Source organism: Leifsonia psychrotolerans, assembly GCF_013410665.1.
In the GTDB taxonomy this organism is placed as follows: domain Bacteria; phylum Actinomycetota; class Actinomycetes; order Actinomycetales; family Microbacteriaceae; genus Cryobacterium; species Cryobacterium psychrotolerans_A.
In genome coordinates this window covers 1-55,005 of record NZ_JACCFM010000001.1, presented here as the reverse complement: position 1 = coordinate 55,005, position 55,005 = coordinate 1, and the positions used below count along the sequence as shown (strand labels likewise).

60 protein-coding genes and 1 tRNA gene (1 of these 61 only partly in view) are annotated in these 55,005 nt (G+C 64.3%); 26 read left to right on the top strand and 35 right to left on the bottom strand.

What is annotated here, in order from left to right; translation table 11 throughout:
- Positions 1-11, bottom strand: partial view of an iron-dependent transcriptional repressor DtxR gene (locus tag HNR05_RS00305; protein WP_179577202.1) — the beginning only. Its footprint begins 697 nt before the window's first position; 11 of the gene's 708 nt are visible here — the first part of the coding sequence; the start codon lies at positions 9-11; its stop codon lies beyond the left edge, outside the window.
- 91 nt (positions 12-102) lie between these two features.
- On the opposite strand from HNR05_RS00305, the gene serC reads away from it, so the two are divergent.
- Together serC and HNR05_RS00295 are read left to right on the top strand one after the other, a co-directional pair.
- Positions 103-1,221 carry a phosphoserine transaminase gene (gene serC / locus HNR05_RS00300; RefSeq protein ID WP_179577201.1) on the top strand — a complete coding sequence of 373 codons (1,119 nt, stop codon included), beginning with the start codon at positions 103-105 and terminating at the stop codon, positions 1,219-1,221.
- A gap of 15 nt (positions 1,222-1,236) precedes the next feature.
- The gene (locus HNR05_RS00295; RefSeq protein ID WP_179577200.1) at positions 1,237-1,470 is read left to right on the top strand and encodes a DUF2530 domain-containing protein; all 234 of its coding nucleotides are present in this window, start codon (positions 1,237-1,239) and stop codon (positions 1,468-1,470) included.
- Here the strand turns inward: HNR05_RS00295 and HNR05_RS00290 are convergent.
- Both HNR05_RS00290 and HNR05_RS00285 read right to left on the bottom strand, forming a co-directional pair.
- Positions 1,432-2,046 carry a DUF3027 domain-containing protein gene (locus HNR05_RS00290; protein ID WP_179577199.1) on the bottom strand — a complete coding sequence of 205 codons (615 nt, stop codon included), beginning with the start codon at positions 2,044-2,046 and terminating at the stop codon, positions 1,432-1,434. The genes HNR05_RS00295 and HNR05_RS00290 overlap by 39 nt on opposite strands.
- Positions 2,039-2,419, bottom strand: coding sequence for a cold-shock protein (locus HNR05_RS00285; protein ID WP_179577198.1), 381 nt, complete (start codon positions 2,417-2,419; stop codon positions 2,039-2,041). The genes HNR05_RS00290 and HNR05_RS00285 overlap by 8 nt, the downstream gene beginning before the upstream one ends.
- Positions 2,420-2,513: 94 nt before the next feature.
- On the opposite strand from HNR05_RS00285, the gene HNR05_RS00280 reads away from it, so the two are divergent.
- From HNR05_RS00280 to HNR05_RS00270, 3 genes are read left to right on the top strand one after another with little or no spacing between them, the layout of a single operon-like run.
- On the top strand, positions 2,514-2,789 hold the full coding sequence (locus tag HNR05_RS00280) for a multidrug ABC transporter ATPase (RefSeq protein ID WP_179577197.1): 276 nt from the start codon (positions 2,514-2,516) through the stop codon (positions 2,787-2,789).
- A gap of 4 nt (positions 2,790-2,793) precedes the next feature.
- A complete protein-coding gene (locus HNR05_RS00275; protein WP_179577196.1) occupies positions 2,794-4,659 on the top strand; it encodes a helicase-associated domain-containing protein in 1,866 nt (621 codons plus the stop codon).
- A 43-nt stretch (positions 4,660-4,702) separates the two neighbouring features.
- Positions 4,703-6,346 (top strand): DNA repair helicase XPB, encoded by a 1,644-nt coding sequence (locus HNR05_RS00270; protein ID WP_179577195.1) that lies wholly within the window; start codon positions 4,703-4,705, stop codon positions 6,344-6,346.
- 33 nt (positions 6,347-6,379) lie between these two features.
- Here the strand turns inward: HNR05_RS00270 and HNR05_RS00265 are convergent, their stop codons facing one another.
- The 3 genes from HNR05_RS00265 to HNR05_RS00255 are packed head-to-tail and all read right to left on the bottom strand — an operon-like array spanning position 6,380 to position 9,233.
- Positions 6,380-7,090 carry a pyrimidine reductase family protein gene (locus HNR05_RS00265; RefSeq protein WP_179577194.1) on the bottom strand — a complete coding sequence of 237 codons (711 nt, stop codon included), beginning with the start codon at positions 7,088-7,090 and terminating at the stop codon, positions 6,380-6,382.
- Between the two features lie 2 nt (positions 7,091-7,092).
- A complete protein-coding gene (folP, locus tag HNR05_RS00260; protein ID WP_179577193.1) occupies positions 7,093-7,974 on the bottom strand; it encodes a dihydropteroate synthase in 882 nt (293 codons plus the stop codon).
- An 11-nt stretch (positions 7,975-7,985) separates the two neighbouring features.
- Positions 7,986-9,233: an NAD(P)/FAD-dependent oxidoreductase gene (locus tag HNR05_RS00255; RefSeq protein ID WP_179577192.1), complete on the bottom strand. Its 1,248-nt coding sequence runs from the start codon at positions 9,231-9,233 to the stop codon at positions 7,986-7,988.
- Between the two features lie 423 nt (positions 9,234-9,656).
- Here HNR05_RS00255 and HNR05_RS00250 point away from each other — a divergent pair, with 423 nt between their 5' ends.
- From HNR05_RS00250 to HNR05_RS00240, 3 genes are all read left to right on the top strand, one after another.
- On the top strand, positions 9,657-10,349 hold the full coding sequence (locus HNR05_RS00250; RefSeq protein ID WP_179577191.1) for a response regulator transcription factor: 693 nt from the start codon (positions 9,657-9,659) through the stop codon (positions 10,347-10,349).
- Between the two features lie 31 nt (positions 10,350-10,380).
- The gene (locus HNR05_RS00245) at positions 10,381-12,138 is read left to right on the top strand and encodes a sensor histidine kinase (RefSeq protein ID WP_179577190.1); all 1,758 of its coding nucleotides are present in this window, start codon (positions 10,381-10,383) and stop codon (positions 12,136-12,138) included.
- A 114-nt stretch (positions 12,139-12,252) separates the two neighbouring features.
- Positions 12,253-12,543: a WXG100 family type VII secretion target gene (locus HNR05_RS00240; RefSeq protein ID WP_179577189.1), complete on the top strand. Its 291-nt coding sequence runs from the start codon at positions 12,253-12,255 to the stop codon at positions 12,541-12,543.
- A gap of 699 nt (positions 12,544-13,242) precedes the next feature.
- Here HNR05_RS00240 and HNR05_RS00235 read toward each other — a convergent pair.
- The 9 genes from HNR05_RS00235 to HNR05_RS00195 all read right to left on the bottom strand — a co-directional run bounded on the left by HNR05_RS00235 (position 13,243) and on the right by HNR05_RS00195 (position 20,056).
- Complete coding sequence (locus tag HNR05_RS00235; RefSeq protein WP_179577188.1) at positions 13,243-14,937, bottom strand: HNH endonuclease signature motif containing protein; 1,695 nt, start codon at positions 14,935-14,937, stop codon at positions 13,243-13,245.
- A 237-nt stretch (positions 14,938-15,174) separates the two neighbouring features.
- Complete coding sequence (locus HNR05_RS00230; protein WP_179577187.1) at positions 15,175-15,357, bottom strand: hypothetical protein; 183 nt, start codon at positions 15,355-15,357, stop codon at positions 15,175-15,177.
- Positions 15,354-15,494, bottom strand: coding sequence for a hypothetical protein (locus tag HNR05_RS00225; protein ID WP_179577186.1), 141 nt, complete (start codon positions 15,492-15,494; stop codon positions 15,354-15,356). The genes HNR05_RS00230 and HNR05_RS00225 overlap by 4 nt, the downstream gene beginning before the upstream one ends.
- Entirely contained in the window at positions 15,491-15,838 is a 348-nt protein-coding gene (locus HNR05_RS00220) for a hypothetical protein (protein ID WP_218868767.1), read from the bottom strand. Before HNR05_RS00220 ends, HNR05_RS00225 begins: the two co-directional genes overlap by 4 nt.
- 71 nt (positions 15,839-15,909) lie before the next feature.
- Complete coding sequence (groL, locus tag HNR05_RS00215; RefSeq protein ID WP_179577184.1) at positions 15,910-17,538, bottom strand: chaperonin GroEL; 1,629 nt, start codon at positions 17,536-17,538, stop codon at positions 15,910-15,912.
- A 130-nt stretch (positions 17,539-17,668) separates the two neighbouring features.
- Entirely contained in the window at positions 17,669-18,748 is a 1,080-nt protein-coding gene (locus HNR05_RS00210) for a DUF3048 domain-containing protein (protein WP_179577183.1), read from the bottom strand.
- Positions 18,749-18,818: 70 nt separating this feature from the next.
- A complete protein-coding gene (locus HNR05_RS00205; RefSeq protein ID WP_179577182.1) occupies positions 18,819-19,022 on the bottom strand; it encodes a cold-shock protein in 204 nt (67 codons plus the stop codon).
- A gap of 162 nt (positions 19,023-19,184) precedes the next feature.
- A complete protein-coding gene (locus HNR05_RS00200; RefSeq protein ID WP_179577181.1) occupies positions 19,185-19,754 on the bottom strand; it encodes a LytR C-terminal domain-containing protein in 570 nt (189 codons plus the stop codon).
- Between the two features lie 11 nt (positions 19,755-19,765).
- Positions 19,766-20,056, bottom strand: a complete 291-nt coding sequence (locus tag HNR05_RS00195) for a DUF3263 domain-containing protein (RefSeq protein ID WP_179577180.1) — start codon at positions 20,054-20,056, stop codon at positions 19,766-19,768.
- A 169-nt stretch (positions 20,057-20,225) separates the two neighbouring features.
- Here HNR05_RS00195 and msrB point away from each other — a divergent pair, with 169 nt between their 5' ends.
- A complete protein-coding gene (msrB, locus tag HNR05_RS00190) occupies positions 20,226-20,627 on the top strand; it encodes a peptide-methionine (R)-S-oxide reductase MsrB (protein ID WP_179577179.1) in 402 nt (133 codons plus the stop codon).
- A gap of 6 nt (positions 20,628-20,633) precedes the next feature.
- On the top strand, positions 20,634-21,185 hold the full coding sequence (locus HNR05_RS00185; protein ID WP_343062395.1) for a nitroreductase family protein: 552 nt from the start codon (positions 20,634-20,636) through the stop codon (positions 21,183-21,185).
- Positions 21,186-21,197: 12 nt separating this feature from the next.
- Here the strand turns inward: HNR05_RS00185 and HNR05_RS00180 are convergent, their stop codons facing one another.
- Positions 21,198-22,196, bottom strand: coding sequence for a DMT family transporter (locus HNR05_RS00180; RefSeq protein ID WP_179577178.1), 999 nt, complete (start codon positions 22,194-22,196; stop codon positions 21,198-21,200).
- A 160-nt stretch (positions 22,197-22,356) separates the two neighbouring features.
- Between HNR05_RS00180 and HNR05_RS00175 the strand changes: the two genes are divergently transcribed.
- Complete coding sequence (locus HNR05_RS00175) at positions 22,357-22,524, top strand: cytochrome c-type biogenesis protein (RefSeq protein ID WP_179577177.1); 168 nt, start codon at positions 22,357-22,359, stop codon at positions 22,522-22,524.
- Positions 22,525-22,532: 8 nt separating this feature from the next.
- Entirely contained in the window at positions 22,533-22,730 is a 198-nt protein-coding gene (locus HNR05_RS00170; RefSeq protein WP_179577176.1) for a hypothetical protein, read from the top strand.
- A gap of 14 nt (positions 22,731-22,744) precedes the next feature.
- Here the strand turns inward: HNR05_RS00170 and HNR05_RS00165 are convergent, their stop codons facing one another.
- From HNR05_RS00165 to HNR05_RS00150, 4 genes are read right to left on the bottom strand one after another with little or no spacing between them, the layout of a single operon-like run.
- Positions 22,745-23,497, bottom strand: coding sequence for a type 1 glutamine amidotransferase (locus tag HNR05_RS00165; RefSeq protein ID WP_179577175.1), 753 nt, complete (start codon positions 23,495-23,497; stop codon positions 22,745-22,747).
- 2 nt (positions 23,498-23,499) lie between these two features.
- Entirely contained in the window at positions 23,500-24,246 is a 747-nt protein-coding gene (locus HNR05_RS00160) for an amino acid ABC transporter ATP-binding protein (protein ID WP_425485097.1), read from the bottom strand.
- On the bottom strand, positions 24,246-25,355 hold the full coding sequence (locus tag HNR05_RS17850; protein WP_218868766.1) for an amino acid ABC transporter permease: 1,110 nt from the start codon (positions 25,353-25,355) through the stop codon (positions 24,246-24,248). The genes HNR05_RS00160 and HNR05_RS17850 overlap by 1 nt, the downstream gene beginning before the upstream one ends.
- A complete protein-coding gene (locus tag HNR05_RS00150) occupies positions 25,352-26,227 on the bottom strand; it encodes an ABC transporter substrate-binding protein (RefSeq protein ID WP_179577172.1) in 876 nt (291 codons plus the stop codon). Before HNR05_RS00150 ends, HNR05_RS17850 begins: the two co-directional genes overlap by 4 nt.
- A gap of 123 nt (positions 26,228-26,350) precedes the next feature.
- On the opposite strand from HNR05_RS00150, the gene HNR05_RS00145 reads away from it, so the two are divergent.
- On the top strand, positions 26,351-27,370 hold the full coding sequence (locus HNR05_RS00145) for a LacI family DNA-binding transcriptional regulator (protein WP_179577171.1): 1,020 nt from the start codon (positions 26,351-26,353) through the stop codon (positions 27,368-27,370).
- A 65-nt stretch (positions 27,371-27,435) separates the two neighbouring features.
- Here HNR05_RS00145 and HNR05_RS00140 read toward each other — a convergent pair.
- A tRNA-Thr gene (locus HNR05_RS00140) sits at positions 27,436-27,508 on the bottom strand.
- A gap of 86 nt (positions 27,509-27,594) precedes the next feature.
- The gene (locus tag HNR05_RS00135) at positions 27,595-28,518 is read right to left on the bottom strand and encodes a DsbA family protein (RefSeq protein ID WP_179577170.1); all 924 of its coding nucleotides are present in this window, start codon (positions 28,516-28,518) and stop codon (positions 27,595-27,597) included.
- Between the two features lie 315 nt (positions 28,519-28,833).
- On the opposite strand from HNR05_RS00135, the gene HNR05_RS00130 reads away from it, so the two are divergent.
- Positions 28,834-29,931: an ABC transporter ATP-binding protein gene (locus HNR05_RS00130; protein WP_179577169.1), complete on the top strand. Its 1,098-nt coding sequence runs from the start codon at positions 28,834-28,836 to the stop codon at positions 29,929-29,931.
- Positions 29,932-29,997: 66 nt separating this feature from the next.
- On the opposite strand, the gene HNR05_RS00125 is transcribed toward HNR05_RS00130, so the two are convergent.
- The 3 genes from HNR05_RS00125 to HNR05_RS00115 form a co-directional block, all read right to left on the bottom strand.
- On the bottom strand, positions 29,998-31,062 hold the full coding sequence (locus HNR05_RS00125; protein ID WP_179577168.1) for a malate dehydrogenase: 1,065 nt from the start codon (positions 31,060-31,062) through the stop codon (positions 29,998-30,000).
- 80 nt (positions 31,063-31,142) lie between these two features.
- Positions 31,143-31,793: an MBL fold metallo-hydrolase gene (locus tag HNR05_RS00120; RefSeq protein ID WP_179577167.1), complete on the bottom strand. Its 651-nt coding sequence runs from the start codon at positions 31,791-31,793 to the stop codon at positions 31,143-31,145.
- On the bottom strand, positions 31,793-32,887 hold the full coding sequence (locus tag HNR05_RS00115) for an S-(hydroxymethyl)mycothiol dehydrogenase (protein WP_179577166.1): 1,095 nt from the start codon (positions 32,885-32,887) through the stop codon (positions 31,793-31,795). The genes HNR05_RS00120 and HNR05_RS00115 overlap by 1 nt, the downstream gene beginning before the upstream one ends.
- Before the next feature lie 186 nt (positions 32,888-33,073).
- Between HNR05_RS00115 and HNR05_RS00110 the strand changes: the two genes are divergently transcribed.
- Positions 33,074-33,643: a hypothetical protein gene (locus HNR05_RS00110; protein WP_179577165.1), complete on the top strand. Its 570-nt coding sequence runs from the start codon at positions 33,074-33,076 to the stop codon at positions 33,641-33,643.
- A 350-nt stretch (positions 33,644-33,993) separates the two neighbouring features.
- Here HNR05_RS00110 and HNR05_RS00105 read toward each other — a convergent pair whose 3' ends face one another.
- The gene (locus HNR05_RS00105) at positions 33,994-35,478 is read right to left on the bottom strand and encodes a Na+/H+ antiporter NhaC family protein (RefSeq protein WP_179577164.1); all 1,485 of its coding nucleotides are present in this window, start codon (positions 35,476-35,478) and stop codon (positions 33,994-33,996) included.
- 275 nt (positions 35,479-35,753) lie between these two features.
- On the opposite strand from HNR05_RS00105, the gene HNR05_RS00100 reads away from it, so the two are divergent.
- The 6 genes from HNR05_RS00100 (at position 35,754) to HNR05_RS00075 (ending at position 40,954) form a co-directional block, all read left to right on the top strand.
- Complete coding sequence (locus HNR05_RS00100) at positions 35,754-36,290, top strand: helix-turn-helix domain-containing protein (protein WP_179577163.1); 537 nt, start codon at positions 35,754-35,756, stop codon at positions 36,288-36,290.
- 10 nt (positions 36,291-36,300) lie between these two features.
- Positions 36,301-37,233, top strand: coding sequence for a dihydrodipicolinate synthase family protein (locus HNR05_RS00095; RefSeq protein ID WP_179577162.1), 933 nt, complete (start codon positions 36,301-36,303; stop codon positions 37,231-37,233).
- On the top strand, positions 37,230-38,429 hold the full coding sequence (locus tag HNR05_RS00090; RefSeq protein WP_179577161.1) for an NAD(P)/FAD-dependent oxidoreductase: 1,200 nt from the start codon (positions 37,230-37,232) through the stop codon (positions 38,427-38,429). The genes HNR05_RS00095 and HNR05_RS00090 overlap by 4 nt, the downstream gene beginning before the upstream one ends.
- Positions 38,422-38,721 (top strand): (2Fe-2S)-binding protein, encoded by a 300-nt coding sequence (locus tag HNR05_RS00085; protein WP_179577160.1) that lies wholly within the window; start codon positions 38,422-38,424, stop codon positions 38,719-38,721. Before HNR05_RS00090 ends, HNR05_RS00085 begins: the two co-directional genes overlap by 8 nt.
- A gap of 1 nt (position 38,722) precedes the next feature.
- Complete coding sequence (locus HNR05_RS00080; protein WP_179577159.1) at positions 38,723-40,252, top strand: FAD-dependent oxidoreductase; 1,530 nt, start codon at positions 38,723-38,725, stop codon at positions 40,250-40,252.
- 285 nt (positions 40,253-40,537) lie between these two features.
- The gene (locus HNR05_RS00075) at positions 40,538-40,954 is read left to right on the top strand and encodes a DUF1294 domain-containing protein (protein ID WP_218868764.1); all 417 of its coding nucleotides are present in this window, start codon (positions 40,538-40,540) and stop codon (positions 40,952-40,954) included.
- Here the strand turns inward: HNR05_RS00075 and HNR05_RS17410 are convergent, their stop codons facing one another.
- On the bottom strand, positions 40,955-41,095 hold the full coding sequence (locus HNR05_RS17410; protein WP_246318318.1) for a hypothetical protein: 141 nt from the start codon (positions 41,093-41,095) through the stop codon (positions 40,955-40,957).
- Positions 41,096-41,716: 621 nt separating this feature from the next.
- The gene (locus tag HNR05_RS00065) at positions 41,717-42,121 is read right to left on the bottom strand and encodes a DUF3427 domain-containing protein (protein WP_179577157.1); all 405 of its coding nucleotides are present in this window, start codon (positions 42,119-42,121) and stop codon (positions 41,717-41,719) included.
- A 187-nt stretch (positions 42,122-42,308) separates the two neighbouring features.
- Here HNR05_RS00065 and HNR05_RS00060 point away from each other — a divergent pair, with 187 nt between their 5' ends.
- Both HNR05_RS00060 and HNR05_RS00055 read left to right on the top strand, forming a co-directional pair.
- Positions 42,309-43,241, top strand: a complete 933-nt coding sequence (locus tag HNR05_RS00060; protein WP_179577156.1) for a NaeI family type II restriction endonuclease — start codon at positions 42,309-42,311, stop codon at positions 43,239-43,241.
- Positions 43,242-43,435: 194 nt separating this feature from the next.
- Complete coding sequence (locus tag HNR05_RS00055) at positions 43,436-44,731, top strand: DNA cytosine methyltransferase (RefSeq protein WP_179577155.1); 1,296 nt, start codon at positions 43,436-43,438, stop codon at positions 44,729-44,731.
- A gap of 70 nt (positions 44,732-44,801) precedes the next feature.
- Here HNR05_RS00055 and HNR05_RS17700 read toward each other — a convergent pair whose 3' ends face one another.
- Genes HNR05_RS17700 through HNR05_RS00040 form a run of 3 tightly spaced genes read right to left on the bottom strand, consistent with a single transcriptional unit; the run spans position 44,802 to position 46,692 of the window.
- Entirely contained in the window at positions 44,802-45,683 is an 882-nt protein-coding gene (locus HNR05_RS17700) for a UvrD-helicase domain-containing protein (protein ID WP_179577154.1), read from the bottom strand.
- Between the two features lie 17 nt (positions 45,684-45,700).
- Positions 45,701-45,871, bottom strand: a complete 171-nt coding sequence (locus HNR05_RS00045; RefSeq protein WP_179577153.1) for a hypothetical protein — start codon at positions 45,869-45,871, stop codon at positions 45,701-45,703.
- Positions 45,868-46,692 (bottom strand): nuclease-related domain-containing protein, encoded by an 825-nt coding sequence (locus HNR05_RS00040; RefSeq protein WP_179577152.1) that lies wholly within the window; start codon positions 46,690-46,692, stop codon positions 45,868-45,870. The genes HNR05_RS00045 and HNR05_RS00040 overlap by 4 nt, the downstream gene beginning before the upstream one ends.
- Before the next feature lie 260 nt (positions 46,693-46,952).
- On the opposite strand from HNR05_RS00040, the gene HNR05_RS00035 reads away from it, so the two are divergent.
- The 3 genes from HNR05_RS00035 (at position 46,953) to HNR05_RS00025 (ending at position 50,924) form a co-directional block, all read left to right on the top strand.
- On the top strand, positions 46,953-48,275 hold the full coding sequence (locus tag HNR05_RS00035) for an HNH endonuclease family protein (RefSeq protein WP_179577151.1): 1,323 nt from the start codon (positions 46,953-46,955) through the stop codon (positions 48,273-48,275).
- A 226-nt stretch (positions 48,276-48,501) separates the two neighbouring features.
- Positions 48,502-49,521: an NYN domain-containing protein gene (locus tag HNR05_RS00030; RefSeq protein WP_179577150.1), complete on the top strand. Its 1,020-nt coding sequence runs from the start codon at positions 48,502-48,504 to the stop codon at positions 49,519-49,521.
- Positions 49,522-49,622: 101 nt separating this feature from the next.
- Positions 49,623-50,924, top strand: coding sequence for a DUF4032 domain-containing protein (locus HNR05_RS00025; RefSeq protein ID WP_179577149.1), 1,302 nt, complete (start codon positions 49,623-49,625; stop codon positions 50,922-50,924).
- Positions 50,925-50,930: 6 nt separating this feature from the next.
- Here the strand turns inward: HNR05_RS00025 and HNR05_RS00020 are convergent, their stop codons facing one another.
- The 4 genes from HNR05_RS00020 to ispF all read right to left on the bottom strand — a co-directional run.
- Positions 50,931-51,155: a hypothetical protein gene (locus HNR05_RS00020; RefSeq protein WP_179577148.1), complete on the bottom strand. Its 225-nt coding sequence runs from the start codon at positions 51,153-51,155 to the stop codon at positions 50,931-50,933.
- Positions 51,156-51,560: 405 nt separating this feature from the next.
- On the bottom strand, positions 51,561-52,688 hold the full coding sequence (gene rlmB / locus HNR05_RS00015; protein ID WP_179577147.1) for a 23S rRNA (guanosine(2251)-2'-O)-methyltransferase RlmB: 1,128 nt from the start codon (positions 52,686-52,688) through the stop codon (positions 51,561-51,563).
- A complete protein-coding gene (gene cysS / locus HNR05_RS00010) occupies positions 52,688-54,103 on the bottom strand; it encodes a cysteine--tRNA ligase (RefSeq protein WP_179577146.1) in 1,416 nt (471 codons plus the stop codon). The genes rlmB and cysS overlap by 1 nt, the downstream gene beginning before the upstream one ends.
- Positions 54,100-55,005: 2-C-methyl-D-erythritol 2,4-cyclodiphosphate synthase (gene ispF / locus HNR05_RS00005; protein ID WP_179577145.1), on the bottom strand; the 906-nt coding region annotated here is incomplete at its 5' end. The genes ispF and cysS, both read right to left, overlap by 4 nt.

The window sequence follows — 55,005 nt, the reverse complement described above, 5'->3', positions numbered from 1 at the left end:
AGATCCGTCATCCCCGGTGCCTCCCGCTCAAAAAGGTGCGTACGCCCATTCACGCAACGTCATAACCTTACCCGGCCCCCTCAGGACAACTAGAATCACGGTATGCCGGATCTGACAATTCCCACTGAACTGCTGCCCGCCGACGGACGTTTTGGCTGCGGCCCGTCCAAAATTCGACCGGAGCAGCTCCGCCACCTCACTGAATTCGGTGCCAGCATCCTGGGCACGTCCCACCGCCAGCCGCCGGTGAAGAACCTCGTCGGCCGGGTGCGCTCCGGCCTGTCGGGCCTGTTTCGCGCACCGGAGGGCTATGAGCTCATCGTGGGCAACGGCGGCTCGACCGCCTTTTGGGATGCCGCAGCCTTCTCGCTGATCGAGCGTCGCGCGCAGAACCTCGTCTTCGGCGAGTTCGGCCAGAAGTTCGCCAGCGCCGCCGCCGCCCCGTTTCTAGAGGCGCCCGATGTCATTACTGCGCCGGCCGGTTCGCGCGCCGAGGTCGTCGTGACCGAGGGCATCGACGTCTATGCCTGGCCACAGAACGAGACATCGACCGGCGTGATGGCCCCCGTCACCCGGGTGGCCGGCGACGCCGGTGCGCTGACAGTGATTGACGCCACGAGCGCCGCTGCCGGCATCGACTTCGACGCGGCTTCGGCGGATGTCTACTATTTCGCTCCGCAAAAGAACCTGGCCTCCGACGGCGGACTCTGGTTCGCCCTCTTCTCACCAGCCGCGATCGAACGCGTCATGCGTATTGCGGCCAGCGGACGCTATATTCCCGAGTTCCTCAGCCTGAAGAACGCGATTGACAACTCTCGACTCAACCAGACGCTGAACACACCGGCGCTGGCAACCCTGCTGCTGCTCGAGAACCAGCTCGACTGGATCAACGGCAACGGCGGACTCGCCTGGGCTTCGGCTCGAACCCGTGAGTCCTCGTCGATTCTCTACGACTGGGCCGAGCGCGTCGACTACGCGACACCGTTCGTCGCGAACCCCGACCACCGTTCGCAGGTCGTCGTCACGATCGACTTCGCCGACTCGGTGGATGCCGCGGCCGTCGCGAAAGCTCTGCGTGCCAACGGGATCGTCGACACCGACCCGTATCGCAAACTCGGCCGCAATCAGCTGCGTGTGGCAACGTTCACCGCGATTGAGCCGTCAGACGTGCAGAAGCTCGTCGGCTCGATCGAGTACGTCGTCGACCAGCTGGCACACTAGGCCGGTTCACCGCCCATGCGCCTGTGGTTGAAAGACAGCGAGCGGCGTCCTGATCCCCTGCCTGCCCGCACCGATGCGCGCAAGGCAATCGTCGCGGGCACGGCAGCCTGGTTTCTGGCTGCCGTGGCCGCGCTCATCCTGCGGTCAGAACTCGATGCCACCGGCCGTGCCTGGTGGCTCTGGTGCGCCCTGATCGGTCTGGGGCTCGGATTACTCGGCTTCGCCTGGGTGCAGTTCCGTCGCCGCTAGCTCTGCTGCAGCCTCGAAGTCGATTCCGTCGAGCACGTCGACGCCGTCGTCGCCGAAATCGTCGTCTGACTCGTCGTCATCGTCGTCATCGTCGTCATCGTCGTCGCTGTCGTCGTCATCGTCGTCGTCGCTGTCGTCGTCATCGCTGTCATCGCTGTCGTCGCTGTCGTCGCTGTCGTCGTCGAAAACATCTGACTCGTCGTCGTCGGAAGCCGTGGCCGAAGCTTCGTCCGCAGCACGCTCTTCGGCGGTTCGGTGATCGGCCATCCGGTCAGACCACGGCACCCACTCGGGTGCCAGCAGCGCGTCGCCACCCGGCATCAGCTCGGTCTCGAGCACCGACGGCTCTGCGTTGTTGTCGATGCGTGAGAGTGTGACGGTCCAGTGCCAGCCCGGGTACCCCGAGAGCAGGCAATCGAAAAGCAACGACAACACGTGCTCGTCTTCGACGACGTGCCCGAGCGGCTCACCGATCGTGTCGGCCGGGGTGATCTGCAGAAGCGCCGTGCGCGCAACATCGACCGCAGCAAGCAGCGTCTCGTCTGCCCCGAGAGCCGGCGACTCGTCATTACGCATCGAGTTCCTCGGCAACCTTGCGCAGCATGGCGGCAATCGTGCGGCCATGTGCCGACTCGGGGTAGCGGCCACGGCGCAGGTTGGCGCCGATTCCGTCGAGCAGTTTCACCAGGTCCTCGACAATGATCGCCATGTCGTCGGCCGGCTTGCGGCTCAGCTTTGCCAGACTCGGCGGCGCTTCAAGAACGCGCACTGAGAGCGCCTGAGCACCGCGCTTTCCGTCGGCAATCCCGAATTCGAGCTTTGATCCTGCCTTGACCGTTACTCCGGCTGGCAGCGCGGATGCGTGCAGAAAAACCTCTTGGCCGTCATCGGAGCTGATGAAACCAAAACCCTTTTCTTCGTCGTAGAACTTGACTTTGCCGGTGGGCATGTAAACCTCGCTGAAATTCGGGCGCGCCGTACTGCGCGTCTTCAAGAGACAGCATATTCGTCTTCCGAGACGATATGCCCAGTATCCTAAGAGTGTGACCACTCAACCTCAGTCAAACCCTCAGCGGATCGACCGCGTTTTGGCCTACCTGGTTGCGGGTTTGGTCGGCCTGTCGGTCATTGCATTCTTCGCCGTCATTGCCGCAACCGCAGTGGGAGCCGGAGCCAACGATGGCTTCAGCCACGGAATCTGGCCGTTCGTCATTTCCTTCCCCCTTTTCGGTCTCCCTCTGGGGTTCGTGATGATCATCGCGCTTCTCGTGATGAGCACGGTGCGACGCAGTCGCGCAACCAAGCAGGGTCGCCAGTAGCGGCATGCTGACACTCGCATCGCGTCTTCGAGCTCTCGATGATGCGGCGCTGCGCCGCACAATCGAAGCTCGCGCGCTCCCCTCCACAGGAATCAAAGACTTTTTCGACCTCGCCGAGGCGCTGCTCGATTCGCCCTCACTCGAAGCGACCCTGGCACACCTCGATCGGGCGACGCTGGCCGTGCTCGCCGTCTCCGGGAAACTCGCCGCAGAACTGGCCGGGCCCCCCTCTCTCGACGAACTCGTCGCTCGCCTGCGGGCTCCCAACGCACTCACGCTCACGCCGCAGCGCATCGACGCCATCGCCACCGCACTCGATGCACTCATGCTCGCGGTTTACACCGACGGTCGACTCAAGCCATATGCCGCGGTGAGCCAGCATCTCGACGGCTGGCCGCAACACGGACTCCCGAGCCCCACCGAACTGGCTGAGGCCGCCGCTCCGCCCACATTCGCCGAGCCCTCCGAGTCCGATCGGGCCCGGACCTCGGCCCTCGCCGCCGAGCGGGCCTTCGCCGCGGTCTCGTCCGTCGCCGAGCTGGTCAGCGATATCGCTCGCGAACCCGTGCATGAGCTCAGCCGTGGTGGCCTCGGGCTGCCCGATTCCAAGCGACTGGCAACGGCTGCATCCGTCGAGCCCGAAGCGCTTCCGGCCCTGGTGGCGATTGCGGCGCGAGCTGGGCTGATCGGCCGCGAGAACGGGCTCTGGATGGAAACCGAGACCGGACAGTCCTGGCTGCTCACCGGAACGGCCAGACGCTGGGAGGCCCTGGCCGCGTCATGGCGGGAGTCGTTGCCCGCCGACGTTTTGGCGGTTCTGCCGGCTCAGGCCGGGGTGTTCTGGGACGGCGAGTTGCGCGACTACCTCGGCTGGCTGTACCCGGCCGGTGGCCCATGGCTCGATGAGCGCGTCACCGCGGTTCAGGCCGAAGCCGAGTACCTCGGGATCACGGCCCTGGCTGCCACCAGCGCAGCCGGCGCCGCCGTGCTTACCGGTAGCCTCGACGCCGCCGCCACGATTCTTGCCGATTCGCTCCCGGCCGAAGTTGGCTCCGTTTATCTGCAACACGATCTGTCGATCGTGTCGCCCGGCCCACTCTCTCCGTCGATCGACGCCCGGATCAGGGCGCTGGCCGATGTCGAGAGCCGCGAGCTGGCATCCAGCTACCGCATTACCGCGGCATCGGTGAACCGTGCCTTGGCCGCCGGAGAGACCGCCGAGTCGCTGCTTGATTTCTTGCAGTCCATCTCGTTGACCGGTATCCCGCAGCCCGTGCACTACCTGATTCACGAATCGGCCGCGCGCTACGGGCGGGTGCGAGTGCGCGGCGTGAGCTCCGACGACGATCCGACGGTGCGCAGTTGGGTGCACTCCGACGACGCAGCACTCCTCGGCACGATCGAGGTCGATCAGACCGTGTCCCCGTTGGGGCTGCACCAGATTGCCGAGATGCGGCTGGGCAGCCGATACCCGGCCGACGTGGTGTTCTGGGCCCTCAGCGACGCGCGATACCCGGTGGCCGCCGAGAACGGCGAGGGCGACATCATCCACCTGCACCGCGTTCCCCTTGCCCGGGCGGCATCGGCCCCGGCCGTTGATCCGGTGGCAGAGCTCGTGGCGAAACTGCGCACGAGCGATGGCGGCGAAGCGCAGGCTGCGGGCGCATGGCTCGCCCGGCAGCTGGACGTCGCCATCCGGTCGAAGCAAACCGTTACCGTCAGCATCGCGATGCCGGGCGGGGTTGTCGTCGACTATCTGCTCGAACCCGCCAGCGTCGGCGGCGGCCGATTCCGGGCCCGGGACCGACGGGCTGACATCGAACGCACTCTTCCGCTCTCAAGCATCATCAGCATTTCTCCGATGCCGTAACGGATGCCGATGACGGGCGTTCGCAGGCGTAGGATTGGCGGCTATGTCTGACGGACCCCTGATCGTTCAAAGCGATCGCACGGTATTGCTTGAAGTTGCGCACCCGCTCGCCGAGGACGCACGCCATGATTTGGCGATTTTCGCTGAGCTTGAGCGGGCTCCCGAGCATATCCATACCTACCGAATCACTCGTCTCGGCCTGTGGAACGCCCGTGCTGCAGGGCACGACGCCCGAGACATGCTGGCAACGCTGACAAAGTATTCCAAATTCGCCATTCCGCAGACGGTCTCCATCGACATTGAAGAGACTGTCGGACGGTACGGCCGTCTCGTGATTGAACGGGATTCCGAGGGCGCCCTCATCCTGCGCAGCACCGACGAAGCCGTGCTCGCCGAAATTGCCAACGCGAAGCGGATCGCCCCGCTTCTGATCGGCAACCCGTCACCCGGAACATTTCTGATCGAGCCGTGGGCACGCGGTCAGCTCAAACAAGAGCTGGTGAAGTTGGGCTGGCCGGCCGAGGATCTGGCCGGCTACACGCCGGGAACTCCACACCCGATCGACCTGGTCGAAGAGGGCTGGGCGTTGCGCGATTACCAGAACAAGGCCGTGTCGAACTTCTTCGAGGGTGGCTCCGGCGTTGTGGTTCTGCCGTGCGGTGCCGGTAAGACTCTTGTGGGTGCCGGCGCGATGGCGACCGCCCGCACCAACACGCTCGTTCTCGTGACGAATACCGTCTCGGCTCGGCAGTGGCGTGACGAACTGCTCAAACGCACGACCCTCACTCCCGAAGAAATCGGCGAATATTCCGGGCAGGTCAAAGAAGTCAAGCCGGTCACCATCGCCACCTACCAAATTCTCACCGCGAAGCGGAAGGGCGAGTACGCCCACCTCGCCCTGCTCGACGCCATGGACTGGGGCCTCGTCATCTACGACGAAGTACACCTACTGCCGGCCCCCGTCTTCAAGCTCACGGCCGAGCTGCAGGCACGGCGCCGTCTCGGCCTCACCGCCACGTTGGTGCGCGAAGACGGGCGTGAAGGCGACGTCTTCAGCCTGATCGGGCCGAAACGTTTCGACGCGCCGTGGAAAGAGATTGAGGCGCAAGGCTTCATCTCCCCTGCTGCCTGTTACGAGGTGCGCATCGACCTGCCGCAGTCCGAACGGCTCAGTTACGCGGCGGCGGCCGACGACGAGCGCTACCGCCTGGCGGCCACGGCACCGGCGAAGCTGGATGTCGTCAAGCAGCTGGTGGCGAAGCATCCGGGCGAGCGCATTCTGGTGATCGGGCAGTACCTCGACCAGATCGATGAGCTGGCGGAGGCGCTCGGCGCACCAAAACTCACCGGTGCGACCCCAATCGACGAACGCGAGCGTCTGTTCCAGGCGTTCCGGGTCGGCGAGGAAGAGGTTCTGGTGGTCTCGAAGGTGGCGAACTTCTCGGTGGATCTGCCCGAAGCGACCGTGGCGATTCAGGTGTCGGGGTCATACGGATCGCGTCAGGAAGAAGCTCAGCGTCTCGGTCGGCTGCTGCGCCCGAAGGAGTCGGGTCTCACCGCGCATTTCTACACGCTGGTCGCCCGCGACACCGTCGACCAGGACTTCGCGCAGAATCGGCAGCGGTTCTTGGCCGAGCAGGGTTATAGCTACACGATTCTCGACGCTCACAGCCTCACCGCCGCCTAACCCCGCTGCGGCCCCGGGGCCTCGAGGCCGCGGTCAGGCGCGGGCGCGGGCGTAACGCAGGAACAGCATGTCGCCGGCCGGGAACGCGTGCACGAGGGTCATCGCTCGGGTCGCCTGAGTTGCGCCCTGCGCGATGCGTCCGGCCGTTCCCCCTTCGAGCACCGGGCTCAGGGTGAGACAGAGCTCGTCGACGCAATCGGCGGCGATGAGCTCGGCGAAGAGGTGCGGTCCGCCCTCACAGAGCACCTGGGCATAGCCGCGCTCCGCTAGTTCGGTGAGCATGCGCCGTGGGTCGACCGCGTCATCGCCACAGACCAGCACGTCGGCGACATCGGCGAGCGCCGCACGTTTCTCGGCCGGAGTGGCAGCATGGGTGATCACGAGGGGGCGGGTGACCGCGTCGGCGAAGAACGGATGCGCCGGATCGATCTCGAGGCGCGCCGTGACGATCGCGACGGGCGGCTGGGCCGACCATCCGTTCGCGACGCGCCACTCGGCATCCGTCGTCGGCAGCGCCACCCCGCCGTAGCCTTCGGCTCGCACGGTGCCCGCACCGACCAGAATCACGTCGCTGAGCAAGCGCAGAGTGTCAAAGACCATTTTGTCGTCGGCGTTGTTCAACGCGCCGCTCAGTCCGTCATGTGTCGCGGCGCCGTCCAGACTCGCGATGAAGTTCACGCGTAGGTGCGGCTGCGACCGGTCGGAGACGCTGTACTGATCGATGAGTTCGCTGCGACGGAGCATGCTCACTCCATGTTGTGGCGCAGGAAGGCGGGTGCACGAAATCCGAGGATGGCCTCGGTCATACGCACCGCATCAACGGCGGCCGGCACATTGTGCATGCGTACGATTCGGGCACCCTGCAGAATGCAGAACACCGCGGCGGCCAGGGAACCGTCGACTCGGGCGCCCCGCTCTCGGTTGAGTGTCTCGCCGATGAAGTCCTTGTTCGAGATCGCAGCAAGGGTGGGCAGGCCGATTGCGACGATCTCGTTCAGCCGACGGGTCAGTTCGAGCGAGTGCAGCGTGTTTTTGTTGAGGTCGTGTCCGGGGTCGATCACGATGCGTTCGAGCGGTACGCCGTACGATTCCGCGCGAGCGACGCGCTCACGCAGAAAGGCGGCGACCTCACCGACGACGTCGTCGTACCGGGGCGCCGGATAGGGCATGCGCGGTTTCGCGAGGCTGTGGGTGATCACCAGCGTCGCCTCACTCCCGGCGACGACCTCGGCCAGGGCCGGGTCGTGCACACCGGTGGTGTCGTTGATCACGTGAGCGCCGGCCGCGATCGCGGCGGCCGCAACCTCCGCATGAAACGTGTCGACCGAGATGACGACGCCGGCGCCGCGCAGCGCCTCAACGACCGGCACCACCCGGTCGATCTCTTCGGCAATGGGAATGGCCGGACCGGGCGCGAACTTGGCTCCGCCGATGTCGACCCAATCCGCACCATCGCTGGTCGCTTGGCGAGCGGATGCCACCGCCGCGTCGAGCTCGAACGTCGCGCCACGATCGTAAAACGAATCGGGGGTGCGATTGATGATCGCCATCACGGCGACCTCCCGCGAGAAGTCGAAAACGCGTCCGCCGATCAAGCGACGCGGCTGCACGAGGGAAGGAAGCTGCATCTCGTCCCGTTCTATCCGGTGGTGGAGGCCAACAGGTCCTCCAAGGCAATGCTCTCATCCGCGAGCGCTGCGTGGTCGACCTGCACGCCGGTTCGGATCAGACGTTGCACGGTTTCGTTGACATCCCAGACGTTCACGTTCATACCCGCTACGACACGATTGTCAGCCACCCAGAACGCGATGAAACGGCGTGCTGCCAGGTCACCCCGAAAAACAACAGTCGCGCCTTTCGTCAGATCCGCGTACCCCGAGTACTCCATACCAAGGTCGAATTGATCGGTGTAGAAGTAGGGGATCGCGTCGTAGTTGATCTCAGCACCAGCCATCGATCGCCCGGCCTCACGCCCGGCGTTCTCCGCGTTGGCCCAGTGTTCGATCCGAATGCCATGCCCGAGAACCGGGTGGAACACATTCGCAACATCACCCACGGCAAAGATGTCGGGGTCGTCGGTGCGGAAGGCGGAATCGACGACGATTCCGTTCCCGACGCGCAGGCCGGCATCCGTCGCCAGCGACACGTTCGGAATCGCGCCGATTCCGACAACGACCACCTCGGCCGGAATAACCTCGCCGTCCTTCAGACGCACCCCGGTGACACCGTTCGAATCGCCGAGAATCTCGCTCACCCCGGTCTGCATGCGCAGGTCCACACCGTTGTCGCGGTGCAACTGCCCGAACACGGCACCGGCCTCATCGCCGAGCGCGATATTCAACGGTACGGTTTCGAGGCCGAGCACCGTGACAACGTTGCCGTAGCCGATTGCCGCTGAGGCCACTTCCAAGCCGATCCAGCCGGCCCCGATGATCACCACGGTGCGCAGGCCCGGCTCGAGCCACTCGCGCAGATGCGCCGACTCGGCGACGGAACGCAGGTGGTGCACGCCGATGAGATCGACCCCCGGTCCGGGAAACCGCCGGGGGGATGCGCCCGTCGCCAACAGGAGCTTGTCATAGCGCAGCGTCTCGCCGGTGCTGAGGGTTACGTCGTGCGCCGAGCGTGCCAGCGCGGTAGCGCTCGCGCCTCTCCGCAGCTCCACCCGATTTTCGGTGTACCACTCGGGCGGATGCACACGCGTGCCGTCCCGCTCCATCGCACCGGTGAGAAACTCCTTCGACAGCGGCGGCCTGATATACGGAATTTCGTCTTCCTCCGCCAGCAACACGATGCGTCCCTCGAAACCTTCGGTCCGCATCCCCTCGGCGGCTCGCGCGCCGGCCAGCCCCCCTCCGACGATGACGAATGTCTGATCGGTGCTCATCTGATTCTCCTTCGACACAGCTCATCAGTTAGGAACGCATCCCGCAGAGCGCAAAGAACTCTTCGCGCGTGCGCGGATCGGTGCAGATCGGCCACGGCGCCCGCGGCACGCACTCGGTCGATGCCGTCTGCGTTGTCGACACGGTGCACGATCGACGGATGCGGCGCTGCCAAAACGGCGTTCACGGGGAGTTCTGCACTCGACATGATTGTCCTTTCCGCCTCTGTTCCCGACGGTAGATCCGCCGAGCGCTTTTGTCTACGAATGCCTGCGCGGAATGGTCGCCGCCGATGACGCCCCGGCACTGCCCGTGCCCCGCGAACCGCACGCCACGTTATCCGCATCAGCTCTCGCACAGGCGACCCTGCACCGCGCTCGACGCACTCCCAGGAAAGTTCCAGCTAACGCGCAGATACTTAGCTCATGACCGATGGCCCCCGCATTCTTATTGTCGATGACGAGCCCAATATCAGGGATCTCCTCACCACCAGCCTGCGCTTCGCCGGTTTTGCCGTGCGCGCGGTGGGCAACGGCGCTCAGGCAATCTCCGCCGTTCTCGAAGAGGAACCCGACCTCATCATCCTCGACGTCATGCTGCCCGACATGAACGGATTCGGCGTGACCAAGCGCCTGCGTTCGGCTGGCTACACGGCGCCCATCCTGTTCCTCACGGCCAAGGATGACACCGAAGACAAAATCACCGGTCTCACGGTCGGCGGCGACGATTACGTCACCAAGCCGTTCAGCCTCGACGAGATCGTCGCCCGCATCAAGGCCATTTTGCGTCGCACCATGCAGGCTGATGAAGATGCGATCATCCGCGCCGGTGAACTGACAATGGATCAGGACACCCACGAGGTTCTCGTCGGAGAGGTTCCGATCGAGCTCTCCCCCACCGAGTTCAAGCTGCTGCGTTATCTGATGCTGAACCCGAACCGAGTGCTTTCGAAGGCTCAGATTCTCGATCACGTCTGGGAGTATGACTTCAACGGTGACGCCGGAATCGTCGAGTCCTACATCTCCTACCTGCGTCGCAAGGTTGACGCTCACTCGAGCGAGCCGCTCATCCAGACAAAGCGTGGGTTCGGCTACATGTTGAAGGCCGCCAAGGCGTAGTCCCAGATTCCACTCCTACACTGGGGGCCTGATGCACGAGTCACTCACCCAGCGGTGGAACCGCGTTTCCCTCCGCTCAAAAATCACCGGCGTCACCGTACTGATGCTCACGCTCGGCCTGCTCGTCTCCGGCATCGGTACCATGGCGATGCTGCGCCAGTACGTGATCGAGCAGGTCGACGCTCGGCTGCAAACTGAGGCCCAGACGGCGCTCAGCTCCTCGACGACCGGCGCCTTGACGCAGGGCAGCGCCGACGGCGTGGCCTCTGACTATTACGTCGCCCTCTACGACGAGAGTGGCGCGCTGCGGTATCACACCTGGCGTGACCGCCCCGCCTCGGAGCTGCCCCAGGTCTCCATGCCCATGAATTTGGCCGCGGTGAACTCCTTCGGCGGCGAGATCCTCACCCTGCACAATGAATCCGGCGACACGACATTTCACGCTGTCGCCGTGCCCTTCGTGATCAGTCCGCAGGGCACGTACGGCACGCTCTTGATGGCGGTGTCACTCAGCCCGACCGAGAACATCCTGGCCACCTATCTCACGATTTTCCTCGGCTTCGGTGTCGGCGTGGTCTTGGTTGGCGCTCTGTTGACGCGGCTCCTGGTCACCAATACCTTTGCGCCGTTGCGCGAGGTGGAGCGAACGGCCGCAGCCATTGCCGATGGTGACTTCAGCCAGCGCCTCGGTGGGGCCACACCGAATACCGAGGTGGGCCGACTCAATCGCTCACTCAACACAATGCTCAGTCGAATTGACCGCGCTTTCAAAGATCGTGCGCGCACAATCGATCAGATGCGCCGCTTCGTCGGCGACGCGAGCCATGAGTTGCGCACCCCGCTTGTCTCGGTGCGCGGCTACGCCGAGCTGTACCGCATGGGTGCGTTGCAGACCCCGGAAGAGGTCGCCCAGGCGATGGAACGCATCGAAAAGGAAGCAATTCGCATGGGAGGTTTGGTCGAGGATCTCCTTGAGCTCGCCCGACTCGATGAGGCCAAGCCCCTCGCCCTGGCGCCCGTGGATCTGCTGCCATTGGCCCGAGACTCCGCCCTTGACGCAATGGCATCATCGCCCGGCCGGCAGGTCAGCGTCATCCTGAAGACGCCGACCGAGCTTGTCGACACTGTGGCAATGGATGCCATTGATCTCGCGCACTCGACCGGCGAGGTGAAGCCGTTTTCACCGCCGCCCGCCGAATCGACGCCGACGCCCGCACCGACCGATCGGGTCTCGGCGTCCCGCACAGCACCTGCGGCGCCCGCCACCGGCGCCATCTCGTTCGGTGCAACGCTGGCCCGCCTCCGCACCCGTAAACCGCGTCGAGCGGATGCGCCGCCTCTCGCGGAAGCCGTTGCTCCCACCGAGTCGGCGCCCGCCATGATTCCAGCGGTGATCATGGGCGAAGAAAATAAGATTCGCCAGGTGATCACCAACTTGATGGGCAACGCCCTGCGCTTCACTGCGCCGGACAGCCCGATCGAACTCGAGGTCGCCGTGGACCAACGCAATCAGCGTGCGTCGATCGCCGTCGTCGACCACGGTGAAGGAATTCCGCCGCAGATTCGGGAGAAGATCTTCCAGCGGTTCTGGCGTGCCGACACCTCGCGCGCTCGTGAGACCGGGGGCAGCGGCTTGGGTCTGGCCATCGTCGCATCCATCGTCGCCGGGCACAACGGCACGGTTGAAGTTGTCGAGACCCCGGGAGGCGGCGCAACGTTCCGCATCTGGTTTCCTCTCGCCGACTCCCCGAACGCACCGCGACCGGTAACGCCGGCATCCGGAAGCTGAGCCTCCTCCCCCGATCGAACCGCCTCGTCGTGTGCACCGAACCGGTTAATCGCCCGTCGCTTCCGGTCGTGCCTTCCTAGTATTGCCGCAGCAATACTCAGCGAAGGGATCATCATGACTCGGTATCAGGTCGACAGTGAGGCAGTGCTCGGCACAACCACGGCGGTGCATGGCTCGATCATGCGCATCCAGGGCGAGGTCAGCGGGTTACTCGCCCAACTCACCAATTTGGAGGCGTCGTGGTCGGGCCAGGCCGCGAGTGCTTTCCAGGGGGTCGTCTCCGAGTGGCGTGGCACACAACATCTCGTCGAGGAGAGCCTGGCGAACATCAATCAGGCACTCAGTCAGGCTGGGCAGCAGTATGCCGAGATCGAGCAGTCGAACGCGCGATTGTTCGGGCGTTAGGTTCTCAGCAACCCGAGTCAGGAGCGGACGTGCAGGTTCGTGAGAAGTTATTCTTCGTTTCTGGGGGCGTGCTGACGGCGCTCCTCTGTGTGAAGGGCCAACGCCATTCGGGCGCGTCATCTGGTAAGCCGCTCAGGACAGAGTATGACCGGCAGTCTCTCAGGTTGCACACGTCTCTGCACCTGCACCTCAATCTGGCAATTCCGATCAACGACGACGCACTATGTGACAGCCTGATCCTCCACCCCGTGCTGGCCGGCTCTGCAGTTGAGGCCGCTCCGGCGAGGAACCAGCCTTTGGGGAATTGTGGGTAAGTCAAAGCCGCGCCCGGCGGACAAGAAACGTATCCAGCGACACTGTCGGCGCCCACCACAGGGACCAAGGATCGTACGCTAACGGCGCTCGCACGGCTGAGAACCGGCCGACGCGCAACCCCGTCGCGCAGGCCCCCATCGATGGTGGTACGCCGTCGGACTGACTCGCCGGTTTAGCGCTGAGAAACATAACATAGGCGCGCAACAAGAGCGTCGCTCGATGGCCTCCAGGCCCGTATCGACGGACCGCCCTGTCCCTATGCCTTGCGCCTTGCGCCTTGCGCCTTGCGCCTTGCGCCTTGCGCCTTGTCACAAATGCCGGCTGACGATCAATCATTGATGATCAGCCCTGGAGACTCAGTGGGGACAGCCCAACCGTGGCGGCTCAGTCGCGGCGGTGGGTGTCGGTGCGGTGGCGGTTGGCGTCACGCCAGGTACGGCTCGGATCGATCCAGGCCGGGGCCTTCACGCGGGGCCGACCGTTGACCATCATGATCTCCCAGCCGGACGTTTCGATGGTGTGATGATGCCGCCAACACAACGCCACACCATTGTCGACCTCAGTGACGCCGCCTTTGCTCCAGGGGATCACGTGATGAAACTCGAGCCACTGTGCGGGGGCATCACAGCCGGGAACGCCGCAGCCGCCGTCGCGGGCGAGGATCGCCCGGCGTTGGGCACGGTTGAACAGTCGTTGCGGATCGGTCAGCGTCAGAACCTCACCGTTCTGGCCAAAGAGAACCGTTTGGGTCCCTCCGGCACACATCATCTGATCCACCGTGCGAAGGGAGATGGGGGCGTCGACACCATCTATCCAGCCGACACCGCGACCGGCTTCAATATCGTTCACGTTCACATGCACCACCACCGTCGGCGGTGCACCACCAATGCTGGGAGTGTTATCGGCCTGGGCCAGCTGGGTGAACATGCCGCGCAGAATATCGGCCCGCTTCTCACCGGCCGTGCGGGTGTCGACGTCATCGAACTCATGCCCGGCCGACCCGGGAAGAGGAGCCTCGGCTGAGGCTGGACCCTGGCCGTGGTCGTCATGGTCGTGGTCGTGGTCGTGGTCGTCGTGGTCGTGGTCGTCGCGTTCGTGGTCACGGTCGTCGTGCTCGCGGTCGCGCTCGTCGTTCAAGTCGTGTCCGTCGGGACCGTCGTGAGAATCCTGCTCGGCGCGGTCGTCGTGCTCGGAACGGTCGTCGCGTGCCTGGTCGCGGGCTTGTTCGGCGGCGGTGGGGAACGCGGGGGTTTTGCGGGCGGCGATGAACGCGTCGAAGGTGAGGTTCATGATTCCGTACAGATCAGGAGTGACCCCGCCTCGCACCGGGTAGATGCCGTCTTTGAAGCGGCCGAAACTGATCGTGCTCGTCGCCTCACCCTCGACCTCGTTCGGTGCCACCCCGTCGGGGTCCAGCGCCGCCTGCCACTGCAACATCTGCACCCGCATCGAGTCGGCCGAGAACGCAAAGCCCGCGCCCGGCTCACCCTCATTCTCGGCCGTGATTGTGCCCGTCGCCGCACCCACCAGAGCGCGTTCCGCAGCCGCAAGATCATCGGGTGCGACGCGCGGGGAGATCTCGGCCAGACCGGACATGATCACCTCCGCCGCATCCACCCCCAGCAAGCCCGCAGCGACCGCGGCACCCACCGTGGGGAACAGTGCGGGGATGATCGTGCCGACGTGTTGGGTGTCCCGCATTCGCAGGCCGAGGGCGCTGCGCCGTTTCGCTTCACGGCCGGAGATTCGGGTGACCCGGGTGATCAGGTCGATGCCACTGTTGCAGCCCCGCTTCGCCGCGAGGGAGTCCCGGCCCAGCCACCGGCCGGAGCGTTCCTCGACCGTCGCCGCCACAGCCACCCGTCCCGCATCAACCAGCCGGCCCACGCCCTCGAACGCACCGAGCACACCGAGCAGGTCGTCGTCGGTGAACCGGTCGGGGCTGACGGTGCCGAGCACTGCCAGAGAAGAGCGGGCCTGTTCGACCGCCGCCAGCACCATGGCCGCGGTCGGTGCCGACGCACCCGAGGCGGGTGTCGGCTCCGGGGCGGAGACGGGGGGTGGGGAGGTGATTGACATAGCTCTATTCTCCCAAAGAACGAACATGATTACGAGTTTTTCTCAGTATCGGTGCATAACTTCTCGAACTCGTGTCTGTGGAGGGATCGAGAACTTGAACCGGCCAAAAGCTCGCCCACGGGTCTTGAGGGTGGCTCACGGGATCTCGACACGCTCGATCAGCGGAAGGGTGCGGACTCGATTACCGAACCGTGGGTCGAGCTTGTCGAGACCCCGTTCCTCGGTTTCGAGATTGGCTCACGGGATCTCGACGAGCTCGATCAACGGCGTGGGCTGGATCTGCGGAGGGGCGAGGGGTCGATTGCCGAACCGTGGGTCGAGCTTGTCGAGACCTCGCTGCCCCGGCTCGAGGGCGGCTAGCGGGATCTCGACGAGCTCGATCAGCGGGGTGGGCTCGATCAGCGGGGTGGGCTCGATCAACGGAAGGGTGCGACGTCAACTGCCGACCGTGGGTCGAGCTTGTCGAGACCTCGCTCCCCCGTCTCGAGGGCGGCTCGCGGGATCTCGACGAGCTCGATCAGCGGGGTGGGCTCGATCAGCGAGGTGGGCTCGATCAACGGAAGGGTGCGACGTCAACTGCCGACCGTGGGTCGAGCTTGTCGAGACCTCGCTCCCCCGTCTCGAGGGCGGCTCGCGGGATCTCGACGAGCTCGATCAGCGGGGTGGGCTCGATCAGCGGGGTGGGCTCGATCAGCGGTGTGGGCTCGATCAGCGGTGTGGGCTCGATCAGCGGTGTGGGCTCGATCAGCGTGGGGGTTCGATCAGCGGAGGGGGCTCGATCAGCGGAGGTCGTCGACCGGTAGCGAAGGCGGTCGCCGACCGCCGGGGCAGGCGACGGGGCAGGCGGCAGGGCAGGCGCCGGGGCTTGAGAGAGTGACGGCTCCACGTTGACGGGGCACAAAAAACTGGGCGCCTCCCGAAGGAGACGCCCAGTCTGGTGAAGCAGGTGAAACAGATGGTGCCGGCTCAGACTTAGAAGTCCATGCCACCCGACGGGTCGCCCATCGGAGCCGGGTTCTTCTCCGGCTTGTCGGCGACAACGGCCTCGGTGGTGAGGAACAGACCAGCGATCGACGATGCGTTGAGCAGCGCCGAGCGGGTGACCTTCACCGGGTCATTGATTCCGGAAGCGATCATGTCAACGTACTCACCGGTCGCGGCGTTGAGGCCGTGTCCGACGGGCAGGTGACGCACCTTGTCTGCAACGACGCCCGGCTCCATGCCGGCGTTGAGGGCGATCTGCTTGAGCGGAGCGTCGATGGCAACGCGCACGATGTTCGCGCCGGTTGCCTCGTCGCCGACGAGGTCAAGAATTGCCTTGCTCTCGAATGCGGTCTTGCCAGCCTGGATGAGCGCAACGCCACCACCGGCGACGATGCCCTCTTCGACGGCTGCCTTGGCGTTACGCACGGCGTCCTCGATGCGGTGCTTGCGCTCCTTGAGCTCAACCTCCGTCGCGGCGCCGGCCTTGATGACTGCAACGCCACCGGCCAACTTGGCGAGACGCTCCTGGAGCTTCTCACGGTCGTAGTCGCTGTCGGTGTTCTCGATCTCGGAACGGATCTGAGCGACACGACCGGCGATGGCTTCGACGTCGCCGGCACCTTCAACGATGGTGGTCTCGTCCTTGGTGATGACGACCTTGCGGGCGTTACCGAGCAGGTCGAGGGTCACGTTCTCGAGCTTGAGGCCGACCTCTTCAGAGATGACCTGTCCACCGGTGAGAATAGCGATGTCCTGCAGCTGCGCCTTGCGACGGTCGCCGAAGCCCGGAGCCTTGACGGCAACCGACTTGAAGATGCCACGGATCTTGTTCACAACGAGCGTGGCCAGAGCCTCGCCGTCGACATCCTCAGCAATGATGAGGAGCTGCTTGCCGGTCTGGATGACCTTGTCAACGATCGGCAGCAGGTCCTTGATGTTCGAGACCTTGGAGTTGACGATCAGGATGTAGGGGTCTTCGAAGACCGCTTCCTGACGGTCGGGGTCGGTCACGAAGTATGCCGACAGGAAGCCCTTGTCAAAGCGCATGCCCTCGGTGAGCTCAAGCTCGGTGCCGAACGTGTTCGACTCCTCGACGGTGACAACACCTTCCTTGCCGACCTTGTCGATCGCCTCGGCGATGATTGCGCCGATCTCGGCGTCGCCGGCAGAGATGGATGCGGTGGCCGCGATCTCTTCCTTGGTTTCGATCTCCTTGGCGCTGGCAATGAGCTCGGCGATGACCGCAGCGGTCGCCTTCTCGATGCCACGCTTGAGGCTGATCGGGTCGGCGCCGGCTGCGACGTTGCGCAGGCCTTCGCGAACCAGGGCCTGAGCCAAAACGGTAGCCGTGGTGGTGCCGTCGCCTGCGACGTCATCGGTCTTCTTAGCGACCTCCTTGACGAGCTCGGCACCGATCTTCTCGTACGGGTCGTCCAGCTCGATCTCCTTGGCGATGGATACACCATCGTTGGTGATCGTGGGGGCGCCCCACTTCTTTTCCAGCACGACGTTACGTCCACGCGGGCCGAGGGTGACCTTGACCGTGTCAGCGAGGATGTTCAGGCCGCGCTCCAGGCCGCGACGGGCCTCTTCATTGAAAGCGATGATCTTTGCCATGTGTGTTTCTCGTCCCTCCCGGACGTTCCAAAACTGTGACGGATTAGCACTCAAACGGAGAGAGTGCCAGATCAATTCTGGCACTCTGATGCCGAGAGTGCAAGTGAACGGTGTGGGCTTGCGCTTCGACCTACGGCACCAGCTCGACAGAGCCGTCCTCGGTTGGCACCAGCTCGATCCAGGTATTGCCGCCCGCGAGCGCGATCAGCGTGCCGTCATCGGCGACCACACGGATGGGCGAGGCCTGCGCATCCTTCGACCAGGTGGCGTGAATGCTCTTGCCGCCCGTCGACACCCAGGCCTCGCCGGATCCGACCATGACGGTTTTGGGCACGTAACCGTACGTCCAGTCGATTCCGACGCGCATCACGATCAGGTTCGTCGCGTGCAGTTGGGCGCCCACACTGTCGAGGTCGGGTTCTCCCTCTTGCGAACGCAGGTAGCTCGCCTGGGCGGGATCCCAGCTCCAGCTCGGCCAACGCGCGTCTGAGAACCGGGTGTTGATTGTTGTCGTGGGGGAACCGGCCAGCATCGCCGAGGCCTCGTCAGGTTTCTCCGCGTACTCGAACTGCTGCACCGGGGGCGCAAGCTCAGGATGTGCCGCGACGATATCCGTCGCCTTCACCACGACATCGTGCGGGGAATCTTTGTCGTCGATGCGATAAAACAGTCCGGTGTCGTCATAGTCGAACACGGCGTTGACGAGTGGAGTGTCCATCATCATCTGCACGAACATCTCTTGGCCGCCGGAGTAGGCGACGATTCCACCGAAGGGGACGATGATGTCGGGATCCATGGGCCGGATCGATCGCACCGGGCCGAGCAGATCGGGAATGTCGGACTGCCACACCGCGACGTAACGGGTGAGGCCCCCTTCGACGAGTTCCTCAAAAACGATATCGGTGCGCTCAAGCCCGATCTGAGGCCGTGCACCTTCATGATTGTCGATCTTCGCAGAGAACGCCGGGAGGGAGACAGAACCGGGCAGGCGAGGAGTTCCACGCAGAGGAGCGAGTTCGACCGGTTCAGGCGTGGGCGTCACCGTCACCCGTGGCTTCGGCGATGCGGTCACGGCGGGGGTTGCGGGAGCGCACGCGGTGAGCAGCAGCGCCGGAATCAACACGACCACACTCCACAATCCTGCGCGCTGACGACCGTGCTCCGGGGCAGATCGAGACGATGACGAGGGGCCGAAAGTTTCTGAACTCATTCGCCACACACTAACGCCGCCCGGTGGAACGGGCGGCGTTAGTCAGGGCGCGCCTTCACAATCGACGCGTCTAGGCGGGTCGAACCGACTCCGCCTGCGGGCCTTTAGCCCCTACACCAACCTCGAAAACGACCTGCTGGCCTTCTTCAAGAACCTTGTAGCCGCTCATTTCAATTGCTGAAAAGTGAACGAAGACGTCCTGGTCACCTCCATCGACAGTGATGAAGCCGAACCCTTTTTCAGCGTTGAACCATTTCACGGTTCCGTTCGCCATGTGCTACTCCCGTTTGCTGTGATTCTGGCAGCGCCCGCCTCATGACGGCGCTGGGTCACAATGGGCGACCAAAACCAGATACTAGCGACACGAGGGTAGAAGAAAACAGGGGTGAAGCTGCATTAATCACACGAACTCTCACGTTCGTACCACCCACAGTGGTTACTCGGTCGCGGCAATATAGTCGTTGCCGACCACCACGGTGAGATCGGCACCTGACTCGGCGAAGTCATTCGCCAGTCGAATCTCTGCCCCGGGAAGTGAGGCGGCGATCCCCCGCGCGGCCCCTTCCAAGGACGCATCCGAGTAGTAGATGGTCGTCGTGACGATGTCTTCCGTGTCAGCGTTGCTGGTGGCACCGACATTCCAGCCGGCCGCCGTGAGCAACTCGCCGACACCTGCAGCAATCCCTGCGCCGGGCGTTCCGTTCAGCACGGTGATGCTGAGGTTCGGGTCGACGGTGGGCTCGGGCGTCGGCACGGGCTTCGCCGTCGGAATGGCGGCGGCAGCGCTGCTGGCCACTGGAGTCACCCCGGGAAGAGCAATGTCGAGTCGGGTGCTTTGGGTGAAGATGACTGCCGCACCGATGCCGACCAGAACGGCCGTCACGCCGGCAGCCCAGGCGAAGGCGACCCAGCCGCGGCCCTTCTTGCGCGGGGACCGGTGCGCGCCGACTCGGTCGATGGAGCGCGGCAGGGAATCGAAGCGATCGTTCGGTGTGTTGCGAGGCATCGTCAGTTCGTTCAGTCCTTGTTCGGCAGATCGTTCGGTTGGGCGTAGTCAGGTGTGGGCAGGGACCGACGGGCTCGCGCCTGTGCTCGGGCGTCGCGCATCCGTTGCAGTCGTTTCACCAGCATCGGATCGTGAGCACGAGCACCAGGAGAGTCGATCAAGGCGCCCAACAGTTGATAGTAGCGGGCCGCAGACACCGAGAACTCGGCTCTAATCGCCTGTTCTTTATCGCCGGCATGGTGGGCCTGCGCGTTTTCGAACGCCAGGATGGCCTTGTCGCGCTCAGAGAGTTCGTCGTGCACCCGGTCTCTCCCTCATCTCCAGCCGCCTTGCACTGGCAATCCTAAATGACCGGTGCTGACTGTTCCCCGTGCCGCCTTGAGGGCCGATGGAATGTTCGAGGGGTGCCGGGAGTTTAGTCTGGAGGCGGTGAAGCCGACCGCTTACACCGTGTGAGTGAAAGGACAAGCGATGGACTACGAAGTCACAAAGTCTGACGATGAATGGCGTGAAGAACTCGGCGACGAGAAGTTTGCGGTTCTGCGCAAGGCGGGAACCGAACGCGCCTGGACCGGGGAGTTGCTCGACGAGAGCCGCTCCGGCATCTACACCTGCGGCGCATGCAATGCCGAACTGTTCAAGAGCGGCACCAAATTCGATTCGCACTGCGGATGGCCGAGCTTCTACGAGTCGGTGCGTCCCGAGGCGGTCGAACTGATCGAAGACAACACGCTGGGTATGACGCGCACCGAGGTGCGCTGTGCGAACTGCGGTTCTCACCTGGGCCACGTTTTCGATGACGGTTTCGGAACGCCGACGGGCGACCGTTACTGCATGAACTCGATCTCGCTGAACTTCACCCCGGCCGAGTAGCACGTCGTGACTCATCCGATCAGGGACGCGGTGGCCGCACGGCGCTCGTTCGCGAAGGTGACCGCTGACACGCCGAGCCATGAGGAGTTGCTTCCGCTGGTCACCGCGGCGGCCCGGGTCGCCGACCATGGGGCGCTCCGACCGTGGCGACTGATTGAGTTGCGTGGTGCGGCGCGCGAGCGTCTCGGTGCCGCACTGGTCGAAGCCTCCGGCCAGGCGCTCGGCGCCGACCCGAAAATGGCGGCCAAACCGCTGCGCGCCGAGCTGCTGATCGCCGTGGTGGCGAGCAGACGGCCCAGCCACAAGGTCGACATCTGGGAACAGGATGCGACGGCGGCGGGTGTGGCCCATGCGCTCAGTCTTCTTCTGGCGGAGGCCGGCTGGGGTGTGATGTGGCGCACAGGTCCGCGCACGCGCGCGGCATCCGTTCGCACTCTGCATGGTTTGACCGACAACGAAGAGTTGCTGGGCTGGCTCTACGTCGGCGGCGTGCCCTCCGACGCGAAGCCGACAACACGCACAGCAATCGACCCCACCGCGTACCTCAGTTCGATCTGACGCCGCGGCCGGTTAACGGCTGCGCCGACGGATGCCGACCACGCCCACGGCGGCGAGAGCCAGCACGGTTCCCGCCACCGTGGTCGTGGCAACCGGGCCCGCAGCAATCGTCGGAATGAACAGATCAAGCGCGAGCGCGCAAAGCAGCTGACCGGCGACGATACCGAGGCCCAACACGAGAACACCGGTCGTGCGCACGATCATTGCGTTGCCGGCGATGAAAATGCAGCCGAGTAGTCCGCCGATGTAGAGCCACGGTTCCGCAGGCAGCACCGCGGGAAAACCGACGAACATCGCATGGATGACACACACCGCGCCGAGCGCGACGGTTCCGAAGACAAAGTTCACAAATGTCGCGGTCAGTGCGCTCTCGGCCACCGCCTTCACCCGCCCGTTGACCGCCTGCTGCCAGCCCTGGCCGAACCCAGCCGCGAGCGGCATCAACATAAGCCAGAGCGGCACCCCCGACGCCGCCTGGCCGGACACCGCGAGTCCCACGGCGACCAGTGCCCCGACCGCCCCGATCACACGCGGAGGCGTCAGCGGGCGTCGGCCCCCGGGGCTGATGCCGAACCGGTCCATCACCAGACCGCTGACCGTCTGACCCGCCACGACCGCGACCGTGAACAGCGCAACCCCGAGGATGGCGGCCGTGAGGCTCTGCGACAGCACATAGAACGCCCCGGCGGTGCCGCCCAGAACCTGCCACCAGGTGAGCGTGCTGCCCGCGAGCGTGCGGCCCGCGAGCGCCTGCCGCACGCGGCCCAAGCCGCGTCGCCCGGCCGGCCAGATCAGCATCGCGACGCTGAGAACGACGAGGCCGCTGCCGAACGAGATCACCGCAGCGACGAAGCCATCGCCGATGCGGGCACCGAGCTCGCCGTTGATGCGCGATTGCAGTGCGTTCAGAGCCCCGAAGAGCACGGCGCAGCCGACCGCCGCCCCCATCGGGAGGTGGCGGTGGGAGGCGTCGGCCGGGGTGGTGCTGTGCGTGTCGGCCAGTTGCGTCATCCGTCACCTTTCATGCGTCACTACATTCTCACCGAAGCGAGCCTTGCAGATGAGCTCACGACAGAGTTACATGGTTACAACGGATTGAACATACGTGCGACAGACCAGATCCGCCATAATGGCCCCATCTCAGTAAAGAAACGAATGGAATGTGAGTGAAATGAGTGCACTTTTTGTCATCATCATCATCATCGCCATCATCGCGCTCTTTGTCGGCGGCTTCGTTCAGGCCCTCCAATGGCTGCTCTGGGTCGGTATCGTGCTGTTGGTCATCGCCGTCATTGGGTGGTTGCTGCGTTTCATCTCCGGACGCAAGAACACCGTGTGAGTCGCCCCATGCGTATTAAATACATCATCGTCACGATGCTCGCTCTCACCGTGTTCTTCGTGGGCATCCGCGCGATCAACAAGGCCGAACGGGCCACGCGAAAGAGTGCCCACGAGATCGGTGAGAAGACCGCGAAGAAGGCGGAATCGATTCGTCATACGCTCGAAGCGGATGCCCGGGGGCTCGCGCAGCGGGCGAAACGCTGACGTACCGCTCGGCCTCAGGCCGTGGCGACCCTGTTGCTCCGGCGGGTCGACGATTCTGCTGACTGCACGACGTTCACCCACCGGTCGGCCACGGTCGACCAGACCTGGCGCAGTTCGGCCTCGCGCTGGCGCATCGGCTCGATGACCTGCGACCGCGAGAGCCCGGCATCCTGCAGATCAGCACTGTCGTGGCGCGCCCATTCCTCGGCGGTTGCGGCGAGGGCCTCCAGGTGGAATTGCAGCCCCCAGGCTGACTCCCCCACTCGAAATGCCTGGTTCGGGCAGCGGTCGCTTGAGCAGAGGGACGTCGAACCGGGGGGCAACTCGTGCACCTCGAGCGAATGCCACTGCATGGCGTGCAATTCGCTCGGCAGATCGTGCAGCAACGGGTCATCCGCGGCGTGAGCGGTGAGAGCCAGCTCGCTGAGTCCAATTTCTGATCCTTTGCGCACGCCGGCGACCACGCCGCCGGCCACGACAGCGAGCAACTGGGCGCCGAGGCAGATGCCCAGGAACGGCGTTTCCGTTTCCAGGCTGTCGGAGATCAGAGCGCGGACCCGCGGCAACCAGGTCGCGTCGTCATCATCGGTTGGCCCGGGTGTTCCGCCCAACACGACGACCCCGGCATACCCCTCGGCAGCGAGCGGAATGTCATGCCCAGCTTCTGGACCCACAACATCGATCTCGATGCCCGCGGCCCGGATGCGCTCGCCGACCAGGCCGATTCCCGCATTTGCCTCATGTTCGACGACCAAGATCTTCGTCATCGTCATAGCCTTCCCGCCTCAATGATCTTCTTCAAGAACGCACGGGTGCGCTCCTCCTGGGGCGCCCCGAAAATCTGATCGGGTGGCCCCTGTTCCAAAATGACTCCCTCATGCACGTAGACGACGGTGTCGGCGACTTCCTTCGCGAACGACATCTCGTGGGTTGCCATCAGGATGGTCAGCCCATCTGCCGCCAGATCACGCACAATATTGAGCACCTCGGCCACCAGCTCAGGGTCCAGAGCCGACGTGATCTCGTCGAGAAGCAGAACGTCAGGGTTCATTGCGAGTGCGCGCACGATTGCCACGCGTTGTTGTTGGCCGCCCGAGAGCTGGTCCGGGTAGGCCGCGGCCTTGCTCGCCAGCCCGACACGTTCCAGCAGAGCGAGTGCCTGCGCCTCGGCATCCGCTTTGCTCAGCCCGAGAACGCGGATGGGAGACAGCGTGACGTTGTCGAGCACGCTCATGTGCGGAAACAGGTTGAAGCTCTGAAAGACGATGCCGATTTTGCGCCGCAGCGAGTTGACGTCGATTCCCTCGCCTGAGACGACGTCGCCGTCCAGACGGATGTCTCCCTGGTCGATCTCTTCGAGTGCATTGACGCAGCGCAGCAGGGTGGACTTGCCACAGCCCGACGCGCCGATGAGGCAGACGACCTGATGCCGATTCACGTGCAGGTCGATCCCACGCAGCACCTGATTGCTCCCGTAGGACTTGGTGATGGTGTTCAGTTCAAGAAAAGCCACGATTACCCCTTATTCCGCTGCCGACGCGCGTCGCGCTCCAGGAGCCTGTCGACGAACCGGGTCTGCGGGATGGTGATGATGATGAACAAGATGGCGACAACCGTCACCGACGACAGGTTGAAGTAGTTGCTGGAGTAGATCTTGGCCTGGGTGAAGGCGTCGACGGTGCCGATGATGGTGACGAGAGCGGTGTCCTTCTGCAACCCGATGAAGTCGTTCAGCAACGGCGGAGTCACCCGGCGCAGCGCCTGCGGAACCACCACGAAACGCATCGTCTTTCCGTAGGAGAGCCCGAGTGAGCGAGCTGCGGAGACCTGCGACCAGTGAATGCCGTCAATTCCGGAGCGATAGACCTCGGCGACGTAGGCGCCATAGGTGAGCGTCAAAGCGAGCACCGCCGACCACATCGGGCCAAGGTCGCTGAAGAGGGGAACTCCGGCCAGCGGCAGGCCGAAGCCAACGAGATAGATCACGATGATCGACGGCACCGCACGGAAGACATCCACGTACGCCGTGGCCAGCCAGCGGAGCGGTCGACCGGCTTTTCCCGGAGCCAGCCGGGCGAGAGCGATGAGGAGCGCCCAGATCAGCACCAGAATCTCGGCGAGAACTGCAATTTTGATGTTCTCGCCGAACGCGACGGTGACGGCAACGAAGCTCTTCGCCATGAAGCTCGCGTCGAAGAACGTGGTTTGCACCGCGTGATCATTGGCGAGCAGGAAGAGCGTGAAGGTGGCGATGAAGATGATCGGCAGGCACGAACCGATTGCGATCCAGGCGCTTTGCCCGGCCCGGGAGCGATAGGTGCGAGCCTCCACAATATTATCTGCGGCGAGCGCTCGAGCGCTCGTGGCCTGCTGCTTACTCCCCCGCGCCAACGGCACGAATGTGCACAGCGCAAGCACCACGACAACGCTTGTTGCGAGGCCAAGAATGATCTCCCAGACGCCGGTTTCAGCGACGGTGATCGTCAGCCAGGCCGCGTAGCCGGTCAGAGCCGTCGTGAGTGCGGAAAGGAGGTAGCCGACGAGCAGCAGGGTTCGCGCCGAACCGACTGGTGCGGGTCGCGCAGCCTGACGAGGCTGCGCGACCCGAGCGAGATCAATGCTCACTTGAGGTGCCATACAGGAATGCTGGCCGGGTCGATGCCGTAGGCATCGGCGAGGTAAGCCGCGCTGAGCTTGTCGAGGGTACCGTCGGCTTTCAGATCGGCCAGGATCTTGTTGATCGTGCCGAGGTTCGGCGACCCCTTCGCCATCATGATTCCGTAGGCCTCGTCGGTCTCAATCTGCCCGACAACCTCCAGTTTTCCGCCTGACTTCGCTGCGGCACCCAACACAATGCTGAGATCCTGGATGCCGGCGTCGACGGTGCCGGCCAAGACGGCGGCCTGCTGCTCCGAGTCGCCGGGGAAGACGGCCGGCGAGGTCGAGGGGAAGGTGTCGGCGACAAGAATCTGGCCGACGGTTCCCTGCTTGACGCCCAGGCTTTGCTGGGCCAGGTTCTTCTCGGTGACGTCGGAGCCAACCTTCACAAGAACCCCGGCCGTTGACTGGAAGTACGGGTCGGAGAAGTCCATGACCTTCTTGCGCTCGTCGGTGATGGTGATCTGGTTGAGCGACAGGTCCATGTCACCCGACTTGCCGGCGACGAGGCCGTCAAACGAGGCCATCTGAAGCTTGACGTTGTCGATTCCGGCCCGGTGGGCGATGTTCACGAGCAGACAAAAGTCAAAGCCGCTGCGAATGTCTTCGACCGTGTCGCCGTTGTACCAACCCGGGCTTGGCAAATCGGCTTTCATCAGCAGAGTGTTCTCGGTGAGGGTGTCGAGCGTGTACTCACCCGCGGTGCCGGTCACCTCGCAGTCGCCGTATGATGCGGGGTTTCCGTTGGCCTGAACGGCGCTCTCCGACGCGCCACAGGCGGCGAGAAGCAGTGTCGTAGTTAGCGCAGCGGGAACGAGAAGTAGCCCTTTATGCCTCATTGCATGATTCCTCTCTCAGGACCTAAATCGTTTTAGGCGTACCGGTAGTATTCAGAGAATCAGGGCGTGCGTCAAGTTGAGACGCATAAGTGAAGCCGAAACGTAACGCGAAGAACGAGCGGGATGAGCATGACAGCAGGCAAGCGAGTCGGCATCAAACAGGTCGCCGAAGCGGCAGGGGTTTCCGCCTCAACGGTTTCACAGGTCTACAACCACAAGGGAGAGGCCTCATCCGCCACGCGTGAACATGTGTTGTCGATTGGTGCGCAGCTCGGCTATCGGCCGAACGTGTTGGGTCAGGCACTGCGCTCGGGTCGGTCCCGCGTGATCGGCGTCGTGGTCAGCTACCGGGACTCGGCGGTGTGGGATCAAACGTACCTGCCCTACTACCGCAACATCATCGCCGGCGCTGCGATTGAAGCGGTGGAGCACGGCTACGCGATCTCGGCCGCGCCCAGCAACGAGCACGGTCTCACTGACACCTTCTTGCCGCTCGACGGAGTAATCGTTGTCGACCCGATCCCCGGCGACCTCGTCGTCGAGCAATGCCTGGCCACTGGTATGGCGATCATCACCGATGGCGGCTATGAAACCAGCAATTCTGCCGCACGGCTGGTCACAGTGCGCTCAGACATGGACAAGGGCATCCCGAAGGTTCTGGATCATCTGCAGGCCGAATCGGCGGCATCCGTTTTCAGGCCGGCCCTCTTCGTCGGGCCACGACTCGACAGCTACACCGTCGACACAATCCGTGCTTACAAAAAATGGTGCGAAGTCGCCGGCTTTGAGGCCGCAGTCACCACCCCCGAGCCGAGCCAATCGCCACTGGATGCGGCACGCACCCTCCTGGCCCGGGGCATCCGGGCAGTGACCGCCGTGCACTGTCTGAACGAAACGTATTGCGCAGCGATCTTCGAGGCCGCCGCCGAGTTGGGAATCTCGATTCCCGACGAACTCCAGGTCTCCGTGGCGGGAAACGCCGCTGCGATGGGCGCAGAGCGACGCGCGGTGTACCTGAATCTCGATCCCGTCGAGACCGGCGCTCGGTGCGCCCGCGCGCTCATCTCGCTGCTTGAGGGCAACGACGTCACAGACATCGTTGAAGAAGTCACTCTTGTTCCAGCGAGCCAGGTCGTCGGATAGGTCAGACGACTGTCACCGCCAACTGCAAAACGCCCTACTTCCCAGTGGGGAGGAGGGCGTTGCAGGGCCGGCCACGGGACTTGAACCCGTAACCCCCACTTTACAAGAGTGGTGCGCTACCAATTGCGCCAGGCCGGCATGAGGCGTCGCGGCCTCGAAGATCCATCCTAAATGGTCATGACCGTTCCCGCGAAACGGAGCGCGTCTCGCGGCATGTCACACGACTATCCGGCCGGCGTGGGCGTCGGCGTCGGAGTGGGTGTGGCCGTGGACGTGGAGTAGGTTTCCCCGGCGGCCTGCAGCACAAATGCCGCGAACTCCTTCGGGTCATTCAACGAACCGACATACTGCTTGCCGTTCACCAGCACCGTCGGCGTTCCCTTGATCGCCGTGAGGTCGGAGTTGGGCACGGGACCGGTGACGGCCCGGTCAGTGGCCGCCTTGACCCACGAGACAAACGTTCTGTCGTCGATGCACCGCCGAATCGAGGCCAGGTTGGCGTGCACCCCCGACTTTTCGACGAGTGCGAGCAGGTCGTCATCGCTGCGCCCCGCGGACCCCTCTTCGGGCTGATCGGTGAACATGGCCGAGTTGAAGGCGAAGAAGTCGTCGGGTGATGAGTCTGCGACACAGGCAGCCGCGTTCGCTGCGCGCAGCGAATACTCGGTGCCGGCCGACTTGTGGGTGAGCAGTGCAATCGGGTGGATCTCGACCGTCGCCGCACCGGCGCCGACCCATTTGGCGATCTGTTCGCCGTTCGTCTTGTCGAACTGGCCGCAGAGCTGGCACAGATAGTCGACGTAGACCCGGATGTCGGTGACGGTTCCCGTGGTGTCAGGCTCGGTCGGAACGGGCTTGGCCTCGGGCGACAGCGCCGAGGTCGTCACGACCTTCATTCCCTCGCCGATGAGCAGTCCGTCACTGGCCATGTTGGCCGGCCCCGGACCGACGGGACGGATCGACGTCACGATGACCACGGCGATCAGAGCGACGATGGCCAGGGAACCGACGATGATTCCGCTTCGCAGGAACACGCGATTGCGGCGGTCCTTCTTCTTTTGCTCGTCACGAAGCTGCTTTGCCTTCTGTTGGGCGTCGCGTCGCCTGTTCTTGGAAGGACGGTCGTCGCTCGGTCCGACAATAGTCATGAATGCTCGCTCCGCTACGTGATGTTTTATGGCGCAAATTTCTGCGCCAATGCTCTCAAGATAGTAGGGCGAATTTCTGAGAAAGGGTCGAGCGCAAGCTGAACTGCGCTCGGATTGCCCGCCCGAGGCGTGGCACGAGGCCTGGCACGAGGCCTGGCACGAGGCGTGGCGCTCTGCCGTCGTGCGGGTACTCCGGCACCAGCCGTACATGCCATACTGAGTTCACTTGTCACCCACTGCCGCGTGATGAGCTATGAATCCCACTCACAAAGGATCGTCCGGCACGTACCTGCCGGTGAAGGAGAAAATAGAACTATGGCTACTGTCACTTTTGACAAAGCAACCCGTCTCTACCCGGGTTCCACTCGCCCGGCTGTCGATAAGCTCGACCTGGATGTCGCCGATGGCGAATTCCTCGTGCTGGTCGGCCCGTCCGGCTGTGGAAAGTCCACCTCCCTGCGCATGCTCGCCGGCCTCGAAGAGGTCAACGACGGCAACATCTTCATCGGTGAGCGCAACGTGACGGATGTTCCGCCGAAGGACCGCGACATCGCCATGGTCTTCCAGAACTACGCGCTGTACCCGCACATGACCGTTGCCGAGAACATGGGCTTCGCACTGAAGATCGCCGGTATCAATAAGGACGAGCGCGCCGCCCGCGTGCTCGAAGCCGCCAAGATGCTCGACCTCGAGCCCTACCTGGGACGCAAGCCCAAGGCTCTTTCGGGCGGCCAGCGTCAGCGCGTCGCCATGGGCCGCGCCATCGTGCGTCAGCCCCAGGTGTTCCTCATGGACGAGCCGTTGTCGAACCTCGACGCCAAGTTGCGCGTGCAGACCCGCACCCAGATCGCATCCACTGTTCGTCGCCTGGGCGTCACCACCGTCTACGTCACCCACGACCAGACCGAAGCGCTCACCATGGGTGACCGCATCGCCGTGCTGAAGGATGGCTTGCTGCAGCAGGTCGGCACCCCGCGCGACCTCTACGCCAAGCCGAACAACGTCTTCGTGGCTGGCTTCATCGGCAGCCCGGCCATGAACCTGTTCCTGGTCGACGCCGTCGACGGCGGCGTTAAGTTCGGCACCTCGACAGTGCCCGTGGCGCGCGAGACCCTCGCCGGTGCCACCGGCACCCAGGTCACGATTGGTGTGCGTCCGGAAGACATCCACGTGTCGGCCACGCCCGGTGAAGGCCTCGAGATCGACGTCGACCTGGTCGAAGAGCTCGGTGCAGACGGTTACCTCTACGGCCACTCCACCATCGCCGGCAAGCGCACCGACATCGTCGCGCGCGTCGATGGTCGCGTGCACCCGTCGGCCGGCGACAAGGTCTACCTGACCCCGACGCCGAACCACGTGCACCTCTTCGACGCGGAGAACGGCCTGCGTCTCGGCGGAGCCGTCACCGACTAATCAATTTCGCTTGACGAAGGCCCGATCACCTCCGGTGGTCGGGCCTTTCGCGTAAGACGGATCCCTCTAGTCGCGGATCAAGCCCAGCGCCCGCACGGCGTCCCTCTCCTCGATGAGCTCGGCGACCGAGGCGTCGATTCGAACACGGGAGAACTCTTCGATCGCGAGTCCCTGCACGATCTCCCAGCATCCGTTGACCGAGCGCACCGGAAAGGACGAGACGAGCCCGGCCGGCACGCCGTACGAGCCGTCGGAGACGACGGCCGCCGATGTCCAGTCGACGCCGTCTCGATCAGAACCGTCTCGACCAGAACCGGTGCCGCCCACCCACTGACGCATGTGGTCGATCGTCGCGTTGGCGGCGGAGGCGACGGAGGATCCGCCGCGCACCGCAATGATCTCGGCGCCACGCTTCGCCACCCGCGGGATGAACTCGTTCTGCAGCCAAGCCTCGTCGACGAGATCGGTGATCGGGGTGCCGTTTGCCTGCGCGTGGAAGACATCCGGGTATTGGGTTGCCGAATGGTTTCCCCAGATTGTGACGCCGGAAAGCTGGCCGACCGGCAGTTCCAGGTGCGCGGCGAGGAGGCCGAGCGCTCGGTTGTGGTCGAGTCGGGTGAGTGCGGTGAACCGGTCGGACGGCACATCGGGCGCGTGCGCCGCCGCAATCAGGGCGTTGGTGTTTGCCGGGTTGCCCACGACGACGACGCGCACGTCGTCGGCGGCCCCCTCATTGATCGCGGCGCCCTGAGGGCCGAAGATTGTGCCGTTGGCCTGCAGCAGATCGCCGCGTTCCATGCCGGGGCCACGCGGGCGGGAACCGACCAGCAACGCCACGTTCGTACCGTCGAACGCCTCGGCGAGATCGGTCGTCACATCCACCGAGTGCAGCAGCGGGAACGCGCAGTCCTGCAGCTCGAGCGCCGTGCCAGCCGCAGCTGCGGCCCCGGACGGGATCTCGAGCATCCGCAGTCTGATCGGCACGTCAGGGCCGAGCAACTGCCCCGACGCGATGCGGAACAGCAGCGCATAACCGATCTGCCCGCCTGCGCCGGTGAGCGTGACGGTGACCGGCTTCGCGGCGGTCGATGTGGACGGGCTGACGGGGTGTGCAACGGGTGTCTGGGTCACAGGCACAGCCTAGAACAGGCGAGGCCCCCGGGCACGTTTTTTGTGTCCGGCACCCCGCCTGTTCGTGTGCTCCAGGCCGATTAGTGGCCGCGGGCGATCCACTCCGCGCGCTGGGGTGCTTCGTCGCCGATCGACGTGTTCTGGCCGTGACCGGTGCGCACGACCGTGTCGGCGGGCAGCGTCAGCAGCTTGTTCGTGATCGAGTCGATGATGGTCGGGAAGTCACTGAACGAGCGGCCGGTGGCACCCGGTCCGCCGTGGAACAGGGTGTCCCCGGTGAAGACCGTGCCGAGTGCCGGAGCGTACAAGCAGACCGAGCCCGGCGAGTGACCGGGCGTGTGCAGTACCTCGAGTTCGATTCCGGCGACGGCGATGCGTTGGCCGTCGGCGAGCGGCGCGCTCGGGCGGTTGGCGGCTGCATCCGGTGCATCCGTCGGGTAGACCATCTGCCAGAGCATGGTGTCGTCCGGGTGCAGCCAGACCGGAGCATCCGTCGCCGCCCGCACGCCGGCTGCGGCGCCGATGTGATCGTTATGCGCGTGAGTGCAGAGCACAGCGAGGAGGCGGCGGTCGCCGACGGCCGCGAGGATGGCATCGGCGTCGTGTGCGGCATCGATGACGACACATTCGGTGTCATCGCCGATGATCCAGACGTTGTTGTCGAGGTCCCAGGTGCCGCCGTCGAGGCTGAACGTGCCCACGGTGACGAGGTGGTCGATGCGTGCGGTCATCAGAGCACCACCACCGAGCGCAGCACATCGCCGCTGGCCATCTTGTCAAAGGCCGCATCGATCTCGGAAATCGCGATCTTCTCGCTGACGAACTCGCCGAGCGGCAGCCGACCCTGAAGATAGAGGTCGGTGAGCATCGGGAAATCCCGCTCGGGCAGGCAGTCACCGTACCAGCTGGACTTGAGCGAGCCGCCGCGGCCGAAGACGTCAAGCAACGGAATCTCGAGCATCATGTCGGGGTTCGGCACGCCGACCAGCACGACGGTTCCGGCGAGGTCGCGGGCGTAGAACGCCTGGCGCCACGTTTCAGGTCGGCCGACCGCGTCGATGACGACGTCGGCGCCGAAGCCGCCGGTCAGCGCCTGCACTGCGGCGACGACGCCCGCTTCGTCGAGGTTCGAGGAGTCGATGGCGTGGGTGGCGCCGAGGTGCTTCGCCGTGTCGAGCTTCTTCGGGTCGCGGTCGATGGCGATGATGACGGATGCGCCGGCCAGGCGTGAACCGACGATGGCCGCGTTGCCGACGCCGCCGCATCCGATCACGGCGACCGAGTCGCCGCGGCTCACGTTGCCCGTGTTCATGGCGGCGCCGATTCCGGCCATGATGCCGCAGCCGAGCAGTCCGACGGCCGCGGGGTCGGCAGCCGGGTTCACCTTGGTGCACTGCTTTTCGTGCACGAGGGTCTTGTCGGCGAAGGCGCCGATGCCGAGGGCCGGGCTGAGCTCGGTGCCGTCGGTGAGGGTCATCTTCTGTGTGGCGTTGAAGGTGTTGAAGCAGTACCAGGGTTCGGCGCGCTTGCAGGCGCGGCAGTCGCCGCAGACCGCGCGCCAGTTGAGAACCACGAAGTCGCCCACGGCGACGTGCGTGACGCCCTCGCCGATGACGCTGACGCGGCCGGCGGCCTCGTGCCCGAGAAGGAACGGGAACTCGTCGTTGATACCGCCCTCCTTGTAGTGAAAGTCGGTGTGGCAGACGCCACAGGTCTCGATGTCGACGATGACTTCGCCGGGGCCGGGGTCGGGAATGACGATGTCGACCAGTTCAACTGGCGCACCCTTCGAGCGGGCGATGACGCCTTTGACGGTGGTGGGCATGGTGCTCCTCGGGTGGTGTGGTGACGGTGGTGCAAGCGTTGCAAGCTTCCTCTCACACTATCGCTGGGCGAGCAATCGCAGTTGGTTGAGACCCTCCGCCGCTCCCGCTGGTCGAGCCCCTCCGTTGGTCGAGCTTGTCGAGACCCCGCACCCCTCCCTCTAACCACCACACCTAAGCTTTTCTCCATGAGAACTCTGATCGCGGCGCTCGCGCTGGCCGGCACGCTCGCTCTCACGGCCTGCACGTCGGGAGGCGCCACCGGCACGTCGAGTTCCCCGGATCCGACCACCACGGCACCGGCATCCGCTGCCCCCACCGCGACGACGCCCGCCACACCCAGCGCGCTCACTCCCGTGACGCCCGACCCGCTCACCGACGCCTCGGCGGCCACCGAAGCGGTGCGTCTCGCCGACGCCATCCAGGCGCTGATCCCGGCGGATGCGATCGTGCACGTCGACGACCACACCCAACTCGTCGACAAGGGTGCGGGCTCCTCGCCCTACTTCGGCATTATTCGAACGATCACCACGACGCCGGAAACGGATGCGACGGCCACTGCCGCAGGAATGGTCGCCTCGCTTGTGTCATCCGGTTGGATCAGTCGCGAATCGTCGACGAACGATGGCACGACTCTCGACGCACTGAACAGCAGCACCGACTCGGCAACGTCGTGGTTTGTCATCGTCGGTGCGGATACCACCGACGCGAAGGCGCCGCTGATCACTCTGCAGTTGGCGAGTCCCGACATCTCGTAGCCGGCGAGCTACCGAACGTCACCCCGTTGGTCGAGCCCGTCGAGACCCCGCAACCCCCGTTGGTCGAGCACCCCGTTGGTCGAGCTTGTCGAGACCCCGCAACCCACCCGAACCCCGTGCCCACCCCGGCGACCCAGTCGACCCGGCGACCCAGTCGGCCATCCCCGCCACGCTCAGACGATGCATTCCACATCGACTCGCTCAGCTCACACCAACCGTCGATAGCGCCCCGCCAGTCAGGACGCGAGGGGTGCCGAGTAGCCAATCGTGCAGAGAAGAGGGGCATTCGTCGAATACTCGACAAATGCCCCTCCTTCACGCCTCTGACTAACCAGACAGGTCAGAACGAACTAGCGTGTGGCCTCGGCGAGAAGTGGCTCAGACTCCGTCGCGGGCAGCGACAAATCGCGGGTGCGTGAGACGGCACCGTCCGGCCCCTCGAAGCGGCGACCCCAACCGGTGATGATCGCGACGATCATCACGACGGTCAGCACCAGCGGGTAGAGCGTTCCGGTGACGATCTGCGCCGTGCTGAGCGCAGGCACCCCGTCATAACCGCTGGTCAGGAGGGCTGCAATAAAGAGGAACGCGCTGAGGAATGGTACGACGCACGCAACACCCATCGCGAAGCAGTCCATGATGTTCGAGCGTCGGTAAGGGTGCAGGTTCATCCGCGAGCCGATCTCATCGGCCACCGGGCCAAAGGTCATCATCGACGCCGAGTTGACTCCACCGAATAGCAACGTTGTCACACTCGACCCAATGGCGATCGCCGCCTCCGCACCGCGAGGTGTGCGCGCCAGCTTTCCGCGCACCAAAGCGTCGACGACCCGGTCCAGCACGCCGGCTGCAGTGAGGACACCCATGATTCCGAAGACCGAAATGACGAGGGCGACCGTGCCAAGCATGCTCGCAACGCCGCCGACGAGGAATCCGGTGGGGGCGCCATCCGTCACACCGAGTACGTCGCTCGGGACGATCAGGCCAGCTAGCAAACCGGTGATCGTGCCGAGCACAAGACCGACGGTCACCGCCTTGAAGATGTCGCGTGTCAGGAAAGCCACAATCAGCATGATCGTGATCGGGATGAGCATGACAAGCGCGATCGGGTTCGAGCTCGCGTCGAGAATTGCGGAGGCGCCGGCTTGAACTTGACCGCCACCACCGAAGATCACAAAGATGACCGCACTGATGCCGGCGGCCAACAGGGCGTAACGGGCGCGGGAAGAGACAACACCGGAAATGTCAGCGACGCCGGCCTTGCGACGGAAGCGCTGGGTCGACGACGAGATGATCGTCGTGTCGGAAATCGGCGCCATGTTGTCGCCGAAGATCGCGCCGGAGACGATGGCACCCGCCAGTAGCGCCGGGTCAGCCCCGAGAAGAACGCCCGCCGGGTAGAAGATCGGGAATGCCGTGAACATCGTTCCGATCGAAGACCCCGTCGCCATTGCAACGACACAGACCGTCACGAAGGCGAACAGGGTGAACCCAGCACCGCCGATCCCGATCGAGGTTCCGACCCAGACAAAGCCGCCCGAGACGTTGGTGGCCTTGACCAGTGATGAGAACATGCCAATTACGAGCAAGATGACGACGATCGAGACGGAGGTCGGGCTGCCGATGCCGCGCATCACCGCTTCCCAGAATCCGGCGTAGTTACGGGCGAACAGGGCACCGATCAGCAGGGCGACGATTCCGCTCATGGCTAGGGCCGTCATGTCGAAGGCCTTGAACACGACGAAGAACAAAACACAGAGCGAGAGGAAGACGGCGATGGGAACGAATGCCATCAGCCAGCCCCCTCTGAAGGTCAGGCGCGGGTGCTGGGTCATGATTGTTCCTCTCGTCACTGCTCTGTGAACTCCGCGCGGCTTCGGCCGGGAGTGTGCACTCAGTATCCACAAGACTGGACGAAAACGCAATTAGACTGCACACCTCAAGCCCGGGCCGCGGCTCGCAGCTTTCACATTCATCCTCAATATTTCCGCTTTTTTCAAGCCTTTCCGGTGATCAAGAGCCACTTTCGCCCCTGCCCACAGTGACACCCTGTCCAGTTTCGTGCAGTTTCAGTGCACATCGTTGTGCAGCCTGTGTGTAGAGTGACCTCATGATCGGAACCAGGTTGAGAGAGCTCAGGACGGCCCGAGGCCTTAGCCTCCGCAGCCTAGCGAGCGAGACTGGCCTGTCGGCCACCCTACTCAGCCAGATTGAGCGCGGCGTGACCGAGCCGAGTCTCAAGTCGCTGCGCCTAGTCGCCGACGTGTTCGGCCAGTCGGTCGCGATGCTTTTCGACGAGGGCGCGGTGCAGGCTGTACATGTCAGCCACGCCGGCGAGCGCTCGAAGATCTCCTCGCCGCGGGGGCACATCCAGTATGAACGCTTGATGCCGGGCAATGCCCAGCTTGCCGTTCTGCGCGGAGTCCTACAACCGGGTGAGTCGTCAAGCGACGAACCGTGGGCGCACGTGGCCATCGAATGCGCCTACGTACTGACCGGTGTGCTCACCGTCATGGTTGGCGACGCCGCCCACGAGGTGGTCGCCGGCGACGCGATCACCATCGATTCGAGCCAACCCCACCGCTACTGCAACACCACACCACACACGGTGGAGTTCATCCTCTCGGTGAACCCGCCCACGCCATAGGAGGATCACAGTGGATCGCAATTCCGTCAACTGGACCGGATACATTCCAGCCATCACCACCCCGTTCGACCGCGACGGCGCACTGGACCTTGGAGCATTCGAGACGCAGCTCGGCTGGCTGATGGAGCAGCGCATGCACGGCGTCATTCTCGGCGGCACGACTGGCGAATGGTTCAGCCTCAACGATGACGAGCGTGCGCAGCTGTTCACCGAAGGCGCGAAGAACGTCGACGGCGCCATGTGGGTGCTCGGCGGATGCAACGCGTTCACTCAGCAGGAAGCCATCCGGCACGCACATGCAGCGGAGAAGGCGGGCCTTGACGGAATCCTCGTCACTCCCCCGCCGTACGTGGTCCCCACCCGACGCGAGATCGTCAAGTTCTACCAGGACATCTCCGACGCTACGGACATCCCGATCTGTATCTACAACTGGCCGCGCGGCTGCATCGTAGACCTCGACACCGAGTTGCTGACCGAGCTGGCCGAGATCGACAACGTCGTTGCGATCAAGAACTCCACCGGTGACACCGCAGCTTTCCTCGCGGGCCTCTATGCGCTCAGCGACACCGTGCGCTACTTCGGCATTCCGACCAGCCCTCTCGGCGCAGACCTCGTCTCGCTCGGTTACGGCGATGGCCTGATGGGTTCGGGTGCTCCGCTCGGCTCGGCCCACCCCGACTTCTGGCGTGCCCTTGCCGCCGGCGACAAGGCCCGCGCACTGGAACTCGGTGCCCGCGACCGCGTTGTGATGCAGCGCTGGTTCACCCAGGACTACGGCGCCCAGTTCGGCAACGCCCAGGCAATCATGAAGACCGCGTTGCGCCTGCAGGGCGTGCCCGCCGGTTTCGTGCGCGATCCACTGCTTGAGCTCACCGCCGACGAGGTCACCATCGTCGAGGAAACGCTCAACAGCCTCGGCATCGAGACCGTTCCACTGTCATGACCGAGCACCACGACGTCGTCGTCGTCGGTGGCGGTCTGCTGGGCGCAGCGCTCAGCTGGATGCTCGCCCGCGATGGCGTCAACGTGGCCCTGCTCGAACGCGACCAACTGAATCAGCACGCCTCCGGACAGAACGCCGGCAGCTTGCACTTTCAACTTGAATACCGCATGCTCGAGCACGGCCTCGAGGCCGCCCGGCAGGCGGCCGAAGCGATGCCGCTCCATCTGGATGCCGCCCGGCTCTGGGCCTCGCTCGGCGACGAGTTAGGCGAATCACTCGGCGTCGTGCAAAAGGGTGGGTTGATGCTCGCCGAGACGGCAGAGCAGGCCGCGGTGCTCGAGCAGAAGTCCGAACTCGAGCGTTCCTGGGGTCTCGACGTGACGCTGCTGAGCGGCGACGAGGTGCGCTCGATTGCGCCGTATCTCTCTGATTCGGTCGTCGCCGCGGCGTACTGCCCGATCGAGGGAAAGGCGGATACCCGCACCGCTGGGCCTGCACTCGCACGGGGCGCCGCGCGGCTGGGCGCAGACATCCGCACCCGCACCCGGGTGATGTCGATGACCCGCGCCGGATCGTCCTGGCTCATCGGCATCGAGACGACCGAGCCCGACGGAACCCTGCGCAAGTCAGAACTCACTACCGAGGCCATTATTCTGGCCGGCGGCGTTTGGACCACCGAGCTCGGCGAGATGCTGGGCGCGAGCCTGCCGACAATCGCGCTGGCACTCACGATGACAGTCACCTTGAAGACCGAGAAGTTCATCCCGCATCTGGTGCAGCACGCCGGCGCGAAGCTCTCGCTCAAGCAGTCGCTCGACGGAAATGTGCTCATCGGCGGCGGCTGGCCCGCCCGATTGCCGGTTGATCGTCATGGCAATCCCGACCTCAATTCACGGCCAGAGCTGCTGCGGGCCTCCGTGGCCGGCAATGCGCGCGCCGCCATCGGCGTCGTTCCTCGCGTCGCCGCCCTGCCGGCCCTGCGCACCTGGGTGGGTACCACCACGGTGACTCCCGACCAGCTGCCGCTGGTGGGTTCCGTGCCCGGCTGCCCCGGGGTGTTCGTGGCCACCGGCGGATCGGCATTCACCCTTGGCCCGAGTTTCGCCCGGGTGCTCAGCGAGATGGTGCAGGGGCGCCCACCGAGCATGGATCTCTCCCCCTACGATCCGCGCCGCTATGGAGGTATTCATGTCTGAAGAGGTTTCGTCGCCGAGTCGCCGCTTAGACGCCCAGCGAGGCGTGCCGATTGAGATCACCTTCAACGGCGCAGTTGTCTCGTGCTTCGACGGTGAAACAGTCGCTACAGCACTCCTCGCTGATGGTGTCACCGAGTTCGGCACCACCCGCACCGGTGCGCCTCGGCAGCCGCTGTGCAACATGGGCACCTGTTTTGACTGTGTCGTGGTGGTCGACAGCGTTCCACTCACTCGTTCCTGCTTGACCTATGCCGTCGACGGCATGAACGTCGAATCGTCCCGAGGTGCTTGACATGTCAGATCACGTGATGTTCGACGTCGCTGTCGTCGGAGCCGGCCCCGCCGGCATTGCCGCGGCGCTCTCCGCCTCCGCTGCGGGTGCCCGGGTTGTTGTCATCGACGAGCAGCGTCGCCCGGGCGGGCAGATCTTTCGCCAGCCGCCCCGCGAATTCGTCGGTAGCAAGGCCAAGTTTTCGGCCGGTTATCCGTGGGCCTATGACCTCCTTGAGCAAGCGGATGCCGCGCCCGGAATCACGTGGAAGCACGAATCGACCGCGTTTGGTGTTTTTCGTGACCGTGCAGAAGACAGCTTGCAGGGCACTGCCGACCCGAGCCCCGAAGGCATCCAGTTGGCGATCAGCGGGCCGAACGGCGCCGAACGCCTACCCGTTCGTCGTCTGCTCATCGCAACCGGTGCCTACGACCTGCCCGTCGCTATCCCGGGCTGGACGCTGCCGGGCGTGATGATGGCCGGTGCGGTGCAGGGGTTCATCAAGAGTCAACGTCTACTCGTTTCGGAGCGCCTGGTGTTGGCGGGGTCGCATCCGTTGCTCCTTGTGGTCGCCGACCAACTGCGGGCGTCCGGCGCCGACATTGCAGAGATCGCGTTCGCCCGGGGCCTGCCTTCGCTGCGCGAGGCGTTCGGAGCGCTTCCCGCGGTGCCCGGTCACACTCGCTTGTTCGCCGAGACCGGCGTGGCCCTCACCCGCTTGATCGCGGCCGGTGTGCGCATCAGCACCCGCACTGTCGCGACCCGCGCGGTCGGAACCGACCGCGTGGAAGGCGCTGAACTTGCCCGGATCGATGAGAATTGGAAGGTCAAGGGATCACCGCGCGTGGTGCCAGCTTCGACGTTGGTGCTCGGATATGGCTTTCAAGCTTCAACCGAACTGGCCCGGCAGGCCGGATGCACCATGCTGTACAACTCGGCCAAGGGCGGCTGGATCGTCGCTCACGATCAGAACATGGCAACGTCGAGTCCAGGAATCTATGTGGCGGGCGAGCCGACCGGGGTCGCCGGGGCGGAGCAGTCCCGAGCGGAGGGCCATTTGGCCGGGTTGGCGATCGCTCAGGACCTGGGGTTCGGGCGCGCGCGAAGCCGTGCCCGCGCTCGGGCCAGTGATCGTGACCACTCGCTTACTACGGCTACTGATGATCTGACGAGCGCTGTGGAATCCGCCCGCACCGACGTGCACCACGCGCAAAAGTTCTCTTCTGTCGTGCAGAGCATGTTCGCACCGAACCGCAAGGGCCTCGCTGCTCTCGCAACTCCCGACACCATCGTCTGCCGTTGCGAGTTGGTGACGCAAGACACGGTGACGAACGTGCTCGCGCACAACCCACACCTCTCCTCGGCAAGTGGTGTAAAACTCGAGTGCCGCAGTGGCATGGGCCCGTGTCAGGGCCGCTACTGCGAGACGACAGTTGCCTCGCTGGTGGCTATCGAGAGGGGGCGTTCGATCGCGGATGTCGGCAGTTTCACGGCGCATGTGCCGGTGAAGCCGGTGCCGGTGAGTGCGTTGACGGTCTTGGACGGCGAATAGCAATCCGGTCATCGAGCGATCGAGATCCTGCGTACTGAACTTGGATCGCAGAGTGAACTCGAAGCTCGGCGAATGCGGTCTCGACAGGCTCGATCAACAAGATTCGTAGTAGAGGCGGAGCTCTGTTCGACGGATGAGGCCTGCCTCGACACGCCTAATCCCGCTGATCGAGCACCCCCGCTTGTCGAGCACCCCCGCTGGTCGAGCTTGTCGAGACCCCGCAGCCCGACCTGCATTCGTACCCGCCCACGCGACGCAGTCGGCCACCCCCACTACGCTCAAATGATGGTTTCCACAACGAAGCGGTCAACGCGCACCCGCTCAGGAGCAGCCAGCTACGTCACCGTCGGGGCCTTCCTCATCGCCGCGCTCATCATCAACCTCTACTGGCCGATCCCGCTCTGGGTCGCCACCCTTTACGTGGGGGCCAGCATCCTGTGCTTCATCGTCTACGCGGTCGACAAGTCCGCGGCCCGGGCGGGGCGGTGGCGGATATCGGAGACTACATTGCTTCTGCTCGGCCTGCTCGGCGGATGGCCGGGAGCCATCGTCGCCCAACAGACGCTGCGTCACAAGACGAAGAAGGCCAGCTTTCGTAAGGCCTTCTGGACGACTGTTGTCGCCAATGTTGCCGTGTTTGTAGTGCTGGCCACACCGCTGTTCGCGATGTTCGTTGAGTGGTCAGCGAGCGCGCTGCTTTGATCATCCGTGCGCGGCGACCAGGCTCAGCACGGCAAGCACGAGGCTCACCGGCGTCATCAGGGAGCGTTCGGGCTTGCTTCGCGAAATCCCGTTCATCATCACGCCGCGCGCGAAGTAGCCGGTGAGCACCCACATGGCCACGGCGATGAATTGGCGCCCGTAAGGAGTGCGGTTAGCTGCGCCCGTTCGAGCACCACGAGCGCGAACACCTCGTAGAGAACGATTGAGACGGCATTTCCAAGGCGCAAGTGCGGGAGCACCTCGTCCTGGCAGCCCCAAGCGAACCGCTCGAGCGGCAGGCCGGCGATCAGCAGTAGCCGGAAAACGGCGAGCAACCCCAGGATGATTCAGCTGCGGATGGCCGCAGCGGATGTCATGAGTTCAGCTTAGTGAGCGGGCGCGCTGGAACGACCCTTGGAGCAAACCGGCGAAGCGACGCGGCTGTGCGAAATATTTGGCGAACTCGACCGCGCAAATCAACCGAATGCAGTAGATGACCGTTCGCTCTCGTTACTACGTCAGACGATGTCACACCTTGATAACGGTGTGCGAAATACAAGGCTATGGCGAACGCTGCTCGGTATCGAAAAGCCTGGTGGAGAACCAAACCTCTAACCATTACTCACATGGCCGCGAGACGCGCTGATACATGCCGAAAAGCGCCCCAGGTCCTCGGACTCGGACTCAAGGAAAATACGTGTCCACGTATTCGAAAAACACCCTCCATCCGACGGTCCCAGTCATAACATGCATCACCCGCCATTACCGAGCCACTGCGCTCGCACTCACCAGCACAGCTGCGGGTATATGCCGCCGAAGGTGCCAGGTGAATGCGATTGGTTTCTCGCATCCGTGCTCCGCATAGTCGGCTTGGCCGAGGCATGTGTAAGCGCCCACCAAGCCGTAATCATCGCGATTCGAGAGACGGGTGAACATCACGACGTGGGATCCAGCTGAACGGTGATTGAGATATCGACGTCCGGTTGGGCTCGTCATCGAAGTCGCACTTTGCGATTCCCAGTGGAAGAGGTCGGCGTTCAGCCCGCGGAGTCCCGCGACGGCAACCGCTCGTTCGTTGTTGCCATGAGCCAGCGACAGGATTGAGGCGGTGATGACCGGGGCGATCGCCGAGTCGGTTGCTGAGTATTGGTCCAGCAAGAGTTCCATGAATTGAGCAAGGCACGCAAGCACCAACTTAAGACTCGAAGCGGCGGGATGGGCAGTCCTACGATACTGGGAACACGAGGAACCAATTCGCATTAGCGGCTCCATTGTCGGCTGGATGCGTAGACGGCCGAGTCGAGAGGCCTAGGAGGATTTCAGTCGGTAGCTATCGAGCCAATACATTGAGCTCATGTGGACTGAGAACTTGCACGCTCCTGATGCCGAAGATGAAGCACTGCGGGCGGTCTTTGCAGCTATTCAACTGGCCGATCCGGACGGGTCCCGAATGGCCAAGGTAGTGCGAAGAACCTTCGACCAGTTGTATGACGGTCAACGCACTGGGCGCTATCGCCTGGATCAATTGTTCAAGACTGAAAAGACCCACTTCGGCACTCTCATCGAGATTAATCTGCAGCGTGAGTTCTCGTTTGCGGACGGCGTAATACTGGACTTCCGTATCGCAGGCAACGAAGTCGATTGCAAGTTCTCCCATACAGGTGCTTGGATGCTACCGATGGAGAGCTTTGATCAATTGATCCTTGTTCTGAAGGCTGACGACCAGACATCCACTTGGAGCGTGGGAATCGTCCGGGTCACAGAAGAAAATCGTCGTACGAGCGAGAATCGAGACAAGAAGACCGGCCTTAATGCATTCGGTCGGGAACGAATTGCGTGGATTCATAAAGAGGCTCCGATGCAGCCCAACGCCTTGCTCGAGCTGGCTCCAGACGACGTCGATCGAATCTTCCAGCATCGAAGCGGGCAAAAACGCGTGAATGAACTTTTTCGCGTGGCGATGAATCGACGTCTGTCACGCACGATCATCGCAACTGTCGCCCAGCAGGATGATTTCATGAAGCGAGTTAGGAATAACGGCGGCTCTCGATCAGCGCTCGCTCCTGAAGGCTTCCTCATACTGGGAGGCGACTATTCGGTCCAGCGCCATCTTGCGGAGAACCTTGGTGCGACAGTCCCCGAACCAGGCGAGTTCGTAAGCGTGCGAGTGGTCCCGACCACAGCATCCACTCCACAGGCCATTAGCCTTGATGGTCGTTGGTGGCGCCTAGCTCGATCGGGCGAGATGATCACAGTTCCCGCCCCGTCCCTCACCAACGGAATTTAGAGCAGGTTCGCTTTAGCGCGGACAACTAGAAGCATCTCTGCACTATTTTGTTCCTGAGCGTAGAACTCACCGATTCACAGCGTTGCAGCCGAAATGCATTCCCGAGTGATCAAGGGCCGCGGCACCCACACGGCTACCAATCAAGGCAGTTAAACCAATCCCCAGTGTCAGTGGTTGCGTGGAAACTCAGATCCATGTCGGAGAATAGTACGATCGCAATTAATCAAGGAGTACAAAACGTGTCGAAACTGTCTGTCCTCGAAATCTGCGCGGGGGCTGGCGGGCAGGCCCTGGGCCTGTTCAACGCAGGGTTCGAAAGCCTGCTAGCGGTCGAGCTCGATGAGACGGCGGCACAAACACTTCGACAGAACTCCAACGGGAAAGTTGTTGTGGGAGACGTCGCAGACCCCAAGGTCTGGTCGCCTTCGGAATTTGAGGGCGTTGATTTGTTCGCCGGAGGTGTGCCCTGCCCGCCGTTCTCGATCGCCGGAAAGCAACTAGGGTCATCCGACGAACGCGACCTGTTCGCGTGGGCCGTTGAACAAGTTGCCGTGATAAAGCCTCGCGCCCTGCTGCTTGAGAACGTGCGCGGCCTATCAGCGCCTCGATTCTCGGGTTACCGCCAACGCGTCCTCGATCGGCTGACCCAGCTCGGGTACGTTGCGGATTGGCGGCTTCTCTATGCGGCTGATTTCGGCGTACCGCAACTGCGACCGCGATTCGTACTTGTTGCTTTGCACCCTGAGGATGCTGCTTACTTTCGTTGGCCTGAACCCCAAGAGCGGGAGGTCACTGTCGGTAGTAGCCTTCGAGACTTAATGGGAGCGAACGGTTGGCCTCACCTTGATGATTGGGTCAAACTCGCAAATGGAATTGGACCGACTCTAGTCGGCGGGAGCAAAAAGCACGGCGGGGCCGACCTCGGTCCAACTCGAGCGAAGCGCGCGTGGGAAGCTCTCGGAGTGGACGGCAAAGGCGTCGCCAACGAAGCCCCCGGTAAAGATGCTCCACATCCTTCGGAAAAGCTGCCACGCCTCACCATTCCCATGGTTGCCCGGATCCAAGGCTGGAAAGATGAGTACGCGTGGGAGTTTGCTGGCAGGAAGACATCGCAATACCGTCAAATCGGGAATGCTTTCCCCCCTCCCGTCGCTGAGGCCGTCGGCCGGTCAATTCGCGCCGCGCTCAACCACGAGGGAATTCCACATGAGATTCCCGAGCTGAGCGCCGACGTCCATGACCCTGTGTATCGGGCGCTCGCAAACACAGACGGCTTCGTAAAGATGGCTCGCCTCATCGCGACTCTGGACGAACTCAACCATGCATCAGTTGAGAGACGGCTGGCCGTACTTGCCCAGGACTTCGTCCTCGAGGAGAAGAGCACGAGCACAGGAACCGCTTACCGGCTTGGTGCGTTCAAGGGCTTCACTGGGCAATCTGATCACAGCCGAAATAACTATATGGAAAACTTTCGTCACCGCGTGAGTTGAAGCTCCTCTGCGTGGCTGGGCGCTGATACAACGCAGGTCTCAGTGCGGGCCTGCTCTCGATTTGTCCGCTTCAGCTTCCAGGTCGGCGGAATATTGCAGGCTCGTCGACGGCCTCATCATCGTTGCTGACATTGTCGGCGGGAATCAGGTTGCGACGCAACGCATAGCCGGCCTTCGCCACCATCGTCGATGTCTTGCCGGACCCGGCCGACGCGACCACCAGCATCCGGTTGTCGAAGCAGACGACGGCGCGCGCCTGTTCATCGGTCAACGGTGATTTCTCGACGGTTTCAAAGAAGTCACGGTTCGCTTCGAGTTCAACAGACAGCAAATGCTGGTTCTGCCCGGCGATGAAGTCAGCGAGTTCATACTGCCACCGCTCGCGTGCCGCGCTGACCCGGGCGTTTGACTCAGCATGGGACTGAAGGGCTGGCTCGTGCAGCAGGCGTTCGAAGCCGAGCGCGGCTTTGCGCGTCGCCCACTCTTCGGTGAACTCCCGGGTGAGCCACCCAGTGATTGAGAGCTGCTCGACCGCTGCCGTTTCGAGGTCGGTGACCCACTGCAGCACATTCTCCGCGGCTGCGTCGAACTCTGCGATCAAAGCAGAGGCGCGGATTGCCCGCGCCAGTTTCGTGGCACGTCGGTTGGGGATTCCACGCAAACGGATGCGCCGATCGGGATGGGGGATCTCGACCGTGGCCCAGAACAGGCCGCGGTCGACAGCCACTTCGCCGATCGCGCCAACGCTGGCCGTAAAGAGGCTGGCGTCTCTGGGCGAGGCGGCGTCGATGGACGCTCTGCCGGCACGCATGCTCGGGGTGAATGTCGTGTCGCTGGTCAGGATGATCTCAGCGCCATCGAGCGTGAGCGACCAGGGGGCGCACCGACTGAAATGTTTACCCCAATGCGATGGCGCCCAGATAATTTTCTTGCTGATGTTTGCTTTCGACACGGATCGTTTCTGGATTGCTACCGACGGCGTCGACGGCGTCGAGCGGGAACGAGTCGGGTAAGAATCGCGAGCACAATGAGGATCGCGATTGTGGCCAGAGTCGTCGGATTCGTCACGATCGATGCGAGGAGCGTGCCGAAACTGGCCAGCATGGCGTCGAAGAAACCGCTGTACATGTCCTCGGTCATGGCTGCACCACCGTATTGATATAGGCGTCAAACAGTGCGGTGATCAGAGGCGGGCCCAGAATCACTGCTGCAACAGTCATCGCAGCAATGCCGACCAGTTTCCACAACGTGCTCCGAACCCATGCCGAGCGGACGTCGCGCGCGAGCGCGTCGAATTGCTCTAGCGCGTTTTCAGTCGGCGGAATCGTCGCGGGCGGCCAGGTCGCGGGGTCGTCGAAGGCCGTGGCAAGCTCATTAACTTCGTCGGCACTCATCACTTCGGGGCGGGCCAGAAGCCAACGCCGCAAGTTGCCGGCCGTGAGCACTTTCACCGTCTCCGGTGGTTTCTTGATTGACAGGGACTTGGGACTGACCAACGCGAGCACGGGCTGCGCAGACGCGAGCTGAGGCATCCGCTCGGTCAGCATTTTTGTGACCCGTTTCGCTTCGAATTCAGAGTTGCGGATATACGGCTGTTTCTGCCCGGACACCATCACTGTGCGCCCGGCGACCCAAACGGCCTTGTGCTTGTGGTGCTTGGTGTTGATCGTGAACACACCGCCCGGGCCTACGAGCACGTGGTCGATATCGGTACCCTTCGTGCCGACGGGGAGCGCATGGAATACCGCCCATTCCGGAGGCATCGTGTCGAGAATGGCGCCGACGGCGATCTCACCCTGTGCGCCGAGATACCAGCTCAAGCTGTCGGCACCCAACGGGGAGTAGCCGAAGAATTGTGCGAGCCCCGATCGCGGCGGCGTGCGGCTCTGCTGCCGCAGCAGTTCCTCGATGACGGCTTGTGCGGCGAATTGTTGCCGCATGCGTGGCTGTTCGATTGCCATTGTTCCCCTCATGCTCTGCGTTGAATCTAGTGGGCGCGGGTGCGCTGTCCGTAGCCCCATTACGGGCAAATCCGCTGTCCCTCTCCTGAAGGCCGCATGCAATCGCGATCGAGGTCGCCACCTCATGCCCCTTGAACGCGCAACAGCAGCAGGGAGCCCCCAAACGCCCGCCACGCCGCGCGACACGCTCCGATGACCAGCGACTCGGCCACCCCGCGGGATACGGTCGACACTTCGCGCCGTTCGCCCTCAGGAGTTCCATGCCCCGCCCCGCCCCGCCCGCATCTGCATCCGCGTCCGCGTCCGCATCCGCGCAGCCCCCGTCCGCCCCGCGTCGGCCCCTCTCACAGCGCACACCACGCCCGCTACGCAGCACGTGGATCGTCGGGGCGATTGTCCTCCTCGTTCTGGTCATCGCTGTCGCGTCGGCCGGCTTGCCTGCCCTGCTGATCATGGCGGGCCTCGCGACCCTCCTCACCGCCGGCTACGCGCTCATCACCGGCCGGGCCTCGTGGGCACACGTGCCATCTCGAAAAGTTGCCGCTGCGGCCGTGGCGGTCAGCCTTGTCGCGATGGGAATGGGTGCCTCGCTGGCGCCCGTTACCGGCGGTTCCGGCTCCTCGGCGCAGGGGGCCGTGACTTCTCCGGGCGCACTTGCCCCGCCCGTGACGCGCACGCCGACCCGCTCCGCGAAACCGTCGGCGACCCCAACTGCCACACCCTCTACGGCTCCCGCAGAATCCCAGGTGGCCTCGGTCTCATCCGCGGCCGAGTCGTCGACCGCGCTCACTCAGCTCGCCACCCTCCCGATCAAGGGCAAGGCGCCGAAGACCGGCTACGACCGCACGGGCATGTTCGGCACAGCCTGGCTCGATGTCGACAAGAACGGATGCGACACCCGCAACGACATCCTGGCCCGCGATTTGGGCGACACCACGCACTCCGGTCCCTGTCGCATCCTCACCGGAACGCTCACCGACCCGTACACCGGTTCCGTGATCTCGTTCGTGCGCGGCAACGCCACCTCCACGAAGGTGCAGATCGACCACGTCGTCGCCCTGCAGAACGCCTGGGTCACGGGTGCACAGCAACTCTCGCAAGCTCAGCGCGTCGCCTTGGCCAACGACCCACGCAACCTGCTCGCCGTCGACGGGCCGACGAACTCGGCCAAGGGTGCCGGCGACGCGGCCACCTGGTTGCCGCCGCAGAAGTCCTACCGCTGCACGTATGTGGCCCGCCAGATCGAGGTCAAGACGGCCTACGGACTCTGGGTCGCACCGGCCGAGCACACCGCTATGACCCGCGTGCTCGCGAGCTGCGGTGGGGTGGCGACCACCGGCAGCCCCACTCCCCCACCTGCAGCGCCCGAGCCTGTCGGTGTGCCGGCACCGCTCCCCGCACCCGCACCCGCCCCGGCACCCGACCCCGCTCCGGCGCCCGCCCCGCCCGCGGCAGCTGAGCCCGTGCATCCAGGCGCCTTCTGCTCCACCCCCGGAGTGACGGGCGTCGCCGCCAACGGCCGCAGTTACACCTGTGGTGGAAAGGGTGCGGATACAAAAGGGAAGTATCACTGGAATTCGTGACGCGCAGCGTTGCTAACTCCTGCAATCCGGTGACCGGCGGCATCCGAGGCCGTGTGGTTCCGCTCCTTGGCCTCGCAGGTCAGACAGATTGCAGGAGTTAACGCACCACAGCCCCGCAGGGTGACCACCCCGGCCTGCCGGGCGCTTGCGCCGGGCACGCGAATGCCAGGAGACTATGCCCAGCGGAGGCGACAGGATCTCCCGCCCGACTTACTGAGGAGCACCGATGGCTGAGCAGTCCCGCGAACGCGTCGGGGTCTACATCGATTTCGACAACATCGTGATCTCCCGCTACAGCCAGCTGCACGGCCGCAGCGCCTGGGCACGGGACCGCGTGCGCACCTTCGACCCCACTCTGGCGGATGCCGACCCCCAGATCATCGCGCGGATCAGTCAGGCAACCGTCAACATCGGCGCCGTGCTCGAGTACGCCTCCTCGTTCGGCTCGATCGTGATCAGCCGCGCCTACGCGGATTGGTCCGCCGAGGTGAATGCCAGCTACCAGAAGCAACTGGTCGATCGTGCGGTCGATCTGGTGCAGCTGTTCCCTACCGTGCTGTCGCTGAAAAATGGGGCAGACATCCGACTCGCCGTCGACGTGGTCGAGGACGTCTTCCGGCTCGACGATCTCACCCACATCGTGATCGTCGCCGGCGACTCCGACTACATTCCGCTGGCTCAGCGCTGCAAACGGCTCGGCCGCTACGTCGTTGGCATCGGCGTCTCCGGCGCGACGAGCGGCTCACTCGCCGCCGCGTGCGACGAATTCGCCGACTACGACACCCTGCCCGGCATCAGCGGAGGCCACCTCCGCGACACCGCTACCGCCGAACGCGCACGCTCCGCCGATCAAGCACGCTCCACCGATCCCGCACGCTCCACCGGCCCCGCGCCGATCGAGAAGACGGATGCCACGGCGCCCGCCCATGCCCACGCAAAAGGGGGATCCGGCCCAACCGAAAAGGACGGTCCGGGCGACACGGCGGACGAGGAGCGCGCCACCCCCAAAGCGCGAAAGGCGGCCACCGCACTGTTGTTGCGCGCGATGGAGCTTCTGGCCAAGAACGACCTGGAATGGCAGCACGCCTCGGCCGTGAAGAATCAGATGCGCCGGATGGATCCGGCGTTCCAGGAGCAAGCCCTGGGCTTCCGGCAGTTCTCGGATTTTCTGAAGTCCCGGCACAACGTCATTGAGCTGGAGCAGAGCAGCCCGGCGAGCCCGATCTTGGTTCGGTTGCGGTCGTAACCGGCTTCGGCATCCGAATCGGCACATGGCAGCGGTCGTCTTCTGGTGACTGAGGACGCCGCCGCCACGGCGTGCCCATCCGTCGCCGCTAGGCTCAGATAATGAGTGGTTCCCTCAACATCGTGTCCGCGACCGCCGATCCGGCGCTCCTCGACCTGCCCTGGCATCTTCCGTTGGATGCCTGGCCGAATCAGAACATCGCGTCGCTGCCGAAGGGCATCTCCCGACACCTGGTGCGTTTCGCCCATCTGAGCGGACGCGTCGTGGCCATCAAAGAGACCACGAGCGAGATGGCCACGGGCGAGTACGACATGCTGCGCCGCCTGCAAGGGCTCGATTTGCCCTGCGTCGAACCGCTCGCCGTGATCACCAAACGCACCGATGAAGACGGCGCCCCGCTGAAGTCCGTTCTCGTCACCCGTCACCTCAAATTCTCGCTTCCCTACCGGGCGCTGTATTCGCAGACGCTGCGTCCCGACACCGCGACCCGGCTGGTCGACGCTCTCGCCGTGCTGCTCGTGCGCGTGCATATGGTGGGGCTGTTTTGGGGCGATGTGTCGCTGTCCAACACTCTGTTCCGCCGGGATGCCGGTGCCTTCGCCGCCTATCTGGTGGATGCCGAGACCGGCCAGCTTTATCCCGGCGGTTTGTCCAACGGGCAACGTGAGAACGACCTTGAGATCGCGCGCGTGAACATCGCCGGCGAACTGATGGACTTGGAAGCCGGTGGCCGTGTTGCCGACGAGCTCGACCCCATCCGGATCAGCAATGGCATCGTCGCCGCCTACCGCTCGCTCTGGACCGAGCTCACCGGTTCGGAATCGTTCGCCAGCTCCGAGCGCTGGCGCATCACCGAGCGGGTCGAGCGCTTGAACAACTTGGGCTTCGACATCGAAGAGTTGGGTATCAAGACCGACGAGAGCGGCACGACGGTGCGCATCCAACCGAAGGTGGTCGACGCCGGGCATCACCAGCGCCGCCTTCTGCGCCTGACCGGACTCGACGCCGAAGAGAATCAGGCACGGCGACTGCTGAACGACCTCGACTCGTATCGGGCCAGCTACGGCAACCCGGATGCCGACGAAGAGATGGTGGCGCACGAATGGTTGGTGCGCGTGTTCGAACCCGTGGTGCGCGCGATTCCGCGTGAGCTGAAGGGCAAGCTGGAGCAGGCCGAAGTGTTCCACCAGCTGCTCGATCATCGCTGGTTCATGGCTCAAAATCAGGGCAAGGATATCCCGCTCGCCGAAGCGGTCACCTCGTATGTGCAGGATGTGCTGCGTCACCGACGCGACGAGGTCACGGTGATCGACCCTCCGACCGGAAGCATCACGATGCCGATCCCGGTGACGGATGCTGTCGGCTCCGACGACGACGAGCCTGACTGGCGTCTGAACGTCTAACGACCGTCAACGGCCGATCGTTGCGGCCAACCATCCGCTGGTCGAGCCACCATCTGCCGGTCGACCCACCATCCGCCGGTCGACCCACCATCCGCCGGTCGAGCCACCATCCGCCGGTCGACCCACCATCCGCTGGTCGAGCGTGTCGAGACCCGGTGAGCACGCCACGAGACCGGCATACGAGGTCTCGACAAGCTCGACCAACGGGACGGACGCACGAGGTCTCGACAAGCTCGACCAACGGGACGGGCGCGCGACCAACCAACCGCTGGTCGACCCACCATCCGCTGGTCGAGCGTGTCGAGACCCGGTGAGCACGCCACGAGACCGGCATACGAGGTCTCGACAAGCTCGACCAACGGGGCGCACGACCAACGGGACGGGCGCACGACCAACCAACGGGACGGTCGAGCCACCATCCGCTGGTCGAGCGTGTCGAGACCCGGTGGGCACGCCACGAGACCGGCGTACGAGGTCTCGACAAGCTCGACCCACGGGGCGCACGACCCACGGGGCGCACGACCCACGGGGCACTCGACCAACGGGGCGGGCACTCGACCAACGGGGCGCACGACCCACGGATACAAAGAACGGTGCCGCCCCGAAGGGCGGCACCGTTCCTCGGACTGCGCGATCCTAGTTCGCGGCGGCCTTCGCAGCCTTCGTGGCTGCCTTCAGCGTCTTGGCTTCAGCCCGCAAACGCGAGATCTCGTAGAGCGTGACGCTGGCCGCGATCCCCGCGTTCAGCGATTCGGTGCCCGCACTGATCGGAATCGACACGATCGCGTCGCAGGTCTCGGCGACCAGACGTGACAGCCCCTTGCCCTCACTGCCGACCACGATGACGACCGGACGATCCGCCAGACTCAGGCCCGGCAGCGACACGTCGCCGTCACCGGCGAGGCCGATGACGAACACGCCGCGCTCCTTGAGCGCCTTGAGCGTCTGGGTGAGGTTCGTCGCCATGGCGACGGGTGTGCGTGCCGCAGCACCGGCGGAAGTCTTCCATGCCGATGCGGTGACTCCGACCGAACGACGCGCGGGAACGATCACACCGTGACCACCGAACGCGGCGGTCGAGCGGATGATCGCGCCCAGGTTGCGCGGGTCGGTGATGCCGTCGAGCGCGACGAAGAGCGGCTTGTGACCCCGGCTGATCGTCAGCTCCAGCAGCTCGATCGGGTGTGCGTACTCGTAGGCCGGAACCTTGAGGGCGAGTCCCTGGTGCACCGAGTCACGACCGGCGAGGCGGTCGAGCTCTGGACGCATCACTTCGAGAACAGGAATGCCGCGGCCGTTCGCCAGCGTGAGGACCTCTTTGACCCGATCATCCATTTCGATGCGCGTGGCGATGTAGAGCGCCTTCGCGGGAATCTTGGCGCGCAATGCCTCGAGCACCGAGTTACGACCGGTGACCACTTCATGCTCATCGATCTGCTGGGCGTTGCGGGTCGATGATCCGCCACCACCGGTGTGCCCGGTTCCGCCGCGGCTCGCGCCACGAGCGCCGCCACCCTGCGCCCCGCCCTGGTAGCCGCCACGCGACTCGGCGCCATCGGCGCGCTTGCGCGTTCCGCCGGCCGCCGCGTAGCGCTCCTGAGCTGCCTTGCGCTTGCCGGCGGGGTGGTACGGACGATCCTCAGCCTTCGGTGTGGGCTTCTTGCCCTCGAGGGCCTGGCGCCCCTGGCCACCCGAGCCGACCTGTGGTCCGCGACTTCCCTTGCGTACGGCGCCGGTGCGCGCCTTGCGATCTGTATTCTTCATCAGTCAAAACTCCAATGGGCACCCGATGGGGTGTCTTCGATGGTGATTCCGGCGGCGATGAGTTCGTCGCGGATTCGGTCTGCGGCCGCATAATCGCGGCTCTGCCTGGAGATCTCCCGGTCTTCGAGCAGACGCTCGACGAGGGCGGTGAGGGCAACCATGGCTGGTTCATCCGTCGCCACAGACCAGCCGGGCGACAAAGGGTTGATTCCGAGGACCTCGCTCATAGCGAGAACCTGCGAACGGGCGGATGCTGCGGCGTGCAGGTCTTCGGCGTCGAGCGCCGCATTTCCGGCACGCACGGTGTCGTGCAGCACACCGAGCGCCTGCGGAACGGCGAGGTCGTCGTCCATCGCAGACGCGAAATCGTCGGGAACGACCTCGGCGCCGGATCCGGCGAACCGGGTGTCGGCAAGGCGACGGTCGGCCCGGTCGAGAAAACTCTCGACCCGTTCGAGGGCGGCTTCGGCCTCGGCGAGGGAGCCGGGCAGAAAATCAAGGGTGGAGCGGTAGTGCGCCGAGCCGAGGTAGTAGCGCACCACGATCGGGCGCGCCTGTTCGAGCAGCTCGGAGGCAAAAACCGAGTTGCCGAGCGACTTCGACATCTTCTGACCGTTCACATGAACCAGGCCGTTGTGCACCCAGTAGTTCGCGAATGCGTCGCCGGCGGCGTTGGACTGCGCCAGTTCGTTCTCGTGGTGCGGGAAGCGCAGGTCGAGTCCGCCGCCGTGAATGTCGAACTGCTCTCCCAAGTAGCGGGCGGCCATGGCCGAGCATTCGATGTGCCAGCCGGGACGGCCGCCTCCCCAGGGGGAGGGCCACGCGGCATCCGTCGGCTCGCCGGCCTTGTGGCCCTTCCAGAGCGCAAAGTCGCGCGGATCGCGTTTGCCGCGCGGGTCGGCATCGGTGGCCGCTTCCACGTTGTCGAGGCTCTGTCGGGTGAGCTCGCCGTAGGCCGGCCAGCTGCCGGTCGCGAAGTAGACGTCGCCGGATCCGTCGTCGGCCGCATAGGCGTGGCCGCGCTCGATCAGGCGCGCAATGATGTCTTGCATCTGCTGGATGCTGGCAGTCGCACGCGGCTCATAGGTGGGAGCCAGGATGCCGAGGCGCTGGTAGCCGGCCGTGAACTCGAGCTCGTACCGGTAAGCGAGGGCCCACCACGCCTCGTTCGATCCTTCGGCGTTGACCAGAATCTTGTCGTCGATGTCGGTGACGTTGCGCACAAACGTGACGTCGTTGCCGCGGTAAACCAACCAGCGACGAAGCTGGTCGTAGGCCAGGGCGCTGCGCAGGTGACCGATGTGCGGCGAGGACTGCACGGTGGGACCACAGACGTAGATACCGACTTTTCCGGGAACGAGGGGAACAAAGTCGCGAAGGGCTTGGGCCTTCGAATCATAAAGTCGCACAGTCACGCCTCCCAGCTTAGGACAGCGGCCTGGGCCGAAACCGGGAGCAGAAGCGCCGTCGCCAGTGCAGCGATGCCCTCGCCGCGGCCGGTGAAGCCGAGCGCGTCGGTCGTCGTCGCCGAAATAGTGACCGGGGCGTGCAGCAGACGAGTGAGCAGCGCCTCAGCTTCGGCGCGACGCGGAGCCAGTTTTGGGCGGTTGCCGATGATCTGCACCGTGACGTTTCCGACCCGGAATCCGGCCTCGGTGAGAAGCCGCAGGGTTTCGTTCAGGAAGACTTCGCCGTGCGCATCGGTCAGGCGAGGGTCGGCCGTGCCAAAGATTCCGCCGATGTCACCCAGGCCCGCGGCGGCGAGCAGGGCGTCGCAGATGGCGTGCACTGCGGCATCGCCGTCACTGTGACCCGAGAGTCCGCGCTCGCCCGGCCAGTGCAAACCGGCGAGCCACAGGGGTGACGTGTCGTCGAAGGCATGCACGTCCATGCCCGTTCCGATGCGCGGCGCAGCGGATGCAGCAGGCGTGACGGATGCAGCCGACACATCGGACGCAAGCAGCAGGTGCGCGCGGCGCAGGTCGTCGGGCGTGGTGATCTTGAAGGCGAGCGGGTCGCCACCCATGGTCTGCACGGGGTGGCCGGATGCCGAGACCAGAGCGGCGTCATCCGTCGCCTCGGCGATGTCGTTCGCGGAAGCCGCGGCCAGCGCGGCGACGAGAACCTCGCGAGGAAACCCTTGGGGCGTCTGCACGGCAGCGAGTTCGGCACGGTCGACGGTTTCGTGCACGATTCCGGCGTGGTCGATGCGCTTGATGGTGTCGACGACGGGGAGCATCGGCAGCACCCCGGCAGCCGAGGCCCGCACCGTCTCGACGACAGCGTCGAAGACCGCGGAGGGGGTCAACGCGCGCGC

Excerpts from the sequence above, each read along its gene's own strand:
- HNR05_RS00180 (WP_179577178.1), bottom strand. The coding sequence starts at position 22,196 with ATGACGCAACTGGCCGACACGCACAGCACCACCCCGGCCGACGCCTCC.
- HNR05_RS00250 (WP_179577191.1), top strand. The coding sequence starts at position 9,657 with ATGACCGATGGCCCCCGCATTCTTATTGTCGATGACGAGCCCAATATC.
- HNR05_RS00060 (WP_179577156.1), top strand. The coding sequence starts at position 42,309 with ATGTGGACTGAGAACTTGCACGCTCCTGATGCCGAAGATGAAGCACTG.
- HNR05_RS00040 (WP_179577152.1), bottom strand. The coding sequence starts at position 46,692 with ATGGCAATCGAACAGCCACGCATGCGGCAACAATTCGCCGCACAAGCC.
- HNR05_RS00075 (WP_218868764.1), top strand. The coding sequence starts at position 40,538 with ATGGTTTCCACAACGAAGCGGTCAACGCGCACCCGCTCAGGAGCAGCC.
- HNR05_RS00205 (WP_179577182.1), bottom strand. The coding sequence starts at position 19,022 with ATGGCGAACGGAACCGTGAAATGGTTCAACGCTGAAAAAGGGTTCGGC.
- HNR05_RS00130 (WP_179577169.1), top strand. The coding sequence starts at position 28,834 with ATGGCTACTGTCACTTTTGACAAAGCAACCCGTCTCTACCCGGGTTCC.
- HNR05_RS00135 (WP_179577170.1), bottom strand. The coding sequence starts at position 28,518 with ATGACTATTGTCGGACCGAGCGACGACCGTCCTTCCAAGAACAGGCGA.
- HNR05_RS00030 (WP_179577150.1), top strand. The coding sequence starts at position 48,502 with ATGGCTGAGCAGTCCCGCGAACGCGTCGGGGTCTACATCGATTTCGAC.
- HNR05_RS00245 (WP_179577190.1), top strand. The coding sequence starts at position 10,381 with ATGCACGAGTCACTCACCCAGCGGTGGAACCGCGTTTCCCTCCGCTCA.
- HNR05_RS00295 (WP_179577200.1), top strand. The coding sequence starts at position 1,237 with ATGCGCCTGTGGTTGAAAGACAGCGAGCGGCGTCCTGATCCCCTGCCT.
- HNR05_RS00145 (WP_179577171.1), top strand. The coding sequence starts at position 26,351 with ATGAGCATGACAGCAGGCAAGCGAGTCGGCATCAAACAGGTCGCCGAA.
- HNR05_RS00055 (WP_179577155.1), top strand. The coding sequence starts at position 43,436 with ATGTCGGAGAATAGTACGATCGCAATTAATCAAGGAGTACAAAACGTG.
- HNR05_RS00025 (WP_179577149.1), top strand. The coding sequence starts at position 49,623 with ATGAGTGGTTCCCTCAACATCGTGTCCGCGACCGCCGATCCGGCGCTC.
- HNR05_RS00200 (WP_179577181.1), bottom strand. The coding sequence starts at position 19,754 with ATGCCTCGCAACACACCGAACGATCGCTTCGATTCCCTGCCGCGCTCC.
- HNR05_RS00105 (WP_179577164.1), bottom strand. The coding sequence starts at position 35,478 with ATGACCCAGCACCCGCGCCTGACCTTCAGAGGGGGCTGGCTGATGGCA.
- HNR05_RS00265 (WP_179577194.1), bottom strand. The coding sequence starts at position 7,090 with ATGCTCCGTCGCAGCGAACTCATCGATCAGTACAGCGTCTCCGACCGG.
- HNR05_RS00045 (WP_179577153.1), bottom strand. The coding sequence starts at position 45,871 with ATGACCGAGGACATGTACAGCGGTTTCTTCGACGCCATGCTGGCCAGT.
- serC (WP_179577201.1), top strand. The coding sequence starts at position 103 with ATGCCGGATCTGACAATTCCCACTGAACTGCTGCCCGCCGACGGACGT.
- HNR05_RS00120 (WP_179577167.1), bottom strand. The coding sequence starts at position 31,793 with ATGACCGCACGCATCGACCACCTCGTCACCGTGGGCACGTTCAGCCTC.
- HNR05_RS00100 (WP_179577163.1), top strand. The coding sequence starts at position 35,754 with ATGATCGGAACCAGGTTGAGAGAGCTCAGGACGGCCCGAGGCCTTAGC.
- folP (WP_179577193.1), bottom strand. The coding sequence starts at position 7,974 with ATGCAGCTTCCTTCCCTCGTGCAGCCGCGTCGCTTGATCGGCGGACGC.
- HNR05_RS00240 (WP_179577189.1), top strand. The coding sequence starts at position 12,253 with ATGACTCGGTATCAGGTCGACAGTGAGGCAGTGCTCGGCACAACCACG.
- HNR05_RS00170 (WP_179577176.1), top strand. The coding sequence starts at position 22,533 with ATGCGTATTAAATACATCATCGTCACGATGCTCGCTCTCACCGTGTTC.
- HNR05_RS00150 (WP_179577172.1), bottom strand. The coding sequence starts at position 26,227 with ATGAGGCATAAAGGGCTACTTCTCGTTCCCGCTGCGCTAACTACGACA.
- HNR05_RS00270 (WP_179577195.1), top strand. The coding sequence starts at position 4,703 with ATGTCTGACGGACCCCTGATCGTTCAAAGCGATCGCACGGTATTGCTT.
- rlmB (WP_179577147.1), bottom strand. The coding sequence starts at position 52,688 with ATGAAGAATACAGATCGCAAGGCGCGCACCGGCGCCGTACGCAAGGGA.
- groL (WP_179577184.1), bottom strand. The coding sequence starts at position 17,538 with ATGGCAAAGATCATCGCTTTCAATGAAGAGGCCCGTCGCGGCCTGGAG.
- HNR05_RS00255 (WP_179577192.1), bottom strand. The coding sequence starts at position 9,233 with ATGAGCACCGATCAGACATTCGTCATCGTCGGAGGGGGGCTGGCCGGC.
- HNR05_RS00165 (WP_179577175.1), bottom strand. The coding sequence starts at position 23,497 with ATGACGAAGATCTTGGTCGTCGAACATGAGGCAAATGCGGGAATCGGC.
- HNR05_RS00110 (WP_179577165.1), top strand. The coding sequence starts at position 33,074 with ATGAGAACTCTGATCGCGGCGCTCGCGCTGGCCGGCACGCTCGCTCTC.
- HNR05_RS00035 (WP_179577151.1), top strand. The coding sequence starts at position 46,953 with ATGCCCCGCCCCGCCCCGCCCGCATCTGCATCCGCGTCCGCGTCCGCA.
- HNR05_RS00285 (WP_179577198.1), bottom strand. The coding sequence starts at position 2,419 with ATGCCCACCGGCAAAGTCAAGTTCTACGACGAAGAAAAGGGTTTTGGT.
- HNR05_RS00210 (WP_179577183.1), bottom strand. The coding sequence starts at position 18,748 with ATGAGTTCAGAAACTTTCGGCCCCTCGTCATCGTCTCGATCTGCCCCG.
- msrB (WP_179577179.1), top strand. The coding sequence starts at position 20,226 with ATGGACTACGAAGTCACAAAGTCTGACGATGAATGGCGTGAAGAACTC.
- HNR05_RS00115 (WP_179577166.1), bottom strand. The coding sequence starts at position 32,887 with ATGCCCACCACCGTCAAAGGCGTCATCGCCCGCTCGAAGGGTGCGCCA.
- HNR05_RS00175 (WP_179577177.1), top strand. The coding sequence starts at position 22,357 with ATGAGTGCACTTTTTGTCATCATCATCATCATCGCCATCATCGCGCTC.
- HNR05_RS00235 (WP_179577188.1), bottom strand. The coding sequence starts at position 14,937 with ATGTCAATCACCTCCCCACCCCCCGTCTCCGCCCCGGAGCCGACACCC.
- HNR05_RS00290 (WP_179577199.1), bottom strand. The coding sequence starts at position 2,046 with ATGCGTAATGACGAGTCGCCGGCTCTCGGGGCAGACGAGACGCTGCTT.
- HNR05_RS00085 (WP_179577160.1), top strand. The coding sequence starts at position 38,422 with ATGTCTGAAGAGGTTTCGTCGCCGAGTCGCCGCTTAGACGCCCAGCGA.
- HNR05_RS00275 (WP_179577196.1), top strand. The coding sequence starts at position 2,794 with ATGCTGACACTCGCATCGCGTCTTCGAGCTCTCGATGATGCGGCGCTG.
- HNR05_RS00090 (WP_179577161.1), top strand. The coding sequence starts at position 37,230 with ATGACCGAGCACCACGACGTCGTCGTCGTCGGTGGCGGTCTGCTGGGC.
- HNR05_RS00080 (WP_179577159.1), top strand. The coding sequence starts at position 38,723 with ATGTCAGATCACGTGATGTTCGACGTCGCTGTCGTCGGAGCCGGCCCC.
- HNR05_RS00065 (WP_179577157.1), bottom strand. The coding sequence starts at position 42,121 with ATGGAACTCTTGCTGGACCAATACTCAGCAACCGACTCGGCGATCGCC.